Genomic DNA, 56,730 nt, shown 5'->3' with positions numbered 1-56,730 from the left:
GTGGGCGCTGAGCGCTTCTTCCTCTCCACTCACCAGGCGATGCAAGCCCTCGGATCCCAGCAGAGCCTCAGTCAGGTGTCATCTTCCTGATCAGCACAAGGGGGGTTTGTTCAGCGGCATTGCCGGCGGGGTTTTTGCGCAGGGCTTGCTCCACCAGCTCCCGCTCTACGCCGGGGCTGGCTGCCAGGATCTTGACCTGCCCCAGATCGTTGGCATCCACGATGGCCACTTCGTAGCCCGTCTGCCGATGCAGATCCCCCACCAACTTGGCCGGATCCCGCGGCCCCAGCACGATGAACTGGTCATAGGGAGGCAGGGTGCCAGTAACGTCGTCGATGAGATCGGCCTGCTCCCCCGCCAGGGCATAAAAGACCCCCGGGATCCCCAGCAGTTTGGCCAGGGATCCCACCACAAAGGCCGCCAGCACCCGCCAGGCCCCGGAGCAGTCGATCAAAGTCTGCATCCCGTAGCAGCTTGAAAGACTGGTCTTGGAGGGGAAGAAGTAGCACAGGGTGCGGGCCAGCCAGCCGGGCTGCACCTGCAGGGGATGGCGGAAGTTGCCCTGGACAATAGCCACGGCGCTTTCCGAGATGGCCACCATATCGCCGGGCTGGATGTGAGGGCCTACATACCGCCGTAGCACCTCGGCCAAGTCATCGCTGGGGGTCAGCAGATGGGTGGGAACGGCGGCCCAAAGGAGGGATCCCTGCTTCTGCCAGTTCAGCTCCGGCAAGGGCTCCACCTCCTGCAACGGCAGGATGAGATGGCTGGTCTTGAGGGTGCGCCGCTGCCGCCCGTACTGGATGTAGTCCAACTCCAGCCAGGCAGAGCGCAGATCCGCTAGCCCTTTCCCCTTCAGCTCGATCTCGACTTCTAGGCCAGTCTGGCTCTGGGGGGTGAGGATATAAGCCTGCCAGTAGTTGTCTTGGCGGGGGGGAAGATCCGGATGGCGAGAGCGCAGGCGTAGGCGGGTGTCAATGCCTTCTGGGGAGCCAGCGCTGAGCAAATGCAGTCGCGGCTCCACCTGGGCCAAGGTGACTTCCAAAAGGGGGTTGAGGTTGCGAGCCACAAACTCCGCTTGAATGACCCAGTGCTCGGGGGTGTGGCGGCTGATGCGCCAGCCTTGGGGCTCCACCACCAGGTGATCGGCGGGGCGGGTCTTGAGCCAGTAGAGCAAGCTGCCCAAACTCAGCAGCAACCCGGCCACTACCTGAGCCCAGCCCCAGGGATCCCAAAGCCAACGCCAAGCCCCCCATAGGCTGAGTCCTACCCCGGCCAGCACTGTGGCCAACACGCCACGATTCACCATGCTGCTACTTGTTGCCATCGGGATCCCACTCCTCAAAAAAAGACAAGTGCTTAAGCCCTGCTAAAGTCTGCCCCTTTGTCCACCACAACACCCTAGACTACAGGTACGCTCTAGCTCTTCTCCTGAACCCTAGCCATCCTACCGGGAAACCGAAGCAGGCTGCGGCGAGATCTCCACACCAATTTTTAATCTCAAACAGTTAGCTTACAAATAGATTTCATTTCAGGCTTTTCAGAACACTCTGGGAGTTTCCTATGGCGCACAAACAGCAATTCAAAAGCTTTGACGACATGATTCAGGGATCCAAAACCCCCATCCTGGTGGATTTTTACGCCACTTGGTGTGGTCCCTGTCAGGTGATGGCCCAGGTGCTGGAGCAGGTGAAGCCGCAGGTGGGTGACGCCATCTCTTTCGTAAAGATTGACACAGAAAAGTACCCCAATATTGCTGCCCGCTGGGGTATCTACGCCGTGCCAACCCTCATCCTGTTCAAAGATGGGAAGCCGATTGACCGCATTGAGGGGCTGTTGCAGCCGCGGGCCCTGTTGGAGCGGTTGCGGGCGCAGGTCAACCTGCCGGTAGGCTAGGTGGACGTTGCTGGGATGGGGTCTTTTGGTCATCTTCTGGTGGCACAGCGAGCTCTCCAGCAAAACCGTCTTTGAGATGTCCTCGCAGGTGTTTGAGCGCTCTTTGGGATCTCCGCCTCTGGAGGTTCACCTGGCGGGAGAGGTGCCCTATCGCACTGCTTGGGCTTGGCAGCAAGCCAGGGTGGCTCGCCTGATCTGCAATCCGCAGCTGCCAGATGGGCTCCTACTGCTCACCCACCCGCCGGTCTACACCCTGGGGGCAGGGGCGGATCCCAAGTTCCTCAAGAGCTTGGCTGGACAGATAGGATCCCCAGCTGCCCGCCCAGAATTCCTCTCTGGACAAGGGCCAGAAATCCTGCGGGTAGAGCGCGGCGGCGAAGTCACGTACCACGGGCCAGGCCAGTGGGTTGGTTATGCGATCCTCAACCTCAGGCGCCACCGTCTGGATCTCCACTGGTACCTGCGCCAACTGGAGCAGGTGCTTATTGAAACTGTGGCCCACTTTGGCCTGCGGGGGGAGCGGATCCCTGGCCTCACAGGGGTTTGGGTGGAGGGGCGCAAAGTGGCGGCCATCGGCATCAAGGTCTCCCGCTGGGTGACCTACCACGGCTTTGCCCTCAACGTCTGCCCGGATCTAGCTGCCTTTGAGGCCATCGTGCCCTGTGGGATCCCTGATCGCCCGGTGGGATCCCTGGTGCACTTTTGTCCGGAGGTAACGATGGCTGCCGTAGCTCCGGTGCTGGTGGAGTCGTTCTGTCAGGTCTTTGGGCTGCAGGCTCAGGCAGTTTCCCTGGCCGAGTGGTTGGGAGAGCCTCGGCTTTCTGACAAGTTGCTGGGAGAATCAACCGCTCAGACGCCTAAGCGCAAGTGAGGGGAAAGACCAGACAGGTTACCCAACTTCGAGGTGGCCCTAGGTTTAATCCAAGGGCGGCTAATCCACCCCCAACTGGCGCAGCAGTTGCTGCAGGATGGCCTGGTTGGCAAAGTTGCCGCTCTTGGAAAAGAGAGCCAACGCCTGGCGAAAGTCGGCCATCGCCGCTTCTCGATCCCCCAACTGAAGATAGGCCACCCCGCGGCTAAAGTAGGCTTCTGGGATCCCTGCATTCAACTGAATGGCCCGCTCCGCATCGGCCAACGCCTCTTGGGGCTGGCGCAACTGGTTGTAGACGTAGCTGCGGTTCACATAGGCCGGAGCATAGCTGGGATCCAACTGCACCGCCCGATCCAGATCCGACAGGGCAGCCACGGGATCCCCCCGCAGCAACTTGAGGGATCCCTGCCAGTTGAGCTCGGAAGCGGTTTTTGAGCCCGAAGTCTTCTCAGCAGGGGTTGGCAAAGAGACGGCAGGGGCGGCAGCCAAGAATGTTGCTAGAAAACCCATCAGGGCCACTCTTGCCAATTTACGCTTCATGTGCTCTGCACTGCCAACGCGAACGTTGCTCTCTTCGGATCCCGAACTAGTTCAATATAGACCGTCGGCGAGAGGGGCAACCCCCTGCACTTAACTTGCAAGGGGTGCGGGGAGCTACAAGTTCCGCGCTCTGGCGGGAAAGTCAGGGTCGAGATACCGACTCCTCTGCCAAGTCGTTCTGTGACGCGGGGCAGGAATGCCCAATGGCAAGGTTGGGAGGCCCAAGCTCTATTGGCTAGAGTGAGGGCGGGGGGATGTTACAAGGAAAGCTTCTGGAATAGATGAGCCACCGGCAGGGCAAATCCTGGAATAACCTCTTCACCTTCTAGAAGATCAACCGATTTCAGGAGGCGGTCAGGCTCTTGAGAGCTGCGATACACCAGGACGTAGTGCTCGCTGGGGTGAACCAGCCAAACCAGGCGGCTGCCATTTTCAAAGTACTCCACCAGCTTGTCATGAATTTCTTCAACCGTATTGCGGGGGGAAAGCACTTCAACAGCCAGATCTGGAGCGCCTTCCAAAAATCCTGTGGGCAGTTCAGCCATGCCCTGCAAGCGTTCTTTAGCAAAAAAAGAGATGTCAGGGGAGCGCCAATTTCCACTCTTCATCTTAAAAGCAGTGCTGGAATCTAAAACGATCCCCAGCTTGTTGGACAAAACGTAGGGGGTCAAAGCTGCCAATAGGAGGCTGCAGACATAACCATGGAGTGCCCCCGCGCTTCCCATATCAATTGGCTTCCCATCAACAATCTCGTAGCGATGTCCCTCCCTGGACAACGCCATGAATTCTTCGGCTGTCCAAGCTCTTTTTCCCTGAGTTGGCACAGCTCCGACGGTCATCTGCAAACTCCTTGCTGCTCCTTCGACACCGCAAGCCAAGCCCGCAGGGATCCCCCAGCGGCTTTTCCTCGAGGGGGGACGCCAAAGGCTAAAATAGCCTAGCTCATCCTACTGTACCGACGGAAAAGGCACCTTGATCGAGCGCTACACTCTGCCCGAAATGGGCCAGATTTGGTCCACTGCCCACAAGCTCCAGACCTGGCTGCAGGTGGAGCTGGCTGTCTGTGAAGCGCAAGCGGAGCTGGGGCGGATCCCGCAAGAAGCCCTGCAGGAGATCAGAGCCAAAGCCGCCTTTGACCCGGCGCGGGTTTTGGAAATTGAGGCGGAAGTGAAGCACGATGTTATTGCCTTCCTAACCAACCTCAACGAGCACGTGGGCGAGGCAGGGCGCTACATCCACCTGGGCCTGACCAGCTCGGACGTGTTGGATACCGCTCTGGCCGTGCAGCTTGTGGCCTCGGTGGAGATCTTGCAAGCTCGCCTGGCCGACCTCATCGCTGCTATCCGCGACCAAGCTCGGCAGCACCGCTACACCCTCATGATCGGCCGCACCCACGGTGTTCACGCCGAGCCGATTACCTTTGGCTTTAAGCTGGCAGGGTGGCTGGCCGAGTGCCTGCGCCACCAAGAGCGCCTAGCTCGCCTGCGGGAAGTGGTGGCGGTGGGCAAGATCTCTGGCGCCGTGGGCACCTACGCCAACGTGCCTCCCCAGGTGGAGCAGTTGGCCTGCGCTCGCCTGGGCCTGAAGCCCGATACAGCCTCGACACAGGTAATCTCGCGGGATCGCCACGCTGAATACGTGCAAACCTTGGCTCTGATTGGCTCTTCCCTAGAGCGCTTTGCTACTGAAATCCGCCACCTGCAGCGAACAGAGGTACTGGAGGCTGAGGAGTACTTTGCCCCCGGCCAAAAGGGATCCTCTGCTATGCCCCACAAGCGCAACCCCATCAAGGCGGAACAACTGACGGGGCTGGCCCGTCTCCTGCGCGGGTATGCCGTCTCGGCCCTAGAAAACATTCCCCTTTGGCATGAGCGGGACATCTCCCACAGCTCCGTAGAGCGGGTCATCCTGCCGGATGCCTCCATCCTCTGCCACTATCTGTTGGTCAACATGGCGGAGCTGGTGGGCCAGCTGCAGGTTCACGCTCGCAACATGGAGCGCAATCTCAACCTCTACGGCGGCGTCATCTTCAGCCAGCAGGTGCTTCTAGCCTTGGTGGAGAAGGGCCTTAGCCGCGAGGAAGCTTACCGCCTGGTGCAGGAAAATGCTCACCGCGCCTGGAACCAGCCGCAGGGGGACTTTCGCGCCAATCTGCTGGCGGATCCCCGAGTGATGGCCCACCTGAGCGAGGCAGAACTGCAGGACTGCTTTGATCCCCAGCGCCACCTAACCCATTTGGACGAGATCTTTGCCCGCCTGGGCATTTGAGGATCCCCTATGGTTTGGCAGCGGCAGCACGTCTTGGGCTTGGCGGATTTTACTCCCGAAGAATACCAGATGGTTTTGCAGACCAGCGCCAGTTTCCAGGAGGTGTTGACGCGGCGGTTGCCCAAGGTGCCCACCTTGCAGGGGAAGGTGGTGGTGACGCTGTTCTTCGAGCCTTCCACCCGCACCCGTACCAGTTTTGAGCTGGCGGCCAAGCGCCTTTCGGCCGATGTGCTCAACTTTTCCCCAGGCACCTCTTCCTTGAGCAAAGGGGAGACGCTCTTGGATACGGCCCGCACCTTTCTGGCCATGGGATCCGATCTCTTAATCGTTCGCCATGCCCAGGCAGGAGTGCCCCAACAATTAGCTGCCGAGATCGACCGCCGTGGATCCCCTGTGGGCGTTCTCAATGCTGGGGATGGCCTGCACGAACATCCCACCCAAGGTTTGCTGGACTTGTTTACCCTCTGCAGCCATCTGGATCCCCGGCGTCCCCGTCTGGAGTTGCTGCAAGGGATCAAAATTGCCATTGTCGGCGATATTCTCCACTCGCGGGTGGCCCGCTCCGATATCTATGCCTTGGTGGCTGCCGGAGCTGAGGTTCACTTAGCCGGCCCTCCCACCCTGTTGCCCAAGGATTTTGCCCAGTTTGTACCCGGCCATACGCTCCCTGTCCATTGGCAGCTAGAGCCTGCCCTCGAAGGGTCGCGTTTTGTTATCACCCTACGCCTGCAGCAGGAGCGCATGGGCGAGTTCCTTCTCCCCAGCTTGCAGGAGTACCATCACTTCTTCGGCCTCACGCGGCAGCGGCTGCGCCTGTGCCACCCGGATGTCAAGCTTCTGCACCCCGGCCCGGTCAATCGCGGTGTGGAACTCAGCTCCGAGGTGATGGAGGATCCCGGCTTGAACCTGATTGAGCAGCAGGTCACCCACGGCGTGGCGGTGCGCATGGCCCTGCTGTACCTCATGGGGGGCGGGCGGATCCCAGCTTAGAGCCCAGATCTTTCTCTGCTCGGGGAACATGTAGAGCTGCCCCACGTCTAGAAGGTTGGAGTCTATCTTCTAACCAATTCTCTCTGCCAAAAGCCGAAAGAATCTCTGGGCGGGGCTTTTCCCGCCCTGCTGAAATCATGTCCAAGCTTGCCGAGAGGTGAGCAACATCTTTGTCTCAAATTTTACACATCTTGGATCTGGATCGAGTTTTTTTGCAGCCGTCTAAGCTTAGCTCTTATTCAAGTTGTGTCCGTTTGATTGGTTGTCAAATGAGATAGAAGTTCAGCAGTATAAGCCTTTTCGCGGATCCTGGGCTCCAGGATCCTGATTTTGCTGAAATCCAAACTGGCCAAAACCACCAGATGGAAAATCGAGGTTTGGAAACGAGCCAGCACACTCAAAAATATCGATTTTTCTCTTGACTTAACCCAAAGTTAACCTTTAGATATCCCTCCGTTAACTTTGAGGTTATAGGGTTGAAGATGTTGATTTGCCACAGATATTACCTATGCGAACCCTGCTTTCTGCTTTCTCCCTCACCGCTCTAACAGTAGGATTTCTAACAGCGACCTCGGCTCAAGCCCAAACCGTGCAAATCTCCGGGGCGGGCGCGACCTTTGCGGCTCCTTTGCTGCAACGTTGGTTTGACGCCTACAACCGCACCGTAGACCCCACTGTGCAAGTCAGCTATCAGTCTGTCGGTAGTGGTGCTGGCCTAGAGCAGGTGATCAATGGCACTGTGGACTTCGGCGCTTCCGAGGCGCCTTTCTCCGGTGCTCGCCTGGAAAGCTTCCGAGCTAAATACGGCTATGATCCCCTACAGTTGCCTCTGGCGGGAGGGGCCATCGAGTTTGCCTATAACCTGCCCGGCATTGAAGACGGAGAGCTCATCCTGAAGCGGAAAACCTACTGCGGCATCGTGACCGGCGAGATCACTCGCTGGGACGACATTCGCATCAAGGCCGAGAACCCACGTATAGCAAACAAGCTGCCACCCCTGGACATCACCTGGGTACACCGCTCTGATGGTTCTGGGACTACCTTTGTGTTCACCAACCACATCAGAACTGTCTGCCCTAATTGGACAGCCGGTGCTGGTACTTCTGTCGAGTGGCCTGTTGGCATTGGAGCCCAAGGGAATGAGGGCGTAGCCGCCACCATCAAGCAGGAGCCAGGGGCAATTGGCTACGTGAACCAGTCCTATGCCAAGCTGGAAAAGATGACCACTGCTCGCATGGAAAACAAAGCGGGCAACATTGTTGAGTTCTCGACTGAGGCAGCTACCTCGGCGCTGAATGCTCCCATTCCTGATAACTTTGCGCTGTTGGTGCCCGACCCTGAAGGGCCAAATGACTACCCAATCGTGGGCTTGTTCTGGGTGATGCTGTACCGCGAGTATCCCGATCAGCAGAAGCTGACCAAGCTGGTGGAGGCTCTGAAGTGGACCCAGGGGCCAGAGGGTCAAGCCATCACCAAGGAGCTGGACTACATCCCTATGCCTGAGGCGGCTATCCAGCGGATCTTTGCAGAGCTGGATGCCATCACCGTTAACCCCAAGGCGGTGCGATGACTGGGTTGCAGCCTGAACTCCACTAGAGTGGAGCTGGTGGCCGGCTGAGGAGGCAGATGAGGCTTTCTCGGTCGGCTGCTGGGCTTACCTTGCACGGTGGGATTTTTAGGAAAGTTTTGAACCGAAGATGATCATGGGAGAGAGGCTATGACTTCAGCGGCTACGGGTTATGGTTCACCACCAAACCCGGATATCGATGTTGACATTGAGAAAAAGGCGAGCCTGTCTCGGGCTGTTGATGTGGGCTTTGTCCGCCTGACGCTGGCCTTGGCAGGGTTTGCCGGCATTATCCTCATCTGGGTGATTCTTCAAACCACCGAAGCGGCTCTGCCGGCGATTCAGCAGTTTGGCTTGGGCTTCCTGGTTACTGCCCGCTGGAACCCGGTGGAAAACATCTACGGGGTGCTACCACAGATTTATGGCAGTTTGGTGACCTCTCTGGTGGCTTTGATTTTTGCCATCCCTCTGGGCATTGGCACTGCCATCTTCCTGACGGAAGGTTTTGCCCCCAAGTGGGTAACGGAGCCGATTAGCTTTGCCATTGAGCTGATCGTGGCCACTCCCAGTGTGGTGCTGGGGCTGTGGGGGATCTTTGTGCTGATTCCAGCAGTGCGGCCCATCTTTCGAGCCATTAACCAGACGCTGGGTTGGATCCCTTTCTTGGGTGGCCCGGCTCCGCGGGGGCCCAGCTTGTTGATAGTGGCTATGGTGCTGGGGATCATGATCTCTCCCATCATCATCTCCATTACCCGCAGTACCCTTGAATCTCTGCCACGCAGCCTAAAAGAGGGCGCTTTGGCTCTGGGGGCAACCCGCTGGGAGACCCTCTTAACGGTGATGATCCCTGCCGGCCTGTCGGGCATTGTCAGCTCGATCATGCTGGCGCTGGGGCGGGCCCTGGGAGAGACCATGGTAGCGGCCATGCTTTCCGGCAACGCCAACCGCATCAATATCTCCCTAATGCAGCCGGGATCCACCATTACTGGCTTGATTGCCTCTCAGTTTGGCGAGGCAGGACGCTTGCAGGTTTCGGCTCTCATGTATGCCGGCGTGGTGCTGATGGTGCTGACGTTATTGGTCAACATTGTTGCCGAGATCATCATCCGCAAGTTTCAAAACTTGGAGCAGTAACTTGGGAAGCAGAAAGAAGATGAAGGAGCACTGTTATCATGTCCGACTCAGCACAGCTTGCCCCTGAGAAGGTTGACATCGACATTACTCGTGCCGCCATTGCCCCTGTCCGCAATTACACAGGCATTGTCCTAACCCTGCTGAGTGGCCTCTTTGTGGCGGTGATCATAGCTTCCCTATCTTGGGTGCTGTGGGATGTGGGCAAGGAAGGCATCCAGCGGATAAATTGGGATGTCCTCACCCAGACCCGCTACCCTGCCCCTGGCCTGGCGGAAGGGGGCTTTGGTCACGCAATTGTCGGCAATTTAATGGTGCTGGCTACGGGGGCGGCTTTGAGCTTTCCCTTCGGCATCTTGGCGGCAGTGTACTTGTCTGAATTCGGTCGCGGCACCCGCTTGGCTTATCTGGTTAAGTTTTCCTGCAATGTGCTCACGGGGGTACCGGCCATTCTCTGCGGCCTGTTTGCCTATGCTGTGGTGGTGAGGGGATCCGGCTTTTCGGCTTTCTCGGGAGGGGTGGCTTTTGGCGTGCTGATGCTGCCGATTGTCATCCGCTCCACCGAGGAGGCGTTGCTGCTGGTTTCGCCCGACATGCGCTTGGCTTCCCTTGGCCTGGGCTCAAATCGCTTTCAGACCACAATGCGCGTTGTTTTGCCGGCAGCGGCACCGGCCATCGTAACCGGGCTAATCCTGGCTTTGGCCCGAGCGGCAGGCGAGGCTGCACCTCTGCTCTTTACCGCCTTCAACAACAATTTCTGGTCTACTGATCTCTTTGGCCCGGTGGCTACCTTGCCGGTGATGGTCTACTTTTTCTCCATCATTCCCTACAGGGTGCAGCAGGAGCTGGCTTGGGCGGGCGCTTTGGTTTTGTTAGCCATTGTTTTGGCGGCCAGCTTGACCGCTCGCTTTTTGGTGTACAAGACCAGGAAATAGCCTGAGGATTCTCAACAAAGTCTTGAATCGAACTCTTCGTCGAACTCTAGCTCTTTTTGTGAGTGCTGCCATGCAAACTCAATCTCTTAACCAGACCTCTTACGTTTTCAGGACCGAGAACCTGAATGTCTACTATGGCTCCAATCTGGCGGTAAAAAATGTTACTCTGGACATCCCAGCCCGACAGATTACTGCGTTTATCGGCCCTTCCGGCTGTGGCAAAAGCACGATCCTACGTTGCTTCAACCGCACCAACGATTTGATCCCCGGTGCTCGTGTAGAGGGCAAGCTCACCTACCACGGCAAGGATCTCTACGCCAAAGAGGTCGATCCGGTGGCGGTGCGGCGGCGTATCGGCATGGTCTTCCAAAAGCCCAATCCCTTCCCCAAAAGCATTTACGACAACGTGGCCTACGGCCCGCGGGTGCTGGGGATGAAGGTAGACTTGGACGAGGTGGTGGAAACCTCGCTGAAACGGGCTGCCCTCTGGGATGAAGTCAAAGACAAGTTGAAAGAAAATGGTCAGTCGCTGTCGGGAGGGCAGCAGCAGCGCCTGTGTATTGCCCGCGCTCTAGCGGTACAGCCGGATGTGATTTTGATGGATGAGCCCTGTTCGGCGTTGGATCCCATTTCCACCCGCCGCATTGAGGAGCTGATGAAGGAGCTGGAGGAGGAATATACCATCATCATTGTCACCCACAACATGCAGCAGGCCAGCCGCGTCTCGGATATGACGGCTTTCTTCAGCGTGGAGCTGGTGGGATCCAACCGTGTGGGCGAGCTGATTGAATTTGACAGAACTGAAGTCATCTTCAACAGCCCCACCAAGCAAGCCACAAGAGATTATGTGGAGGGCCGCTTCGGCTAATCGACCTGGCCGGACAGGGATCCTTCCCATACTGTTCTCGGCAAACCCTTTTGCAGGCAATTTCTGCCGATGATGGAGTCTGAAGAACCGTTGCACCCAAATACGGATACCTATGATCGTTGCCGCTCCTGACAAGCTGCAGGCTTTGCGTTCTGACTTAGAGGGTATTGAGATCATCACTGATCCGGCTCAGGTGGCCAAGTTGTCGTTGGATTTTTACCACTACAGCCCCGTGCTGAGCCGACAACTGAGCGACAAGCGGGGAGATTTGGTGGTGCGCCCCGCCGATGAGGCCGAGGTGATGCGGGTGGCAGCGGCCTGTGCCAGGCTGCGGATCCCGGTTACGGTGCGCGGTGCCGGTACCGGTAATTACGGCCAATGTATCCCGCTGGCCGGGGGTGTGATCCTGGACATGGGCAAGCTCAACCAGGTGCTTTGGGCAAAGCCGGGCTTGGCGCGGGTGCAGGCGGGGGCCAAGTTGATGGCCATCGACAAACACACCCGGGAGATGGGCTGGGAGATCCGCATGGCTCCTTCCACCTATCGCACGGCCACCATCGGGGGGTTCATTGCCGGCGGCAGCGGCGGCATTGGCTCTGTGACCTACGGCCAACTGCGGGATCGCGGCAACATCTTGGGTTTGCGGGTGGTCACCCTGGAGGAAGAGCCGCGGGTGCTGGAGCTGCGGGGAGACGAGGTGTTCCAAGTGAGCCATGCCTGGGGCCTGAATGGGATCATCACCGAGGTGGAGATTCCGCTGGCGCCTGCTTACCCTTGGGCAGAGCTGGTGGTGGCCTTTCCCCCTGAAGTGGGCTTTATGCCCTGTGCCCATTTTGGCCAGGCCCTGGGCGATGCGGATGGGATCATCAAGAAGATGATCAGCCTGCACGCTTGGCCGATCCCCAGCTACTTTGCACCGCTGCGGGGTCATTTGCCAGAAGGATCCGCTGTGGCCCTGTTGATGGTGGCCGAATGCAGCCTGGAGCCGCTGTTGGAGCTTGTCCGGGAACATGGGGGCCAAGTGGTTTACAACAAAACGGCCCAGGAGGCCAGCAAGGGGATCTCGCTGGGGGAATTTTCTTGGAACCACACCACTTTGCACTGCCGCAGCGTGGATCCCAGCCTGACTTATTTACAATCGGCTTTTCCCGCCGATCGGGAGCTGAAGCTGGTGCAGCACATGTACGAGTATTTTGGCGACGAAGTGCTGATGCACCTGGAGTGGATTCGCATCAACGGGCAAGCTACCCCTGTCGGCCTGCAAATTGTCCGCTTTACCACCGAAGAGCGTCTAAACGAGATCATGCGCTACCACGAAGAGCAGGGAGTATTTATTGCCAACCCCCACACTTTCATCATCGAAGACGGCGGGCGCAAAGTGATGGATCCGCGCCAGATTCGTTTTAAAGAAGAAGTGGATCCCTATGGCCTGCTCAATCCGGGCAAGATGCGCACCTGGCAGGAGCGCGCCTCTGCTTGAGGAATAGCAACAGTAGCACAGCAATTGGCCTTGGTCTATCTGTATTGCCCATGTTTAATCCCTGATGGATTGTCTGGGCAGGACAACACCAGTCCAAAGCTCTACAGTCAGCTAGAAATCGCAGGAGCCCCGCACTGTACCCGTAGGGTCGGTGTCGGGAGGAATGCGCTTTGATGAAGTACAATGAACTTATGAGCCAAGTCCTGACCATATCCTGTAAGCTCAAGGTGTCCCCGTCGCAAGCCGCCAAATTGGACGCGACGATGGATGCCTTTGTACAGGCATTGAACTGGGTCAACCAGAACACGCAGGAGAAGATCGTCAACGCGGTCAAGCTGCAATCCCTTTGCTACTACGAGATTCGAGCCCGGTTTGGCTTGTCCAGTAACTTGGCTCAACAGGTGTGCAGACGGGTAGCGGGTTCCCGCAAAGTGGCTAAGCAGAAAAAGCGTCCCGTCAAGGAGTTTGAGAGCGGCTTTGTTACCTACGACGCCCGTATCTTTTCGTTCCGTCAAAAAGACTGGACGGTGTCGCTCACCACGGTGGAAGGGAGAGAACGCTTTGAACTGGCCATTGGCAACTACCAGCGTGGGATGCTGGCTGGTTCCAACCCCAAATCTGCCACCCTGGTCAAGCGCAAAGATGGCTCCTACTACATCCAGATTTGCGTAGAGAAAAAACCACCCAAGCAACAAGATACCGACAAGGTGATCGGGGTGGACTTTGGAAGGACAGATATTGCCCATACGTCAGACGGGGACAACTGGAATGGACAGCAGTTGAACAGAGTCCGCGACCACTACTCCAAGCTGAGGGCGGCACTCCAACGCAAAGCCAGTAAGGGCACACGCAGTTCGCGGCGCAGATGCCGTCAACTGCTGCAACGGCTGTCTGGCAAGGAAAGACGCTTTCAGTCGCGTCAGCGTTGCGTAGCAAAAACGTGGGTCAATCATCGCATCTCCAAAGCTATTGTCTCCAGGGCAAAAGCTACCAACAGCGCTATCGCTCTGGAAGACCTGACAGGGATCCGGGAAAGAGTCAATCAACAACCCCGCAGCAAAACCGAAAGGCGCAGGGCCAACAGTTGGGCGTTCTACCAGCTACGCCAGTTTCTGGAATACAAGGCGAGAGTTGCAGGGGTTTCTCTGGTTCTTGTGCCGCCTGCCTACACGTTGCAGACCTGTCACCGGTGTTTGCACATCCATCCCGACCCTGCGCAATCCTATCGCAGTGGCAAGTCGTTCAAGTGTGGGCACTGTGGATGGGAAGGAGATGCGGACTTGAATGGTGCAAACGTAATTGCGCTCTTGGGGGCTGCCGTAAACCAGCCTAGAGGTTCGGGCCTGTTTTGTTCTCTGGTAGAGCAGAGCAGGCTCAGGGCTACTGAAAGCCCGCTCCGTACCGCTTAGCGGTCGGAGCCGGGTAGTTTACTACTGTGGGAATGCTGTCCACCGTTAAATGCTTTGTGGTGTGGACTGTCAAACTTCCGGCAGCCAGTCCTCTGCAAGCACCAACTCTGGAGAGTAGGGACAGACATCTGGAAATGTCGAGATTTCTATCCCCGTTTGCCTGGCTGCTTGGCGGCGCGCCCGTTGATAACTCTCTTCAAGTTGCTCTACCAGATAACCTTTTAGGCTAGGGCTATCTTCTATGGCCAATCCGATTTGGGTTCGCGCATCTGTAATGGAATCTAGCCAGCTATCTGAACGGCGCTGAGGTTGATATTGCCACTTGAGTAGATGCAGCAGAAGGCGAGTTAATTGACTGGCAATCCCTCGTCGTTCGCTCTTACCCAAATTCTCAACCTCTTCAATTAAGTGTGTTAGGTCAATTTCATGCCAGCGCCTTTCCCGCAATAGCCGGGTTGTTCGGTCAATCCACAAGTTAAAGTCTGCCGAGTATAGATTGCTCACAGCTTTGTCCTGCTGAAAAATAGGGTCGCGATAATTATGAAATCCAGACTACGTCCTTCTTGAGTTTACTACAATAAAACCTGTAACACCTGAGTTCTCAACCGTCTGGGAGCAGAGTCCTCTGGTGACAAACCTTATCCAGGCAACTCTTTCTATGGTCATTTCGATTTAAAGCAGGACACTGCACCCACACTTAAAGTGCACCGAGCCGGAAGGCTTTTCAAGGACTCCGTCCCGCTGGCGCGATCAGGAGCCCAGGCGTCTTACCCTAAACTGAAGCAACTATATTTGACGAATATTTGACGGAGAGTGGATGGAGAGGGTGTCCCTGTGGAGAAAGGTTCAAACAAACGCTTTAACTGCCATAGTAGTTGATGGCTAAAGCTCCCACCAGAGTAAGCTGAAAGACCAAGATCACGAAGTAGAAAATGGCGCGGGGCTTGAACAGAGTGAGCATCAAGCCTATGGCTTTCAAGTCTACTATCGGCCCAAACACCATAAAAGCCAACAGGGATCCCGGCGTGAAGGTGGCGGCAAAGGAGAGGGCGAAAAAGGCATCCACCGTCGAGCAGATGGAGATGATCCCGGCCAGGGCCATCATGATCAGGATTGAGAGCAATGCATCTTGGCCATAATCCAGCACAAACGAACGCGGGATCACCGTTTGAATCAGGGCCGCCATCGCCGAGCCCAAGATGAGCACGGATCCCAATTCGCGGATCTCCCTGGCCCAGGTCTGCAGCAGGAGAACTCCTTTTTGTCCCCTGGAGGGAGAAGGCGCAGCGGCCAGAGCAGAGCGATACACATCTTCAGCCGTTTGTAAAGTGGCCAGGGATCCGCCAGAGGCCCCTTGAGCAGGGCTCTGGGATCCAATCCAGAAGGTGCCCCCCTGCAACAACGGCGAGCGGGAGATGTTCTTCGGATCAGCTTCTTGGGAGCAATTGCGCTGCAGCTCCCGCCAGACTGACGGCTGCAACAGAGGCTGGAAATCCTTTTGCAGGCTGAAGATCAAGCCGACGACAACCGCAATGCCGAAGGAAAAGAGAACTCGGTAGATCACCAGCTCCGGCATGGAGCGAAAGGCAATCCAAGTGGAAAAGATCACCACTGGGTTAAACACCGGCGCCGCCAACAGAAAGGCCACCGCCACGTGGGGTGGGATCCCTTTGATCACCAGTTGACGGGCCACCGGCAGGTTGCCGCACTCGCACACCGGGAAAAAGAATCCTAAAGCGCCACCGGCCACCGCGCTGCCGATTTTGCCTTTGGGCAGGAAACGGGCCAACTGGGATCCCTCCACAAACACCGCCAGCAGCCCCGACAGAAACACCCCTAGCAGCAGAAATGGCATGGCCTGCACCACAAGGCTCAGAAACAGGGTGAACCCGTCTCGCCAAAGGGGAGAGTCTAAAAGGCTCAACACACCGCCTCACGCACAATTTGGGCCTTACTGAGTTTGGATCTCGGCCCAGCGCCCTGTCAAACGGCTCTCAACCCCGCTCTTCTATAGGGATGTAGCGTTGCTGGCGTTCACCTGTGTACACCTGGGTGGGTCGGAAAAGCCGATTATCGGACAACTGCTCCCGCCAATGGGCCAGCCAACCCGCCGCTCGGGCAATGGCAAACACCGGTGTAAACAAATCTTCTGGGATCCCCAGCTTGGCGTAGACCAACCCTGAGTAGAAGTCCACATTCGGGTAGATCCCCTTCGGCCCTAGCAACTCCTCACACACCCGCTCCACCTCCAGGGCAATGTCGTAGTACTTGTCGTGGCCGTAGCGCTCAAATAGCTCTTCGGCCAGCCGCTGCAGGATAGTGGCCCGCGGATCCTTCACCTTGTAGACTCGGTGCCCCATGCCCATGATGCGCTGTTTTTTGGCCAGTTTCTCCTCGATAAACGAGCGCACATTTTCCACCGAGCCAATTTGCCGCAGCAGCATCATCACCTGTTGGTTGGCACCCCCGTGCAACAGCCCCGAAAGGGTACCCACCGCCGTGGCCAGGCTGCTGTAAGGGTTAGCCAGCGTGGAAGCGCTCACCAGAAGGGCAAACGTAGAGGCATTGACCGTGTGCTCGGCGTGCAGGATCAGGCAGATGTCAAAAATGCGGGCCAACCAGGGATCCGGCTTCTTGCCCGAGAGCATGTATAGGAAATTGGCAGCATGATCCAGGTTGTCGTCCGGGGGAATGGGATCATTGCCCTGTCGCATCTGGTGGAACATGGCCACCATGGTCGGCAGCTTGGAGAGCAAGCGGGTGACGGTGCCGAATACATAGTCGGGATCCATCTCCCGCAGCGGGTAAAACAGCCCCAAGCCCGCCACACAGGTTTGCAGAGCATCCATCGGGTGGCCCGACTCTGGAAACGACTTGATCATGTCGCGGATGCGGTATTTCACCCGTCGATGACTGCGGATTGCCTGATCAAAGTTGTCCAGCTCCGATTGGGTCGGCAGCTTTCCAAAGATCAGCAAGTAGGCTGTCTCCAGAAAGGTACTGTGGGCGGTCAATTCCTCGATGGGGATGCCCCGATATTCCAGGATCCCCGCCTGGCCATCCACAAAACTAATGTTGGAGCGTGTGGCCGGAACGCCTTCCAAGCCTGGTCTGTATTCGCCATCCGCCATGGTCGGATCCTTAGAGCAAGTATTTCCTAGATAATGATGAATCAAGGGTTGCCAAAGGTGCCTGGAACCCAACCCCTTGTTCCTCTTGGGCAGCACTGACCCCGCTTTGCCCCATTGACATGCTCCCTGCTCTAGAGGGCGAGGATTCCAGTTACTGGTTCCGTGACAGCACTTACCGTAAAGGACTCCGTCTCGCTTTCGCAAGAAGGTTTCCCCTCTACGACAGCGGCGCTTGTCTCCCCAGTGGTTTTCTTTTTCAAGGCGGCTTCCCCCTGCCCTAGGGTGTTGTTGCAGACAACAAAAAACTATTACAAAACTATTTATTTATTATTTGTTTGGGTTTGACCCAGTCGTTAAACCGTTGGGCTTCTGCAGCGGTTGACTACCCTGCCGCTGCCGGCAGCATAGCACAAAGCCGCTCCCTACTGCTCCGCAAGCTGTCGCGACTGCGTCAGCGAGCCGTGAGCCTTGAGGGCCCAGTTTTTGGGTAAAGCAAAGTTTGGATCCCTGCAGCCAAGTGCCGCCCTTGCCATCCTTTACAGAGAGCTGGGCTGGGATCTGCCTTCTATCTTGCAACAGCTCCCGCTGCCCGACGCAAAAATTGTTGCTATGGTGAGAACTGCGCCCGGCTTGAGGGATCTTGGCGCCTGCCGGAGCCGTGAAAGTTCGCTCCCCCGCTTGGAGATCGGCATCGATGTCCGATACTGCTCAAACTCACCTTGGCTCCAGCCCAGTGCAAGGACCGGAGTACGTGGTGCTGGGAGTGGCCACTTGCTTCCAGCAGGATCAGGAAGGTCGCCTGGTAGAGGTTTTGGTGGCCGAGCCGGTGCCTGCTGCCGATTTGGACTGCCTGGCCCAAGAACGCCGCAGCACTTCCTATGTTCTCCTCTACGCCACAACCTACGCCGAGATCGTGAACAACGGGATCCCAACTTTGCCTGCCGAGGTTTTCCCGCCAGGGGTGTTGTTGGGAGAAGACTTCGTGGAACGGGTGCAGGCAGCGGCCCGCACCTATCGCAGCAAGCCCCAGTTTCGCCATATCCCCCTGCACCAAACCTGCACTCCAGAGCGGGGGGTGTTTAAGCTCAATCACAGCGTTGATCCCCGACGGATCCTCAACGCGGTTGTGGAGGTGAAGGATGCCGACAACATCAAACAGCACCCCCACACCCATCAACGGCTCTGACTCACTGGGTTGTACGGGTCAGACGTGCCCTGGAAAGCAGGTTGAACCGCCACTCTGGGCTAGGCTTCGGGATCCCTCTACCCTTCTGGAGCAGGTACGCAGCGGTCAGGTTTGGCTGGTTAAGGGAATGGGATCCCATGGGCTGTTGCTGGAGAAAGCTCATAATTGAGACGGGGGGAGCCCAAGAGAGAAACTCGAGCGCTTGTTTCACCAAAAGACAAGCTGCTGCCGCCTCAACCCCAGCAAAAGGACGGCAAAACACTTGGTCAAAGGAATTGGTGGCTTTCCGGCTGCAACACTATCTCGCTCGGTACAGCACCAGCGGGCGCTGTAAGGGCAAAGCAGATGGCTTCCGCAGCCGTGGCAGGGCTGAGCATCTTGTCTCGTTGCACCTTCAGGCTGATGGGATCCCAGAAGGGTGAGTCGATGCCCCCGAAGTAAAACAGCGTAAATCTGACCCCAAAGCGCTTCAGCTCATCGGCCATGCACTTGCTAAACCCGACCACCCCAAACTTGGCCGCACAGTAAGCAGAGGCCATCGCCATGGGATAACGTCCAAGGACGCCGGGAAAATTGAGGATGTGGCCGGATTTTTGCTCCCGCATGGGGTTGGCAGCCAGTTGGCTGGTGTAGAAGCTGCCCTTCAGGTTGACCGCCAGCATTCGCTCCAGGTCTGCGGGGGTTAGCTGGGGAGCAGGCTTCAGGATCCCGGCCCCGGCCAGGTTAATCAGCACGTCAATGCGCCCATGCTTTTGCACCGTTTGGTTGACCAGTGCCTCTACCTGGGCATAGTCCGTCACATCAGTGGGGATCCCCAATCCAGAGGCAGCCCCCAAAGAGGCTGATTTCTCCACCAGAGCTCGCAGGGGCTCTTCTCGCCGAGCGGCCAACACCAGATGGGATCCGGCCTGAGCCAGCATGGGCACCAGGACGCTGCCGATACCACCTGTTGCCCCTGTGATCAAAATAACTGCCTGCGATAGCGGAGAAGACACGTTACGTTTCTTAAACTCTTTTTCCCATCATACACAGGGATCCCGACAAGCCAGTCACAGCCCCACTGGATCCCTCGACAGAGGTCATCTGAGCGATGGGGAAGACAGAAAGGGCTGGCACAGCCACAACCCACTGAACCCCAAAGTCAGCAGAGTGAGGGGCAGGCCAAAGCGCAGATGTTCCCCAAACGAGAGCACGTAGCCTTTTTTGGCCGCTGCCTCAACCGTGATCAGATTGGCCACCGCCCCAAATAGAGTCAAATTGCCCGCCAAAGTGGAGCCGGCAGCCAGCAACAGCCAAGCAGTGGTCTCCTGCCGAGGCAGGAACGATTGCAGCAACAGCACCGCCGGCACATTGGAGATGATGTTGGACAAAACGGCCACACTACTCAGCAGGGCAAGAGGGGATCCCGCCAGACTCTCTGCCAAGGATCCCAAGCTCATCCCCCAAGCAGTTACCAGCTCTCCCGTTGCCCGCGTCAGGATAAATAGCCCGGAAAACATCACCAGCAGATTCCAGTCCACCTGCCCCAAAAATCGCTCTGGCTTCAGCCTACGGGTAATCAACAACAGGGCCGCCGCCACCAAAGCCGATTCTGCCAAGGGAAGTCCGGCTACAAAGGCCACAAACAGCCCCCCCGTAATCACCACGCTCTTGCGCAACAGGGGCGGGTAGAGCCGCAGCGGCAGCCAAGGCACCCGAGCAAAGGGTTTCAACGAGCGCACCTCAGGGTAGTACAGCCACAGCAACCCCACTTCCAGCAGCAGCCCCACCACGGCAATGGGGGTCATCTGGGCAGCAAACTCCAGATAGCCGATCCCAGAGAAGGAGCCGATCAGGATATTCTGCGGGTTGCCGCTCAGGGTGGCGACGGATCCCAGGTTGGTGGCTGCCGCCAAGCCCAGCAGATAGGGAATCGGGTTTAACCCCAGCACCGTTGTGACCTGCAAAGTCAGGGGAGTAAACACCAGCGCCAGCGTGTCGTTGAGCAGGAAAGCCGAGAGCAGCCCGCTGCCGAACACCAGCATGATCAACAGACCAAAGGGGCTGCGGCTCACCCGAATCAAGCCCAGCAAAGCCAACTGAAAAGCCCCCCCATAGGACAAGCTGGCATTTACCACCATCATGCTCAGGAGAAACACAATCGTGGTCGGGTCAATGGCTTCCCAAGCCTGCCGTAGCGACAAGGTCCCCAAGCCAATCAACAGGGCGGATCCCACCAGGGCGATGGTGGCCCGGTTCATACGCAACCTAGGCAGGGATCCCAGTCCCAACCCGACATAGCTCAAACCCAACACCAACCAAGACAGCCCCTGCACCCCCCGATCCCTCCCGCACTTCTTTCAGGATCCCTGATGGGTTCAGCCAATGGCAAAGGCTGGAGTTGAAACAGGCCCAACATTCCCGATACTCAATAAGTCACAAATTAAGTCACAAGAACCAATCATGGTCAGAAACCTTTCGGGATAGTCCAAAAGCTCCGCTGGATCAGCGCGTTTGCCTCGGCGAGCTGCAGACCGAGCAGAGGTGGCGAGAATATCCAAGGTCTGGCCATCGTTCGTAGGATAATGGGAGCCCGCAGACATTGAGTTACCCACCGTTCACTGAGGAGTTGTCCCCTTGGTCAAAGAACGCGTAGAGGTCATCGTCCCGGCCACCACCGCCAACTTGGGGCCAGGGTTCGACTGCATCGGTGCAGCCCTAGAGCTCTACAATCACTTCCATTTTCGCGAGATCCCTTCCGGCCTCAGCATCCACTACCGCGGCAGCGACCACATCAGCCAAAGCAAGGACAACCTGGTGTACCGGGCTTTTTGCCGCGCCTTTGAGTTGCTGAGTAAGCCTGTGCCGGGGGTAGAAATCGAAATTACCCTCAACGTGCCCCTGGCGCGGGGGTTGGGCAGTTCTGCCACCGCCATTGTCGGCGGCTTACTGGGGGCCAATGCCATTGGAGCACTCAACTTAGCTCCCGAAACCCTTCTACAACTGGCTATTGCCTTGGAGGGCCACCCAGACAATGTGGTGCCCGCCCTGCAGGGCAGTTGTCAGCTTTGTGTGCAGGGACAGCAGGGGCAATGGGTGTTTTGTCCCGTGGAGTGGCATGAGAGCATTGGCATCCTGGCCGTAGTGCCCAACTTTAAGCTTTCCACCCAAGCGGCCCGCGAGATCCTGCCCAAATCCGTCAGCTTGGCGGATGCGGTTTTTTCCAGCAGCCATCTGGGCCTGCTCATTCGCAGCTTGCAGTCGGGGCGGGTGGACTGGCTGAAGGTGGCCCTGCAGGATCGGCTGCACCAGCCGGCGCGTATGGAGCTGATCACCGGGTTCAAAACGGTTCAAGCTGCAGCCATGGCTGCCGGAGCCTATGGGGTGGTGATCAGCGGAGCCGGCCCCACTCTTCTGGCCCTCTGTGCTCCCGAGAATCGGGAACGGGTGGGATCCGCGATGGTCAGCGCTTGGGCGCAGTTGGATATTGAAGCGGAGGCCAAACTGCTCAACCTGGACCGGCAGGGAGGACGGGTGGTGATCCACTCCCAGCCGTCTGGATAGGAAACTCCCTCTCCAGTCGGGGAGCTACCCTGCTGCCGGGAAGCCATCTTGCAGCAGCAACACCAAGGGCGGAAGAAATAGCCAAGCCGCCACCATCAAGGACGCCACTGCCGCCATCAACACCGCTGCCGCCGCGCAATCTTTGGCGATCTCGGCCAGGAGATGGTACTTGCTGCCCAGGGTGAGATCCACCACTGCTTCCAGAGCGGTATTCACCAGCTCCAGCGCCATCACCAAACCGCTGGTTAGGCTAATCACGGCCATTTCCAGGGCGCTCAGCTGCAGGCCCAGCCCAAGGCCAAAGGCCATCACCGCCATCACCATGTGAATGCGCAAGTTGCGCTGGGTGCGGATGGCATAGACCAAGCCCTTGCCCGCGTAGTAGAAACTTTTGCCCAAGTTGTCGGCCACTTGCCAAGAGGGGGGGCGTCGCCAGGGATCCCTTCCCAAAGGCTCGGCACTGGCTGCCCGATCCGCCTCAGATGGCTGCGCTGGGTCTCTGGAATGGACGCGCCGCCGGAACACCGCCAGGCGAGAACGCTCCGGCAACCGACTAGGGCTGTTGGCCATGGGCCACCTCCCCATCCAGTTGGATGGCTGCGAGCAACTGTCGCTGTTGCTGCAACATGCGCTGTAGGGACAGTTCATCCGGGTGATCCCACCCCAGCAGATGGAGCAACCCGTGGCTGGCCAACCAGGCCAACTCTTGCGAAAGACGATGCCCCTGCGCTTTGGCCTGTGCGCGGGCGGTGGGCACCGAAATCACAATATCCCCCAGCAGGCGTACCCCCGTTACGTCTTGGATCTCAAAGGGGGCAAACATCTCCTGCGCGGCAAAGGCCAACACATCGGTGGGCTCGTCGAGATGGCGAAACTCGCGGTTGAGCTGGCGGATGTGTTCATCGGAAGTGAGGCAAAGGCTGAGCTCGCATGGCTCCTGGACTCCCAGCTCTTTCAGCCAGATCTCGAACCAATGACGCCAAGTGGCTTCTTCAATCGGGCTTGGGATGTTGAATTGCAGATAGAGATCTAAAAATCCATCCATGCGGGCCTCACTCACACCACGCCCCTTATTCTACTGGTTTGCCCAGATTGGGCCAGGTTTTGCTTCTTTGCTCTGCCAGCTGTTTCAGCGCCTGTCGTAGTCGATTCTCCAGCTCATGGCAGCCCGAATGCAAATCCTCTGGCGGGAACAGATCTCCGGCAACGCCGACCGCCCAGGCCCCTGCTTGCAGGTATTCCGCTGCCCCGGCCAAGGTGACTCCCCCTGTGGGGATCAACGGCAGGGATCCCAGCACCGATTGTAGATGGCGCAGGTAGCGGGATCCCCCCATGCTCTCCACCGGAAACACCTTCACTGCCGTTGCCCCCGCCTGCCACGCCCTCCAGATCTCGCTGGGGGTGAGGGCACCGGGCACGATGGGCAGCCCTACTTCCCGACCCCAACGGATGACTTGCTCATCGGTGAAGGGGCAAACGCAAAACTGGGCTCCTGCCTGCCAAGCCTGCTCCGCCACCTGCCGATCGAGAACAGTGCCCACCCCTATCCAACACTGCGGGTGGTCTTGCCGCAGTTGGGCAATCAGCTCCAGGTATTGGGGAACTTGCGTGGTGATTTCAATGTGGCGGATCCCGGCCCGGATGGCCAGCATGGATCCCTCTAGGGCCTGGGCTGGGCTGGCACAGGGGCGGATCACCGCGATCAGCGGCTGCTGCCACAGATGGAGTAACCAGGGGTGCTGTGACCCTTTTCTGAAACTGCACTCAGCATCCTCGAATGCCATTTGTAGGAAAATACCCGCTCAGTGTTTTGCAGTTGCTTGGGTTTAGCTTAAGTTTAATTGCAATCCAAAAACGAAAAAGTCAGCCTGCCAATGAAATAATGACAAATCATAAAGCCTAAACGTCTTTTCTTTCAAGGGAAAGCCTAGCAGATGACTCAGGAACAAGCAAAGCCGGTGTTTTATAGGGGCAACTGTTTGCGCGTTCGTGGCCTTTGCCGGAGTGTTTGCTTTTCCCAGCTTTTCACGGCGTTGCTGGTTCCTGCTCTGGCCTTGTTGTCTCCCTAACCGGTGCTGAACTCAGCAGAGAAGAGGAGGAAGATTCCTCAAACCAAAGGTGCCGCAAGGTATCCCGTCTGTGTGAGGCAACTTTTTGGTTGGCCTTCTAAGCGTGAGGTTTGCCAGCAGGTGAGCGGCCAGTTTATCGTCATTTCCTAGTTTTTCTAGTCCGTTGAGGTTGCTGCCGCTTGAGTTGCATGCCGTCAGGCCTGTGGGATCCGGAGGTGGAGTCGCTACTGTCTGGCTCTTCTGTTGCTGTTCGGAGTAGCCCTAAATAGCCAGCTCAGGCCCGATTCAGATCCGTGGGGATCTTTGTATCCTTAGGGTCGATGGGTCAGTCGCAGAGGGTGTGAGGAGTGACGAGTCTGAGTCGTGGGGCACGCAGACTGAAAGTGTGGGTGATGCTTGGATTGCTCACCCTCTTGCTGTTGGGGGGACTGGGGGGGGTTGCCCCGTCTCAGGCGCAGAATGTCAACCAATTGCAACAGCGGCAGCAGCAGATCCAGCAACAAATCCAGAGCACTCAGCGCCGCTTGGGAGAACTGCGCCAAGCAGAAGAAGAAGCCCGCCGCCGCATGGGATCCCTGCAGCAAAACATTCGACAGACCGAATCCAGCCTTCGCGACAATCAGTATCGTCTGGAACAAGCCCAGAAAGCCCTGGAGCAAGCTCAAAAGGAGCTGCAGGAGCTGGAAGACCGCCTGAGACGGCAGCAACAGGGCACGGCTGCCCGTTTGCGCTACATGCAGCGACAGGGGGCCGAACATTGGTGGGCTTTGCTGCTCACCAGCCGTGACTTGAACGAGTTTTTTGACCGCCGCCACCAACTGCAACTGTTGATCGAGGCGGATCGGCAGTTGATCCAAGAGCTGCAAGCAATGGCCAAGGAGGTGGATCAACAGCGCATTGCTCTGGAGATGCAGCGCAACGAGATTTCCTTGATTTTGCAGGAGCTGGCCGCCCAGAAGAATCAACTGCAGCAGCAGGCTGCCGCCCAAGAGCAACTGGTGGGCCGCTTGGCCAACGAACGCGCGGCCTATGAAGCAGCCCAACGGCGGCTGGAAGCCGATTCCCAACAGTTGACTCTCCTCATCCAGCAACTGATCGCCCAGCAGGCCCAACAGCAAGGGGGCAGGGATCCCGTTCAAGGGACGGGCCGATTCATCGCTCCGGTGCGCGGGCCGATCACCAGTGGCTTTGGCTGGCGGGTTCACCCCATCTACCGCAGTCGCCGCTTTCATGCGGGGATCGATTTTGGTGTGCCCACCGGCACTGCGGTGAGAGCCTCCGACCGGGGCACCGTCATCTACGCCGGCTGGTACGGCGGCTATGGCTACACGGTGATTGTGAATCACGGGGGCGGCATCACCACCCTGTACGCCCACAACAGCCGCGTTGCCGTTGGGGTAGGCCAGCAGGTACAGCGGGGGCAAGCAATTGCTGCTTCCGGCTCCACCGGCCTCTCCACCGGGCCCCATGTTCACTTTGAAGTGCGCGTCAATGGCCAACCGGTGGATCCCCGCCGCTACCTGTGAAGCAAAGCCTCCGTCGGCAACAGCTTCAGGGATCCCGCCTGCAATGTCCACCGCACATCGGCAATGGAGGACAGCTCCTCCGGGTCGTGGGAAACCACCAACACCGTCCAGGTGGACTTTAGCCGAGCCAACAGCTCGATCAACTGCCGTCGCACCGACCAATCCAATCCTGCCGTCGGCTCATCCAGCAACAGCAAAAACGGGCCACGGATCAACTGGACGGCCAGGGCCAAGCGCCGCTGTTGCCCGCCGCTGAGGCGGTTTGGGGAGGTATGTAGAGGGATCCCTTCCAATCCCACCTGTCTGAGGGCGTTTTCGATCTCTTTTCTCTGTAGCTCTGGATAACCAAAGCGCATTTCCTCCAGCACCGTCAAGCCGCAAAAGTGGCGCTCTGGAAACTGAAACACCAACCCCGCCATGCTGCGCAAGCGGTTGGGGGAAAGTTCTGCCCCTCCCCAGGTAATCCGTCCTTGGGTGGGCCGCGCCAAGCCAGCCAAAATCTCCAGCAGGGTGCTCTTGCCCGCCCCACTTTTGCCCACGATCAGCCCCAACTGGTTCAGGCCCAACTCAAAGGAAAGATCGTTGAGAATGGGCTGGGAAACGCCTGCCGGATGGTAGGAAAGATGCTGAACTTGCAACATGGGGGGCAAAAGAGGGGGATGCTGTCGTTATTTTGGCACCGGAAGATCCCCGCGCGACAGCTATGGCCCTTCTTCAGCGGGAAGGTCGAAGCTTGGGAAACACCTCTATCCGGAGGAGCAGATTAAGCTAGCCTGAAGGTAGGGTAAATTATCGCTCTGGTTATCCTGATGGCGCAGCCTTCTTCTGCAGATTCTCCTTCGGTTGGGGCGGGATCCCCCCCCCAGCTGAGTTACACCCGCCTGGCCATGCGCAACATGGTGCGCAAAGGCAAGACTTCCCTGCTTCACTTCACCCTGACAGCGGTGGGGTTGGTGGCCCTGCTGGTGGGGCTGGCCTACCTGTTTCACTAAGTTTTCACTGAGTTCCGCGAGAGTGTCCTGGCTATACCCTCTTGCAGTTGTTCCTAGGGCGGGAAAGCCACACCCTGAAAGGTCTTTCTTGTTACACTCCATGTCGCTTCTTAAGCTTTTCCCAAGATTAGGTGTTAGGAAGGAACAAGCAGCAATGGCTCCTACGGTTGGACCTACGGTCCGCTTCCGCGAACGAGCGCACGGCAATCCCGGCTGCTGAAACGCCAACCTTTGGCTTTAATGCTACGCAATGTGCTCCGCACCACTAACGTGAACGCTAACGCGACTGGACTTTGGCCTATGCAGACTTCGCCAGACCTCACCTCCGCTCGTTCTGTCATTCGCCTGCTGTTGTTTGCCAAGAGTCGAGCTGTCGTTGCCGAACTTGAGGAACATCTGCGCCAGCACATCCAGGGGTTGCCCGGCCAATACCCTGCCCAACTGGAAGTGGTGCCGCTGGAGGAGCACCCCTACCTGGCGGAGCATTACAAGCTGGTGGTGACCCCGGCTCTGGTCAAGGCTGAACCCTTGCCTGCTCAGGTTTTGGCAGGCGAAGACTTGGCGACGCAGTTGGAAGTGTGGTGGCCCCGTTGGCAAGGCCAGGCGGCTTTGGCCTCCGGCCGAGTAACGCGAATGGCTTCCCATGGACCTACGGTCCGCTTCCGCGAACAAGAGGGGGCAGGACGGCATCCCACCTCCCCTCCAACCACTGAGGCACTGTTGCAAATGTCGGAAGAGGTGTTTTTGCTGCGGCAGGAGCGGGCCCAATTGCGGGAGCAGTTGGACTTCAAAGATCGCGTTCTGGCCATGCTGGTGCATGATTTGCGCAGTCCCCTGACGGCCACGGCTCTGGCGGTCGAAACCCTGCAGCAGGGGCGCGAGGGATCCCTGGACAAAGCGCTGGAACGGCAGTTGTTCGACCACGCGCGCCAGCAACTGCGCAAGATGGACAGCATGATCACCGATATCCTGGAGTCGGCCCGTGGCGCTGCCTCGGAGCTGAGAATTCGAGCCGTAGAAACCCAGTTGCCCGGCTTGTGTCAGGCGGTGATCGAGGAGCTATGGCCGCGCATTCAAGGCAAGCGGCTGCAGTTTCAAGCGGATATTCCCGTGGATCTGCCCTCTGTTCACGTGGATCCCGACAAGATCCGCCAAGTTCTGTTCAACCTGCTGGACAACGCCATCAAGTACACCCCCGCTGGGGGATCCATCCGCCTCGATGTCCTCCATCGCACCAGCCAAAAGGTGCAGGTGACCGTCAGCGATACCGGCCCTGGGATCCCGGAAGCCGACCAAGAGAGCATCTTCTCCGATTCTGTCCGTCTGTCTCGGGATCAACAGCAGGAGGGCTATGGCATCGGCCTTTCCCTCTGCCGACGGATCGTGCGCGCTCACTACGGCCAGATTTGGGTGGAGTCTTCCTTGGGCAAAGGCAGCAGCTTTCATTTCACTTTGCCCGTGTATCGGCTCTGCAAGGGCTAGCCGGGAGCTGGCTCCCCATGGGTGTGAGCCCCCTCAGAGAGAACAGATCTGACGGTTTTCCTGGACTTGGCAAAAGCGCTCCGCGCCGCTTCCGCGACTATTCCCAGCCCTTCTTCCAGAGGGAAAGGGGGGTCACGGATCAACCTAAGTTTTTAAAACGACTCCGAGTGGATGCTCTGGCAACAGGGACTCATCCTGCCTTTGGCGGGGTTGTTGCTAGGCTTCGTGTCGCGAGGACGGTTTGATGGGCGTTTTGCAATCTAGGTCAGGGCAGGTTGGCCAATTTGTGGGTTTAATGTGGGTTTAATTAAGCCAAGCTCACCGGAGTGGAGTCGGTGAAACTGCCAGCAGTGTCTGTCAGAAGTATGGTGTTAAGGCAATCGTTCTTATGACCAGAGCAAGGGAGAGGAAAGGCACCGATCCATCCGCGCTAGCGGGCCGTAGGCCTTTGCCAGAGAAGTCGCGGGATCCCCGCCGCCCCTCACAACCTGCCAAGGATACCGTCCCACCTCCGGCGGAGTCAAAGCTGCGAACAGGTTCTGGTCGCCTGCTTCCTGCCCCTAGGGGATCCCTATTGGTTTCCCGTCCTCAACCGCTGCGTCTTGCCCGCCAGAAAGCCATTGCTCGTCTGCGCCAACGGGCTGCCCGGCCTCGCCGCTTGAGACGTTCTCCCTCTCTTGGCCAAGTATTGCTCAGGGGACTGAGCTTAAGTCTCATCCTGGGCCTGACGATGGCGGGCCTCTCGCAACTGCTGCAATCGACCACCGCTGGCCGGATAGAACAGGCCACGACGCAGCTTGGGGATCCTCCCCCGCCGGCATTGCCAAGTGACATTCTGCCGGGAGAAGCGATCCCGGCTTTGCAGGAGCGCTTGGCCGCTTTGGCCGACCAACCGGGTTTGACGGCAGGAGCCCTGTTTTGGGAGGTGGAAACCGGCGCCTTTGCCGGGGTTAGGCCGGATCAGGCTTTTCCTGCCGCCAGTGTGATTAAGATCCCCATTCTCTTGGCTTTTTTCCAGGCTGTGGAAACCGGGCAGGTGCGGCTGGATGAGAGGCTCACCCTGCGGGAAGATCTCAAGGGAGGGGGGGCAGGCGTGCTGCAAACCCGACCCCTCGGATCCCAGGTTTCTGCTTTGGAAGCGGCCACTCTGATGAGCACCCTCAGCGACAACTTCGCCACCAATCTGATCATCGATCGCCTGGGTGGGCAGGAGGCTCTCAACCAAAAATTTCGCCAGTGGGGGCTACAACACACGCAAATTTCATGGTGGCTACCGGATCTGGAAGGCACCAACACCAGCAGCCCGCGCGACATGGTTTGGCTGCTCAGCCAGGTGGAACAGGGGCGCATGCTCAGCCGCCGCAGCCGCGACCGTTTTCTGGACATTCTCTGGCGCACCCAACGGCCCTCCTATTTCCGGCCCAACTTGGGTCAAGAGGTGCGCATTGCCCACAAAACGGGAACCTTGAGCTCCGTGGTGGGGGATGCCGGGATCCTGGATTTACCCAACGGGCGGCGCTATGTGGCGGCGGTGTGGGTGAAGCGAGAAACCCCCAACGACCCCAGAGCCGAAGGGCTGATCGCCAGCCTGTCGCAAGCAGCCTACGAGTTCTGGTCTGCTCCCGAGGATCCAACGGCCAAGGACTCCATGGGCAGCCTGGAACGCTAAGTCTTCCACTCCACAAATCTTTCCATATTGCTACGCAACGCTTACGCGAACGCAGTAGCAGTGCGGAGCACTATTCCAGGCAGAGCGCAAATGCCAGAGTGGAGAAACAGGCGTTGAGGGAAAAAGATGGGGCACCTGGTCAGCATCAACCCCGCCACCGGAGAGGAATTGGCTCGCTACCCCGTTTTCGACGCTGAGCAGATCCAGAGCTGTATCGCCCAAGCCCACGAGCGGTTTCAGAGCTATCGTCGGATCCCGTTTGCTCAACGATCCGCCTGGCTGAAGCGGGTGGCAGGGATCCTGGAGGAGCGCAAAGCGGAGTTTGGCCGCCTAATCAGCCTGGAGATGGGCAAAACCTTGGCCTCTGCCGTTGCGGAAGTGGAAAAATCCGCTTGGGTTTGTCGCTACTATGCCGAGGAGGCAGAGGGATTCTTGGCCGAGCGCTCCATATTGCTACGCAACGCTTACGCGAACGCCAGCGATGCCAGCCGCAGCGGGATCCGCTACCAGCCGCTGGGGGTGATTTTGGCGGTGATGCCCTGGAACTTTCCCTTTTGGCAGGTGTTTCGCTGTGCAGCCCCGGCCCTGATGGCGGGCAATACCCTCTTGCTGAAACATGCTTCCAACGTGCCCCAATCGGCTTTGACCCTAGAGCAGATCTTTCGGGAGGGGGGATTTCCGCCAGGGGTCTTTCAAACCCTGCTGATCACAGCAGCCCAGGTGGCAGAGGTGGTGGCGGATGAACGGGTGCGGGGGGCCGCCCTCACCGGCAGCGAAGCCGCCGGCTCCAGCCTGGCCCGTTTGGCCGGTCAATATCTGAAAAAAACGGTGTTGGAACTGGGAGGGAGCGATCCCTTCATCGTGCTGCCCAGCGCCGATCTGGAGGCAGCAGTCGCCACAGCGGTCACGGCCCGTCTGATCAACAACGGCCAATCCTGCATTGCCGCCAAACGATTTATCCTACACAGGGCTATCGCCGAACCTTTCACGGCTGCCATGACGGAGCGATTTCGCCAGCTCAAGGTGGGGGATCCCTTGGATCCGCAAACGGACGTGGGGCCTCTGGCTACCCCCAGCATCCTGCAAGAGGTGGACGGACAGGTGCAGGCTTTGGTGCAAGCAGGAGCCAAAGTCCATATCGGCGGATCCCCCTTGGGAGGAAATTTTTACCCGCCCACGATCCTGAGCGACATCCCCCCGGATCATCCGGTGGCCCACCAGGAGGTGTTCGGGCCGGTGGCGCTGCTGTTCACCGTCCCGGATGTGTCGGCAGCCATTGAGCTGGCCAACAACACGCCCTTTGGCCTGGGCGCCAGCGCCTGGACAACCGATCCAGAGGAACAAGAGCGCCTGCTGGAGGAGCTGGAGGCGGGATCCGTATTCATCAATGGTCTGGTCAAGTCCGACCCGCGCCTTCCCTTCGGTGGCATCAAACGCTCAGGATATGGACGGGAACTGAGCCGGGAAGGGATCCTGGAATTTGTAAATGTCAAAACCATTTGGGTGAAGTGATGGCGGAGACTCCTCAAAGGGATCCCCAGCCGGCGACGGATCCTGTAATCAAGCTGGATCAATTCCTCAAGCTGGCGGGGGTTGTTCCCACCGGCGGGCAGGCCAAGCAGCTCATCCAAGCGGGGCAAGTGCGGGTGAATGGTGAGGTGGAAACCCGGCGGGGACGCAAGCTGCGCCCTGGGGATGAGGTGGCCGTGGGAGGTGGAGTTTGGCGAGTGCGCCTGGATAAGACCCCAAAGTCAGACCAGTGAACGGGTCAGTGCAACCGGATCAAAAGAAGCATGGCCAAGGCCCCGATTCCCCCTGCCACCGCAAACTGCCACTCCAGCCCCCACAGCAGGCAGGCAACTCCGGCCAGGATCTGGATCCCACCGGTGATCCAGTAGGGGAGACGCGGCGGATCCACCAAGCCGTTGAGCCAGTGGCCCAGCCCCATTTGCCACAGCCAAAACACCCCCAGGTATGGGCTCAAAGCTGCCAAAGGGGTACGCCCGACAAAGGGCAGCACCGAGAGGATCATGCCCTGGGCGATCACCAACGTCCACACCAAACCCACAAAGTAGAGGTGGGCCAGTCCGGCTGTTCGAAACTCCGGCAAGCTAGTCTGCCGCACCATGTAGCCCAAGCCAACCAGGGAAATCACCAGCCACAGCCAGTTGATGTTGGCCTCTTGGTGAAACTGGGTGGCAGCAAACCCAATCCCCAAAAGGACGGCCCAAACCAGGTACACCCGCCGACAAATGTTCCAGAAGGGAAGAGGGGATCCCAGGGGTTCCATTTGCATGGCCTTCACCTAATCGACGACGACAATGCGGCCCACCATGCTGGGGTGGATATCGCAGAAATATTCCTGGATCCCAGCTACTTCGAACACCACCGCTTTGCTCTCGTTGCGACTTAGCCGTCCCGTCCCTTGAAACTGCGCTCCCTCCACAGGAGTAGCCGTGTGGGGGGTGGAATCCAGGTTGGTGAAGGTCACCTTGCCCCCCCGCTTGAGGGTAACCTCCGAGGGCAGGTATTGAAACCCGCGAATGATCACCTCTGCTGCCGCCGTTGCCTCGACAGGATCTCGCCCCGCAACAGAGCTGGCTTGTCGCCACCGATCCACAGCCAAGATAGCCCCCACATTGAGCAGGGATCCCAGTCCACTGAGCAACAGCAACCGCCGCGTCATTGGCATAGGGCTTTCTCCACACAGGTTTAGGAAGAGAGCAAAGGCTGAGGCGCTCAGAAGAAGGCGATTGCGACAGCAGTGCAGAGCACTTGGATCTCCAAGCCCCAAGTCCTACAGAGGACGTTGGAAGGCTTTGCAGATCATCGCCTCATCGCCGGCAGGGGTTACCAACAGCTCTACACCTTCAGGATCCAGCGCTCCCGAGTCTCGGCGCTGACAAAGGGGGCAGGCACCACCAGAATGCTGGGATCAAGGCTGTGGAACACGGCCCGGATTGCAGTGGCATGGGCAACTTCGTTGGGGCCAATGGTGCTGGCGGCAGCCACCAGGTCTTTGTTGGAAAGCTGGGTAAAGGCATCGTTGTAGGCTAGGGCCGCATCAAACTCCAGAGCTAGGGCCAGCTTGGCAATGTTGGCATCGGAGTCGAGATTGCCTTCTTTGTTGTCGATGTAGGTGGAAAGGTCGTAGCTATCCCGGGCCCGAGAGGGGATCCCCCCCAGTTGCCGCACGGCACCCGCCAGCAGATCCCGATGCTGCTCGTGATCCTTCAGGTTCTTGGTGGCCACTTCCAACACGATCTTGCCCACCTCGGTGTTGCTCAACTTGCCGGCAGCGGTTTTGTAGGCCCAGATTGCCTGCTGTTCCAAGTCAATGGCCGCGTTGAGAATGGCAATATCAGCAGTGTTGGACTGAGCGGCACCGGGCAGGCTGCGCAACCCAATTGCTCCACCCACTCCCGCCAGCAAACCAGCCAACAACAAGCTGCGGCGGGAAGTTGCAGGGCTGGGATCCCATTCGGCGGCCAAGTGAGGCAGAGCGAAGGGAGTCTTCGAAGTTTTCATCTCAAGTCTCCTGTCTCGAAAGATGGCAACCAACCTTCAGGGGCTTGCTCTGGGTCGGGCAATTCCCTCTGGCCTGGTCTGATGGAGATACGCCGTGGATGCCGCCGCGGATGCCTGAGGGAAGAGATTTTCGTGGTCAAATAGCCATGAAATGCCTCCTCGAACTCCCCTCTCCCTCTGGGAGAAGGTCCGGGCTATCTTAAAAGCGTGTCCAACGGCTCCAGTGGGGGCCAGCATTCGGTCGGTAGTGTCGTTATCCATCCATGCGATTCTGGGCGTGAACTTACACATTGCTCTGCCGGAGGCCAGCCTACAGAGCTACGCCACCTGGATTGAGGCGCGTATTCGGGAGGGTCAGGGCGCTCAAGTGGTCACCTGCAACCCGGAAATGATCATGCAGGCGCAGCGGGATCCCGCCTTTGCCCAGGTGCTGCAGGCAGCAGAGCTGGTGATCCCCGATGGCATTGGGGTGGTGTGGGCCCTGCGGCGGCAGGGGATCCGCGTCCAGCGGGTGCCGGGGATCGAGCTGGCAGAAACCCTGATCCCGTTGGCGGCAGAACGGGGGTGGCGCTTGGCCCTGGTGGGGGGAAGGCCGGAAGTCAACCGGGCAGCAATTCGATATTGGCAAGCCCAGTGTCCTGCTTTGGCCCTCTGGGGCTACCACGGCTACTTCTCTAGCGAGGAAGAAAAAGAGCTTCTGCAAGCTCTCCAGGAATTTCGACCGCAACTGGTGTGGGTGGGGCTGGGATCCCCGCGGCAGGAGCTGTGGATCCAAAAGTGGCGTCCCCTCTTGCCCCAAGCCATCTGGATGGGGGTGGGGGGCAGCTTGGACATTTGGGCCGGCCAAAAACGGCGAGCGCCCCGTTGGTGGCGTGACCATCACCTGGAATGGTTGTATCGTCTCTATCAGGAACCCTGGCGCTGGCGACGCATGTTAGCTCTGCCCAGCTTTGTCTGGCGAGTGCTGTGGGATCCCTCTTCTCGTTTGCGCCCCTAGTCTGCCGGCGCTCCCTCGTTCTTCTCTCTGTAGGCGCTTGCCATGATGATCGGTCAGCACATCGGCTATCCTCCTCGCTTACACCGTTGGGCGGGTACGGCTCCGACCCCTCATCCCCCTGCCCCAGCCCATCCAGAGGCCACCCTGGGCTTTTACGGCAGCACCCAATCCGGATCCCTGCAAGCCCCGGCCAGCATGGTGTCCTTGCGGGGCGTGAGCAAGGTCTTTCCCAACGGCAACTTAATTTTTCAGGATGTGAACTTGGAGGTGCGCCGCGGCGAGTTTGTGTTCGTAACTGGGGTCTCCGGGGCGGGCAAGTCCACCCTGCTGCGGCTACTCTACGGGGCGGAACAGGCCACCGAGGGCACGGTCATCGTCGATCAAGTCTGTCTCTTTTCTTCTGAAGGGCGGCGGCGACCCTACCGCATCCCACCGCGTCCGCTGGCCATGTTGCGGCGGCGCTTGGGGGTGGTTTTCCAAGATTATCGCCTTCTGGCCAACCGCACCCTGGCAGAAAATGTGGCCTTCGTGCTGCGCGCCCAAGGGCTGTCCCCCGCAGAAATCCGCCGTCGCATCGGGCCGACCCTAAAGATGGTGGGGCTGACCGAAAAGCGAGATCACTTTCCCCATGAGCTTTCGGGGGGGGAACAGCAGCGCCTTAGCCTGGCCCGGGCCATTGTCAACATGCCGGTGCTGCTGCTGGCGGACGAGCCAACAGGAAACCTAGATCCGGAAAACTCCCTCTTGGTTCTCCAGATTTTGGAGCGGCTCAATTCCTTTGGGGTGACCGTCATCATGACCAGCCATGACCCCTATCTGGTGGAGCGGGCCGGCCACCGGGTGGTGCGCATGGAGGGAGGGCGCCTGTATGATCTGCGCTGAGGGCTGCCGGGATCCCTACTTTGCTCTTCACAAGCTTTTTGAGATCCCGGAGAGCAGCTTTGCCGGTTGCATCAGCAGACCGTAGGCCCTAAGCCAGCCGCATCAGCACAACAGCGGCACCGCCCGCGGCGACTTGTCAAGCCAGCCCGACCAGTTACATCAGCGGGTCGTGGGCCTTACTCGCGCAGACCCTCAGGTTGGGTTTCCAGAAGCTCCTCCCCTAGCTGATGAGCGGCAGCCACCATATTTTTCAGTGCGGGGATCACCTCCTCCCAGCGGCGGGTCTTGAGGCCACAATCGGGATTAACCCAAGTTTGCTCCACAGGCAAGTGGGCCAGTCCTGTGCGCAGCTGCTGCAGGATTTGCTCAACGCTCGGCACCGCAGGGCTGTGGACATCGTAAACGCCGTTGCCCACCTGGTGACGATACCCAGCCTGGGCAATTTGCAGCAGGGTTTTGTTGTTGCTGCGGCTGTTTTCAATGGAAAGCACGTCGGCATCCAGCCGCTCAATGTGCTCGATGATGTCCCCAAACTCTGAGTAGCACATGTGGGTGTGAATCTGGGTTTCCGGCTTGGCCCCGCCGGTAGCTAGGCGAAAGGCATCCACTGCCCAGCTGAGGTATTCTGGCCAGCGTTCTTTTTTCAGAGGTAGCCCCTCCCGCAGTGCCGGCTCATCCACTTGCACCATCACCGCTCCAGCCGCTTCCAGATCTGCCACTTCGGCTCTCAAGGCCAGGGCAATCTGCAAAGCCTGCTCCCGCCGGGGAATATCAACACGGGGAAAGGACCAGTTGAGCATAGTCACTGGCCCCGTGAGCATGCCTTTCACCGGCTTTTGGGTGTGGGACTGGGCTACTTGGAATTCCCGCACTGTCATGGGTTGGGGGCGAACCACGTCGCCGTAGAGAATGGGAGGGCGCACGCAGCGGCTGCCGTAACTCTGCACCCAGCCGTGTTCAGTGAAGGCAAAGCCTTCCAGCTTCTGGGCAAAGTACTCCACCATGTCGGTGCGCTCAAATTCCCCATGCACCAACACATCCAGGCCAATCTCTTCTTGAATGCGGATGCACTTGGCAATCTCAGCGTCAATGGCTGCTTCGTACTCCGCCTGCGAAACCTCCCCTCTTTTGTACTTAGCTCGCCACTGCCGCACCTCTGGAGTTTGGGGGAAGGAGCCAATGGTGGTGGTGGGCAAAGGTGGTAGCTGAACCTGCCGACTTAGGCGCTGCTCGTAGGGCAGGAATCGCTCGAAGTCCTGGAGCTTGAGGTTGGCCAAAGCCTGGCGCACTTGGGGGTTGGGGGGGCTAAACTGCGCAAAGCTCTGCCATTGCTGCTGGATTTCCGCCTGCTGGGCAGCAGTGTCTTCGCCGTTGAGGGCTCGCGCCAGGAGAGCTACTTCGGCCAGCTTCTGTTCGGCAAAGCTGAGGATATTTCTGAGGGGTTCCGGCAACTGGGCTTCCAGAGCAGCGTCGTGGGGCACAAATTGCAACGAAGCGGAAGGCTGCACCCGTAGGTTGGGAGCTACCCCCTGCAGCTCCCGCAGGCTGGCCAAGACGGTCTCAGGCTGAACCTTCCAGACATTCCGAGCGTCCACTACGCCAGCACCTAGGATCTGGTCAGCCGGAAAGCCATAGGTTCTTACCAGATCCAGGGTGTGGCCACGGGTAAAGTCAAGGCTAATGCCGGCCACCGGCAGTTGCACCACCCAGGGGTAAGTCTCCCCCAGGTCATCGAAGTAGGTGACCAAGTGGACAGGGATCCCGGCGGTTGCCAACTGGCGGTAGCTCATTTCCACAGCTTCCCGCAGGCCACTTCCCTGGCTGGTAACCAAAATGGGATCGTGAATCTGGACTTCTGGGATCCCCAGCTGTTTTAACTCCTGGAGGAGATCCCGGTACAGAGGAAGGAGCTTTTCCAAGTCCGCCCGCAGATCCCCAGATCGCTGGCTAAGGCAGAGCAAAGTCACTGGACTGAGGACAACGGGGCTGGTGCGCTCCCCTAGGATCCCTTGGGCCCGCCGAACTCTTTCCAAAAAATCCCCAAAGTTAGGACTGGGATCGGCTTCCGGCTCAATTTCGGGTACCAAGTAGTGGTAGTTGGTGTCAAACCACTTGGTCATTTCCAAAGCCGGCAGGCCCTCCCGCCCCCGCGCCATGGCAAAGTAGCGGTCTAAACCCGACAGACCTCGGAACCGAGAGGGGATCAGCCCCAGCCAGGTGGCCCAGTCCAGTACATGGTCGTAGAGAGTCTGATCCCCTACCGCAATGTGATCAATCCCAGCTTGTAGCTGAGTCTGCCAGGCTTGAGTCTCCAAATCCCAAAAGGTAGCCAGCAGAGCCTCTGACCCTAGGGCACCACTCCAAAAGCCTTCCAAAGCTTTTTTGAGCTCGCGGCGCTTGCCCATGCGGGCATACCCCAATGTCATGGTTTGTGCAGTCATGTTGTGTGCCATCCCAAATACTGAGTTTTCTAATTTTCCTGCGTTCAATTCGCCCTCAACTGGGATCCCGCCCGCCAAGGAAGAAACCGGCTGTTCCTCTCTTGCCTCTGGAACCCCAACAAAACACTGCCTTTTGCGCAAAAAAGATACTCAACGCAGCCAGCGATCGCAGTGGCTACTTGCCAGCCTACCAATTGAAGTCAGGAAGCCTGACATCTCACTCTTTCCTTCGCGTAGGCGGGCTGTAGATCTTGATAGATCTTGGTGCAACAGCACCCAAAATTTACTCTCTCCCGGCCAACTGGCTCAGAGTCTTGCTTGGGTTCTTGGACTTATTTCTACTGCTGAGGAGTACCGAAAGCTTGTGGGAGCAACGCCGGGAAAATGCTCAGGATAACGAAAGCAGAAACGAGCTAAAGCCAAGACAGTTACCATCTGTACCTCGCAGATGTTGTGAAGTTTAGAAAAACCATCGGCGGGCATTCTGACTGACACGGTTTTGGGGGACAAGATCTGGATCGGCAGCGAATGACTCTAGAGATTTGCTGCAGAACTTCTCCTAAACCGGATCACAGCTGCGGGACAGCGGCAGATTCTCACTGCTCTTTCCCCGTTTCCTCTGGCGGCTGATCCCCGTCAGAACCGATAGCTGAGCTACATCGTATCACGGAGTTCAGAGACGGGAGTAGAGTGCTTCAATCATCACCAAGCCAGCAGCCTTTGGAGCTACCAGACCTCACCTTTCACCCAGCGGTCTTGCAGGAAGTCATCGGAATCCTCTAAGCATCCTCCCCCCCTGCATTGCTCTCAAGTAGAACTTGGGGAAGTCGTAGGGCTGATGGCTCCCTCTGGTTTTGGCAAAACTACTCTGGCCAAGTTGCTGGCGGGCTACCTTACCCCCAGCCAAGGTCGGGTGAGTGTGACAGGGCAGCCTTTGCCTCGGCGAGGGTACTGTCCAGTGCAGCTTGTCTTTCAACATCCAGAGCAGGCCGTTAACCCCCACTGGCGCATAGCTCAGGTCTTGCGGGAAGGGCCTCCTCCCCAGCCAGAGGTTCTCCACACCTTAGGCATTTCCCCCAGTTGGCTCAACCGCTATCGCCATGAGCTAAGCGGGGGAGAATTGCAGCGGGTTGTCATCGCCCGGGTTCTCAACCCACAAACTCGCTATTTGAACTCGCTATTTGATTGCAGATGAGATGACAGCCATGCTCGACGCCAATACCCAAGCCCTGATCTGGCAAGCTGTCTTGGCCTATGGGCGGGCACATCAGATGGGGCTTTTGGTCATCAGTCATGATCGCTTTCTCCTGGAACGGCTCTGCAGCCGCTACGTCATCATGACCAGCCACGACCCTTACCTGGTGAAGCGGGCCGGCCACCGGGTGGTGCGCATGGAGGGAGGGCGCCTGTATGATCTGCGCTGAGGGCTGCCGGGATCCCTATTTTGCTCTCCACAGGCTCTGTTGAGCTCCAGGGGGCAAGGGTCTGAGCCCATTGATTGTTGGATGGAGAACAGCATGCAATCTCTCTCCCGATTTCTCAATAAAATCCGCTATCTCCTACAGGAGACTTTTTTGGGGTTGCGGCGGGGGGGCTGGCTGAACTGGGCCGCTGTGAGCACCCTGCTGGTGTTGCTGTTCTTGGTGGGGATCGGCGTTGAGCTGTCCTGGGGCGTGGATGCCACGGTGCAGTCGCTGGGAGGACAACTGGAGATCTCCGTCTACCTGGAGCCGGAACGGCAGGGGGTGGAGCTGCAACCTCAGGTCGCCCAACTGCCTCATGTGGCCGAGGTGAAGGTCATCACCAAAGACCAGGCTTGGCGCAACCTTTTGCTGGAAATGGGGATCCAAGACGAGGCGGCCATGGAAACCCAGTTGGGGGAGAACCCCTTGGTGGATGCTCTGCGGGTTAAGGCGGATTCCACCGAAGCCTTGGGGGAAGTGGCGGAGCAGATTCGCCAACTGGAAGGGGTGGATGAGGTCTACTACGGCGACCGCATTGTGGAGCAACTGGCCCAGCTCCAGGACATGCTACGGCTGGGATCCCTGACCATTACCGGCGTGTTGGCCCTGACAGCGGTGGCGGTCATCACCACCACCATTCGCCTCATCGTCATGGCGCGGCGGCGGGAGATCGAGGTGATGCAATTGGTGGGGGCGACGGCAGCCTGGATTTACTTGCCCTTTATTTTGCAAGGGTGCCTGTTTGGGGTGATCAGCGCAGTGGGAGCTTGGGGATTGATCTTGGGATCCCAGCAGTTGCTGCAGGAGCTGCTGGAGCAGTTGATTGCCTTGCCCTTCCTCAAGGTGATGCAGGCAGATCGCAGCCAACTGGAGTTTTGGCTCTTGCCGTCGATGTTGTTGGGGATGGGGGTTTTTCTGGGCACCACCAGCAGCTTGATCGCGGTGCGCAAGTCGGCAGGGCGATGAGCTGGAGGCGATGCTGAGGAAAGCCCTGGATATTCCAATCTGAGGATCGCCATAGGATAAGATGATGGACTCTACTTCCCTGGCTTTCCAAGATCTGGCCGCCATGAACCCATTGCCTCCTCCCGCCCACCCTTACCAATTCCGCGCTTTGGGCCTAGTTAAGGGATCCCTGAGATCGATCCCCAAGACTTATGCGCAGGCAACCTTGGTTGCCTCTGACGGAGCAGAATATCCGGCTACCCCCGGACGCGCCGAGCTTCTCGGCCCCTTCGAGCACTGCATCAAGAGCGGCCATACCTACTGGTACTACGTGCAGCCGCAGCCGCGTTCAGGGGGGGCTTTGGGCTTGAGCATCATCCGCATCCTGGCCCTGCCGGAAGAGGAGCAAGACCCAGAGTGGGAAGAAGAACCGTTTTTGCCTGCCCCTGAGGACACAGAGGAAGGCTTTAACATCCGCGGCATTGTCGAGCCCCACGATGGCTTTGTTGAGGTGACTGTGCGGCGCAAGCCCCAGGGAACCAAGCAATTTGCTCCTCTGCAATTGCGCTTGGAAGGGTTCTTGCCCGGAGCTGTGGCGGGCGAGTTTTGGGATCTGTTGGCAGAGCGAGAGGGCAACAAACTGCTGTTGGTGGATGGTACCCGCCTGTTGACCGCAGTAGCCTAGCTATCTGGATTGGCCCTGCTTGAGAACCTTAAAATAAACCAAAGAGCTTCCCAACCGATGGTGTCTGCTGCCGGCTTGTCCCAACGGGTCGCCCATCTATCCCCTTCCCCCACGCTATCCATTTCGGCTCTGGCTAAAGCCATGCAGGCAGAGGGGCTGGATGTGTGTAGCTTGAGCGCAGGCGAGCCGGATTTCGATACACCTGACCACATTCGGGCCGCGGCCATCCGTGCTCTGGAAGATGGCAAAACCCGCTACGGCCCCACCGCTGGGATCCCCGCCCTTCGCCAAGCAGTGGCCGATAAGCTGCGGCAGGAAAACGGCCTGGAGTTCAGCCACGACCAAATCCTGATCAGCAACGGCGGCAAGCAAACCCTGTTTAACCTGGCCATGGTGCTGCTGGATCCCGGCGATGAAGTGATCCTGCCTGTTCCCTACTGGGTCAGCTACCCCGAAATTGCCATTTTGGCAGGGGCAAAGGTTGTGCAGGTGCAGACGGAAGAGGCCCAGGGGTTCAAGCTCACCGCCGCCCAACTGCGCCAGGCCCTCACCCCCCGCAGCAAGCTGCTGATTCTCAACTCGCCGGCCAACCCCACCGGAGCCGTTTACCACCAGCACGAGCTGGCAGCTCTGGCAGAGGTGATCCTCTCCGCCCCCCATCTGTACGTGATCTGCGACGAGATCTACGAAAAGCTGGTTTATGGACAAGCCCGCCACATCAGCCTGGGATCCCTTTGCCCTGACTTGATGCCGCGCCTGATTCTCAGCAGTGGCTTTGCCAAAGCCTACGCCATGACCGGCTGGCGGGTGGGCTACTTGGCCGGGCCCAAGCCCATCATTGAGGCGGCCATCAACCTGCAAAGCCACAGCACCTCCAATGTCTGCACCTTCGCCCAGTACGGTGCTCTGGAAGCCCTGACCAGCCCCCTATCGGCAGCAGCTGTGGAAAAAATGCGCCAAGAATTCTGGCAGCGGCGAGATCTGATGCTGGACGGGATCCGCACCTTGCCGGGGGTGACTTGCCCGGAGCCAGAAGGTGCATTTTATGTGTTTGTCAACATCGGCCAAACCGGGTTAAGTTCGGTGGAGTTTTGCCGGCAGCTGCTCAAGGAACACCACGTGGCTGCTGTGCCGGGGGTAGCCTTTGGGGCAGATTCCTACATTCGCCTTTCCTATGCTGCCGATCGCACCACCCTCGAAAAAGGGCTGCAGCGGCTGCACCGGTTTGTGTCTTCCCTCTGAGAATTCAATCCGAGGATCGAAAAGAACTGAGGAAGCTCAGCTCCCAGCGGCTGGATCCCTGTAGGCCATTCCCAGCGGCGGGATCCCTATCTGAAGTGTGAACACCATTGCTTAACCCTAGCTATAGTGTTAGGGGATGGGCTACGAGGGGATAACTCATGTCTGGCAGAACGGCGCTTGTCATCACCGTTGCCTGTTTGAGTGGGGGATCCGGAAAGACCACAGCCGCCCTCAACTTGGCCATCATGCTGGCCGAGCATGGCAAGACGCTGGCTGTTGACTTTGACCCACAGGGCAACCTGAGCCAGTGGATGGGCTGGACGGATCTGTCGGAGTCGGCCACCATTGCCGAGACGATTCTGCCGGGGGCGGATCGGGTTCACATTCGGGAGATTATCCGTCCGCCGTTGAATGAGGATCGCCAGGAGCGGCTGTGGTTGGCCCCCAGCGATTACAGTCTCTCGCGGGCTATGGATGCGATCGTGATGGAGCCGGGGCGGGAGCTGTTTTTGAAGCGGGCTTTGCGACCGATTTTGCCGGAGTATGACTTTTTGGTCATCGACAGCCCCCCCTCGAAAGGGTTGCTCACCTACAACAGCATTCTCAGCGCCGATCTGCTGGTGGTGCCGACGGAATGTACCCAAAAGGGGGTGATGGGGGCCCTAAGTACCCTGGTGCTGTTGAAAGAATTGGAAGAGCTGGATTTTCATGTGCCCAAGTTTTTGGGGGTGCTCCCCACACGGGAACAGTGGGTGGGCAACAACCGCACCAAAATGTCGCGGGCCGCGGTGGAAGCCTTGGCGGAAATGATGCAAGGGATCCCCATTTTTACGCCGGTGCGGCAAAGTACAGTGGTGCAGCAAACCAACAGCATGGGCTGGTCCTTGGCGGAGGCGGGGGAAGATCTCCTGGCCCAACCTTATCGTGAGGTCCTCAAGGCTGTGTTGGAGGCCCGCTAACATGGCTACCGCCAAGAAGCCTCCCAAAAAAAAATTGCCCACCGGCCCCACCAAGGCAGACTTGCTCTCGCGCATGGGGGTGAATAAGCAGCCAGAGCCGATGGAACCTGCACCTACGGCTGCCGACTGCGTTGATGCTCCGCTCCGTCCAAAAGACGACAGGGGAACGGATTCCCTGGATCTGTCTCACCCTGCGGCATTGGATATTGAGCCCGATCCATCTCTCGCGGCCTCGTCCCGTCTGTGCCAGGTTGCCACAACCCCACCAGAGGCAGGACGGATGCCTCTCCTGGCCAGTGTGCTCTCCACACCTGAAGCTCCTTCTCGGGATGCGGATCCCTTGTCCAACTTGTCGCCCGCTCCGGTCGAGGTGGAAAGGGTTGTCTCCCCACCCCAGGTCAGTCTGGCCAAATGGGCCAATACTTCGCTGCCAACTGAAAAGCCAGCCGAGCTTTTGCCCCCTGCTACTGCTTGCACCGACAATGGGGTTCGCCGCAATGGCACCCCCAATGGGCAGGGTGCCCAGTCGGATCCCCGCGAGGCTCTGGATGCACAACTGGGCCTGCAAAAGCTTACCCTCAAATGGTCTGCCGAGAGGGTAGAAAAGCTGGGATCCCTGGAAAGCGCCACCGGGCTACCGGGCGAGATTTTGCTGGAAGTCCTGCTGGATCATTGGGAACAATTGCCCAAGCCCTTGCAGCAAGATTGCCTCCTGCAAGCCCACCGCATTCGCGTCGAGCGGCTGGTGATCAGCCAAAACTTCACCATTGCCACGATTGAGCAACTGCTCTTCACGTCAGCGTTGCGCAACAACAACGAGCAGCATCTGCTTTGAGTTCTGGCCGGTTGGCCTGGGAAATTCCCCCTCAAGATCTCCGCCAGTATGCCAGACAACGGGGATCCCTGTTCCTGTGCTAGGGTCAAAATGGTTCTGTTGGCTTTTCGCGCTTTTCGGCCTGTGCTCTCTCCCCCTCGCTACCTGGCGGCAACCCAACCTCATTATTCTCAAGCGTATTTCCCACTGATTTTCTATTTTTTCCTTCTCCGTATTTCTCCCATCCTTTAGGGGACAACATCGCGGCGGAATCTTCTTTAAGGCGACCAGGTTGTAGTGGAGCGGCAACAGTTGATGAAAGAACTTGATTTGGCCAAAGCTGTAGAGCAACGGCGCACCTTTGCCATTATTTCCCATCCCGATGCGGGGAAGACCACCCTCACCGAAAAGCTGCTGTTGTACGGGGGGGCCATTCAAGAAGCGGGAGCTGTGAAGGCCCGTCGGGCGCAAAAGCGGGCCACTTCCGACTGGATGGAACTGGAAAAGCAGCGGGGTATTTCCATCACCTCTACCGTCCTGCAATTTGATTACCGCAACATTCGTCTCAATCTGCTGGATACTCCCGGCCACCAGGACTTCAGCGAAGACACCTATCGCACCCTGGCAGCGGCTGACAATGCCGTGATGCTGGAAGATGCCGGCAAAGGGTTGGAAACCCAGACCCGCAAGCTGTTTGAAGTGTGTCAGATGCGGGGGCTGCCGATTTTTACCTTTATCAACAAGATGGATCGCCCAAGTCGGGATCCCTTGGAGCTGATGGATGAAATTGAGACGGAACTGGGCCTCAAGCCCTATCCTGTCAACTGGCCAATTGGCTCAGGCGAGCGGTTTACTGCCCTATTTGACCGTCGGACTCAGGAGTTTCATTTCTTTGAGCGGGTATCTGGGGGACGGCTAAAAGTTCAAGATACCGTCATTAAACTTGGGGATCCGCAAATTGAGGAGTTGATCGACAAGGACTTGTATTACCAATTCAAGGAAGAGCTGGAACTGCTGGATGGTCTCATGCCCACCTTGGATCTAAAACAGGTGCATTCTGGCAAACAAACCCCGGTCTTTTTCGGCAGTGCCATGACCAATTTTGGGGTGGAGCTTTTCCTCAATGCATTTTTGGAGTATTCCTTACCGCCAATGCCTCACGAGAGCACTGCCGGACTGATCCCGCCCGAACATCCTGAGTTTACGGGCTTCGTCTTTAAACTGCAGGCCAACATGGATCCCCGCCATCGGGATCGCGTCGCTTTTGTGCGCATCTGTTCCGGCAAGTTTGAGAAGGATATGGTGGTCAACCATGCCCGCCTCAATCGTCCCATTCGCCTATCTTATCCCCAGAAGTTGTTTGCTCAAGAGCGCATCTCCATCGATGAAGCTTACCCTGGGGATGTGATCGGCCTGAATAATCCCGGCATCTTCACCATTGGGGATACTATCTACACCGGCCCGAAATTGCGCTACGCCGGGATCCCTAGCTTTTCTCCTGAGCTGTTTGCCTACCTGAAGAATCCCAATCCTTCCAAGTTTAAGCAGTTCCAGAAAGGGGTAGCGGAACTGCGGGAAGAAGGGGCTGTACAAATCATGTACTCTATCGACGATTCCAAACGGGATCCGATTGTGGCAGCGGTGGGCCAGTTGCAGTTTGAGGTTTTGCAGTACCGCCTTGAAAGTGAATACAACGTCGAAACCCGACTGGAGATGTTGCCCTACACCCTGGCCCGCTGGGTCGAGAATGGCTGGAAGGCGCTGGAGAATATTCCCAGCTTGTTTAACACCCTAGTTGTTAAAGACATTCAAGACAGGCCCGTTCTTCTGTTTAAGAACGAGTGGACTTTACAGCAATTTGCTGCCAGCAACCCTAAAATCAAGCTCAGCAAAATTGCCCCTATCTCGGATCTCGGCCCAGAATTGGGTGACGGCCAATAGATCAACCTAAGAGAATCTTTCTCCGGGGGGCCTCAGGTTTCGATATTCAACTGAGATGCCATCGGTCTCCACAGTAGCTGTGTTGACATTCTTGGATTTCTGAGCAAACCCTTCATGCAGATCGCAGGAATTCTCACATCTTTTTCGTGCATCTTCTAGGGCTTGAGTGAGTGAACCATGCCTTCTTTCCCCAATATGGGATCCACTTCTCCTCGCTTTAGCTCTGCCCTCAGCGCCGATGCACCGCTTTGCGAACGCTCGTTGTGGGAACTGGATCCGCAGGTCGTTTTTTTGAATCACGGCTCCTATGGCGCGACCCCGAAAAAGGTGTTGCAGGCCCAGAGTGCATGGCGGGAACGCCTGGAGGCTCAGCCGGTGCAGTTTATGGGAGAGGAACTTCCCCGAGCTTTACGGGCGGCAGCAGCAGAACTGGCCCATTTTGTCGGGGCCGAACCCGAAAATTTGGTGTTTGTGGAAAATGCCACCAGCGGGGTCAATGCCGTTTTGCGCTCGCTGCGGTTCCGGCCAGGGGATCAGATCGCCTGCACCAACCACGGCTACGGGGCTGTTCGTCAGGCGCTACAGTATGTCTATGCCCAGTGGGGAGCCATCCCGGTTGAGGCGCAGATCCCTTTTCCCATTGCAGGGCCGGAGCAGGTTATCGCCGCCTTCGAGACTATCCTCACCCCCCAAACCCGTTTGGCGGTCTTGGATCACCTCACCTCGCCTACGGCTCTGATCTACCCCCTGCCTGAGCTGATCGGCCTCTGTCGGGAGCGCGGGATCCCAGTTTTGGTGGATGGCGCCCATGCCCCTGGGGTTCTCCTCTTGGAGTTGGAAAGGCTGGGGGCCGATTGGTACACCGGCAATGCCCACAAGTGGCTGTTTGCCCCGAAAGGCTGTGCTTTTTTGTGGGTGGCCCCCCACCGACAGGCCCAAACCCATCCTACGGTGATCTCCCACGGCTTTGGGCAAGGGTTCACAGCCGAGTTCGACTGGGTGGGCACACGGGATCCCAGCGCTTGGTTGGCCGTTTCAGCAGCCCTGGCGTTTATCCAGGAGGTGGGGCTAGACAATATCCGTCAGCACAACCACACTCTGCTGCTGCAGGCGCGGCAGTTGCTTTTGGAGACTCTTGAAGGGATCCCGCCCGCCCCTGAAGAAATGTTGGGCTTTATGGCCACCCTACCCTTGCCGCCCTTCTGGCAACAGGGGATCCCTGAGCTTCCTCTTGAGGAGCGCGCCCGTCGGCTTCACGATTACCTCTGGTACAAGTACCGCATTGAGGTTCCGATCATCCCCTTCGCCGGGCAGCTTTGGGTACGCATCTCGGCCCAGGTCTACAACCGTTTGGCAGAGTACGAACAGTTGGCGCTGGCCTTGCAGCATCTGCCCTGAGGTTTTGTCGGTTGAGCCGCTTTCACGACATTGCAAGTATAGTTGCTTCGCACACCAGTAAAACGATTCCAGATCTATGGTCAATTCAGTTGAGGATGAGATGACGTTACAGGTAGGATGGCATGCCAGTAGACCTCAGAAAGAAGCCTTGACCTGAGAGAGAGTCGTAGGGCATGTCCAGGAAGGGAGCAGACCCACAGACGTACAAAGCCGGTCATACAGCGGAAGGGAAGGGTATGGGAGTCGGTAAAAGCAGCGCGGAACGCTTGGGGAGCGTCTCAATCTAGTTTGAAGCGACCGCAGTGCTTTCAAGAGGGCAAGGATGCATGCAGATGGAGGAACTTCTGTTGATGAAGTGACAAGGTCTGCTTTTGCGAGTCGGACTATTCTACTGGCCAGTGTCTCATTGCTATTTGAATTGACTATCTGAAAAAGTCAGAAAACGTATCCCGCAGATCCGAAAGCCGATCGTTGAAGCAGGTAAGCCGATCCCCTACAGAGTTCACCAGCGTCAGATCTGCCCGACCGGTTGTCCCTTCAAATCCCAGTAGAGGAACGCTCATGCGGCTGGGATCCGTGGGATTCTGGGAAACGCGGATGACGGCTCGACCGCGGTTAAATTGATAAGCCTCGGCCACATAGCGGATGGGCTCGCTCAAGGTGGGATCCACCGGCAGCCCTGGAGCCGGCAGGAGATCCACCAGCTCGGTGAACGTGCCACTCCGCAGGCCCACCACGGCAGCAGCTCCCAACTGGTTACAAATGGCAATGAGAACCGGCTCTTGGGCAGTGGCGGTGAGGTTGGCCAAGGTAACCGTGACCGTGGCGCGGCTGGCTGCCGGCGGGTAGGTGACCTCAAAGGTGCGGGCAAAGGCATTGCCCAGCTCGTCGCGGGCGCGAAAGCGAAGCTGCCCGGTGTAGGGCAGGATGGAAGAAAAGTAGATGCCAAAGCGGTCGCTGGGACTCCGTCCGGGGATATTGGCCTGTCCGGGGACATAGGCAAGGGCAGCCCGGCTTTGCCACTGATTGGGCGGGGTGTAGGGCAGCAGCGGGCCACTGGTGAAGTTGGGGGGTTCTTTGGGGGGCAGATCCGGCTGGCCATCTCTGTTCAGATCCAGCCCATTGCCCAAGAAGGCCACCGAGCGCTGTAAGAGAATAGGACGGTTTTGGTTATCCAAAAGGGGATTCCGCCTTTCTGCCAGCCCGGCATTGTCCACATAGACATTAAGGGGGCGATTTAGGATTTGGTTATCCCGCTGCCGCCGCATGTTGAACTGTAGGTAGGGCCCCACTGCGCCCGCTGCCGGGGATCCTCCTGTGATTTCAAAATCATCCGCCCGCAGGAAGACATTTTCCAGGGGGCCCAGAGGAGTTGTTCCCTCGCCGCAACCGACCAAGCCAAGCGCTAAAATGGCCAAGGCTGTATAAGCTACAACAGAGCATCCTTTTTCGATAGGGGAATCCGAGCTCCCACAAGTCGGCAGCAGGGGCCGGCAGGCATGCTTTGGCTTCAGCATTCATCTCCTCTCCACAACAGACACCTTGGCGAGGGTTAAACCCAACCGGAGTAAACTACCCGGCCCTGACTGCTTCGCAGTACAGGGCGGGCTTAAGGCCTCCGGCCCGCTGGCGCGAACGGTAGCCCTGCAGTTGGCAAGCCAACCACGGGCCTCTAGGCTGGTTTACGACAGCCCCAAGCTTGGCAATCATGTTGGCCCCATTCCAGTCCGCATCCCCTTCCCATCCACAGTGCCCACACTTGAACTGCTTCCCACTGCGATAGGATTGCGTAGGATCGGGATGGACGTGCAAACACCGGTGGCAGGTCTGCGACGTGTAGGCAGGCGGCACCAGAATCAAGGTAACCCCTGCACGCAGAGCCTTGTATTCCAGAAACTGCCTCAGCTGGTAGAACGCCCAACTGTTGGCCCTGCGTCGCTCGGCTTTGCTGCGGGGTTGTTGGTTGATACGCTCCCGTATCCCTGTCAAGTCTTCCAGAGCAATAGCGCTGTTTGTGACCTTTGCCCTAGAGACAATAGCTTTGGAGATGCGATGATTGACCCACGCTTGAAAGCGTCTCTCCTTGCCAGACAGCCGTTGCAGCAGTTCTCTGCATCTGCGCCGCGAACTGCGTGTGCCCTTACTGGCTTTGCGTTGGAGTACCGCCCTCAACCGGGAGTAGTGGTCTCGGACTCTGTTCAACTGCTGTCCATTCCAGTTCTTCCCCTCTGAGGTATGAGCGATATCTATCCTTCCCAAATCCACCCCGATCACCTTGTCGGTATCTTGTTGCTTGGGTGGCTTTTTCTCTACGCAAATCTGGATGTAGTAGGAGCCGTCTCTGCGCTTGACCAGAGTGGCCGATTTGGGATTGGAGCCCGCCAACTGTTCTCTCTGGTAACGGCCAATCGCCAGCTCAAAGCGCTCTCGACCCTCCACCGTGGTCAGCGACACCGTCCAGTCTTTCTCGCGGAACGAAAAGATACGAGCGTCGTAGGTAACAAAGCCGCTCTTAAACTCCTTGACGGGACGCTTTTTCTGCTTAGCCACTTTGCGGGAACCCGCTACCCGTCTGCACACCTGTTGAGCCAAGTTACTGGACAAGCCGAACCGGGCACGGATTTCGCGGTAGCACAGAGATTGAAGTTTAACGGCGTTGGTGACTTTCTCGGGCGTGTTTTGGTTGACCCAGTTCAACGCCTGCACAAAGGCATCCAAGGTCGCGTCCAACTTTGCGGCCTGCGACTGGGACACCTTGAGCTTACAGGAGACGGTCAGGACTTGGGTCATGGTTCTATCGTAACTTCCGCATTCCTCCCGACACTGACCCTACGGGTACAGTGCGGGGCTCCTGCGATTTCTAGCTGAGTTGAGGATGGGCGGGGATCCCTCTGCACTCATCGGATTCGCCTGAACCACTATACCGTGAGCCTCGGTTCAGCTCCCACCATCCCTAGGGGGCTGGCGGCAACGAGCAAGAAATGGTGGCGATCCCTGGCCTCATCTCCCGAACAGGCTTGATAGCCTAGAGGGAGCGAGATGTGGATACCCATGTCAGATACTCCTGCGGTCTTGGTAGAGCAACTTCAAAAGCGCTACGGATCCACAGTGGCCGTGGCGGACGTCTCGTTTCAGGTGGAACCCGGCCAGATCTACGGCATTCTCGGCCCCAATGGGGCCGGCAAGACCACCACTTTGCATTGCCTTTGCACCTTGCTTCGTCCCGATGCGGGCCGGATAGAGGTGTACGGGATCCCAGCCAGCGAAAACCCCAAAGCGGTACGAGAAAAACTGGGGTTTGTTGCCCAAGAGGTGGCTTTGGATAAGGTGCTGACCGGGCGAGAATTGTTGCAGTTGCAGGCCGATCTCCACCACCTGCCTCGCCCCTTGGCTCAAGAGCGAATCGCTGCCGTCCTGGAGCTGCTGGGGCTGACCGACCGTGCCGACCAACTCATCGGTACCTACTCCGGCGGGCTGCGCAAACGCTTGGATCTGGCGGCAGGACTGCTCCATCAACCCCAGGTGCTGGTCTTGGACGAGCCCACGGTGGGCCTGGACATTCCCAGTCGGTTGGCCATCTGGGATTTTCTGCGCCAACTCAAGAACACAGGGATCACGGTGGTGCTCAGCAGCCATTACCTGGAGGAGATCGACCTGCTGGCGGATCGGGTAGCCATCATCGACCGGGGCAAGGTGATCGCCGAGGGAACCCCCGAGGAGCTGAAAACCCGCGTCGGCGGCGAGCGCATCACCGTCAAGCTGCAGGAATTTGCCCCGGCAGAACTGGCCCAGCGGGGTGCCCAACTGCTGGGATCCCTGCCCTTTGTCCAGAAGGTGGTGATCAACAGCGCCCAGGGCAACGCCCTGAACCTGGTGGTGCAGCGGAATGGAGAGGATCCCCTCAGCCAGATCCGCGCTCACTTGCAAGCTCATGGGCTGGAGGTGTTCAGCAGCACCCAATCTCGTCCCAGCTTGGATGATGTGTATTTGGCGGCAACCGGCCAAACCCTGATGGACGCGGAGCTGGCCGCTGCCGAGGCCAATCTGGGCAAAAAGAAAAAGTAACTTCATCCCCTCATGATCGAGCCCCATTGATCCCTGTACAAAGGCATATCGAGATATTTATTGGTTGTATTGGTTGATGGATTAGATACTGCATTCATTCATCACACATTCATTGATCACAACTCTACAGGAGCTTTGGTATGAACTCTGCCTCTTCCTCGGTTCAACCCAACCCGATCCCCCTTTTGACGGCTGATTTTTGGCAGGAGACCTTTGCCCTCACCCGCCGCTTGTTTATCCAACTGCAGCGTCGCCCCACAACCTTGCTGGTTGGCATTATCCAGCCGTTGCTCTGGCTAATTTTGTTTGGGGCTTTGTTTCAGAATGCTCCTGCCGGCATTTTCGGGGCCGGACAAAACTACACCCAGTTTTTGGGGGCGGGAGTCATTGTGTTTACGGCTTTTGGTGGAGCCTTGAATGCTGGGGTGCCGGTGATTTTCGACCGAGAATTTGGCTTTTTGAACCGGCTGTTGGTGGCTCCCCTCACCTCTCGTTTTTCCATTGTTCTTGCTTCTAGCCTGTTTATCGTCAGCTTGGCGTTGCTGCAGACGGCAGTCATTGTGGGGGCAGACTACGCCCTTGGGGCCGGGATCCCCGACGGGCCAGGCTTGGCGGTGGTGGCCTTGATCGTGGGCCTGTTGGTCTTGGGCTTCACGGCCCTGAGCTTGGGCTTGGCCTTTGCCATGCCGGGGCACCAGCAATTGCTGGCTTTCATCTTTTTGGTCAACTTGCCCCTGATCTTTTCCAGCACGGCCTTGGCTCCCCTGAGCTTTATGCCCACCTGGCTGCGTTGGGTGGCCAGCCTCAACCCCCTCACCTTTGCCATCGAGCCCATCCGCCATGTTTACCGCAGCAGCCATTGGAGCTGGGCCGATGTGGTGCTGCAGGCTCCCTGGGGCGATCTCACCCTGGCGGGATCCCTGGGCCTTTTGACGGGGTTTGTCGTAGTGTCGGTTCTGCTGGTGCAGGGGGTGTTGCGCAAAAGCTTGGCCTGAGCATCTCTGCCCAGGCTGTGCCGCTCAAAGCCACTGGCGGGAAACGGACTTCTCCATAGCTGCCTGTGCCCGCTGCACCAGAGCCAGGGGGCTGTCCTGGGCTGGGGAAACGCTGAGAGAAGGAGTAAGGCTGCGAGCCTGCAGAGCCATGTGGAGCTGCAGTTCGGTTACGTACTCCCGCAGGCCAAAGTTAGACCCAGAAGAAGAAGGAGCCGCTGAAGAGGGGTGAGACACAGACATCACGGCAAAGAGTCCTTCGCGAAATGGCCACTGTTGCTCTGCTAAGGTATCACGCCCACCCCTTTTCCGAAGCTTCCAAAATGTTAGCTTTGATTAAGATTTGCAACCGTTTGGCCATGGTGGTGCTCAAGGATTGGCAGCGCTCCAAGTTGGATCCCAGCGACGATGCCCTCTTTTACAGCTATCCTCGCTTCGTGACTCATGTGGATTCTGGCTTCATCGGCCAGCTCACCGATCTATACCGCGAGCATTTGCGGCCCCAGACTCGCATTCTCGATCTGATGAGCAGTTGGGTCTCCCATTTGCCACCTGAGATGGAGTTTGCCCATGTGGAGGGGCATGGGATGAACCCCGAGGAACTGGCGGCCAACCCCCGGCTGGATCACTTCTTCATCCAAAACTTGAACCAAAACCCAGTTCTGCCCTTCCCCGATCACTCCTTCGACGCGGTGCTAAACACGGTCTCGGTGCAATATCTGCAGCAGCCAGAGCAGGTGTTTGCCGAGGTGTATCGCATCCTAAAGCCCCAGGGCCTCTTCATCGTCAGCTTCTCCAATCGCATGTTTTTCCAGAAGGCGATCCAGGCTTGGCGGGACAACTCTGAGGCGGGGCGAGTGGAGTTGGTCAGGCGCTATTTTGAGTCGGTGCCAGGGTTTGCGGTGGTGAAGGTGATCCAGCGGCCTGCCCCTATGGGTTGGCTGGGCTTTTGGGCAGGCGGAGGCGGGGATCCCTTCTATGCCCTGATTGGACAGCGGGCGGCAGGATAGGGCTTGCCTGTGGGATCCTTGGAAATATCCAACAAGACTCCAGCATCCACCAGATCTTGCAGCTGTGTTATCCTCGCTACCCTCAGAGGTCTGTCTTGTTCTCCGGTCTTTCTGACAGTTCTTCCCCACAAAACGGCAATCCTTCCCCCCTACCCATCTCGGCAATTGGGGAGGCAGGGCTGCTGCAGATCGTGCAGCGCTACTGTCCGGCCCAGGTGGTGGGAGACGATGCGGCGGTGTTAGCTGCTCCGGAGGGGCAGTTGGTGGTGACAACCGATGTGTTGGTGGAGGGAGTTCACTTCAGCGATCTGACGACCCCGGCCCATGCGGTGGGCTGGCGCGCGGTGGCCGCCAATCTATCGGATCTGGCCGCGATGGGATCCCGTCCGCAGGCGTTGGTGGTGGGTTTGGGCTTGCCGGGCTCCACACCGGTTGCTTGGGTGGAGGAGCTTTATCAAGGGATGCGGGACTGTTGCGCCCGCTGGGAATGCCAACTGGTGGGAGGGGATCTGTGTCGGTCGCCGCATCGGTTCGTGGCGATCACGGCTTTGGGAAGGGTGCAGCCGGGGCGGGCTATTCAGCGCAGACGGGCTCAACCCGGCGATTGGCTGGTGGTGACAGGGCCGCACGGAGATGCGCGGGCAGGCTTGGAACTGCTTCTCCATCCTGAACAGGGATCCTCAGCTACGGCGGCCGAGCGCGAGCAGTTGATCAGGGCTCACCAATACCCACGCCCGCGCCTGGATCTGGTGCCCCTCTTGGAAGGGATCCCGGATCCCTTGCGCATTGCCGGCATGGATACCAGCGACGGTTTGGCAGATGCCCTGGTGCAGGTGTGTCAGGCCAGCGGGGTGGAGGCAAGGATTGCCGTGGAGCGGATCCCGATTTCAAAAGCTTTGCGGCAGGCTTTTCCGGCCCAAGCCTGGGAGTGGGCGCTCTATGGAGGCGAAGATTTTGAGCTGCTCCTCAGTGCCGAGGTGTCGGTGGCCAAGCATCTGTTGGAAAGATTGCCGGGGGCCGTTTGGATTGGAGAAGTGACAGGCTGGGATCCGCAGGGAACCGTCTGGCTGAAGGACGGGCGGGCCCTCAGCCGTCAACAAGCCTTCCAGCATTTCTGAGAGAAGTTGTGCTGCAGGATGGCCACCCAAACTGCCAACAGTTGAAAACAAATCGACTTGTGGGAGAAAACAAGCCCTAGGAAGGATTCGATAACCTAGAAGTGGAGAGAAGCTGAGACAAGGAAGCAAATTGACTTGGAATAGCTTCAGGCAACTGCTCAGAACTCGGCAGAACTTGGAGAAGCATTGGAGACTCTACTCATGAAAGCTATCTTAACAGCAGCCATTCTTGGCCTGGCCGGGATCCCTGCGTTGGCCCCCTTGCCCAGTTCGGCTCAGCCGCTTTTTGAATTGGGTGCCTACCGCCTTGAGCAGGGGACGATTATCCCGGTCGGCAGCCTGAGTAGCGAAGGGCCGCAATACTTTTATCCCGACACCGTCTATCCCCTGGAAGTAGCCGTTACTCAGAACATTTTTGACAGCCAGGGGCGCTTGGTGATCCCGGCGGGTAGCCGCGTTTTTGGACAGATGGAACCTGCACCGGGCGGATCCCGCTTTGTCGGCACTTCCATTGTTCTCGGCGGTCGTACCTACAGCCTGCGGGCTTCCTCCAACATCCTCCACGACGAAAAGGATCCCCGTCAGTATTCGGCTGAGGCCATTGCTCAAGATGCAGCCATTGGGGCAGCCGCAGGGGCCATTTTGGGGGCGATCACGGGCGGAGTCTCGGTGGGCAATGTCTTAGGAGGCGCCGCGACCGGAGTGGTGGTGGGCAATGTTACCGCTCCGCAGGTGGTGGTGCTGCGCCCCGGCCAATCTTTCAATCTAACTTTGGAAGCTCCGCTGACTTTGTGAGGTGCCGTTTGGAGATTCCTCTGGGAGTGTTGAGGGTCGGCAACTTGTGATTCACTGGGGATCAGACTGCGGATCCCTGTTTTCATGGCTACTGAATCTAAGCCCACTTCCCCCCTCTCCTCCACCGAGCACAGGTTTACGGCTGGAGAGGAGAGCTTTACCTACAGAGCGCTGGCCGGTTGGCAGACCCTTTTCCAGCGGGAAAAGCCGGTGGCCGAGATCTTTCACGTCGCCTATCTAAAGCAAGACTCCGCCTCTCAGCACCGCCCTCTCACTTTTGTGTTCAACGGTGGGCCTGGGGCAGCTTCTGCCTACCTGCACATGGGAGCGCTGGGGCCCAAACGGATTTGCTTCGGGCCCAACGGCAGTTTGCCCCCCTCCCCGGTGCGGCTGGTGGACAATGCCGAAAGTTGGTTGCCCTTTTCCGACCTGGTCTTTGTCGATCCGGTGGGGACGGGGTTCAGCCGCGCCCTGCCCAAGGATTCTCAAGACCCCAAAGATTCCCGGGAGAAATCCGATCCGGCATCCAAGCCCCCTCAGCCGGATGCTAAGGCGGAGGAGCCTCCTAAGGAATCGCCCTTCTGGGATGTGGAGCGGGATTTGCAATCCTTGGGAGAATTCATTCAGGGCTTTCTTTCCCGATACAAACGCTGGCTCTCCCCCATTTTCATTGCCGGCGAGAGTTACGGTGGGTTTCGGGTGGCGCGGCTGGCCAAGGAGCTGCAATCCAAGTTTGGCGTGGGCCTGTCGGGGGCCATTCTCATCTCGCCTGCGATTGAGTTTGGGTTGCTGGAGACCAACGATTACAACCTCAGCACCTGGGCAGCCCTTTTCCCTTCCTATGTGGCCACAGCAGCCCATCATGGACGGTGTGGCTGGGGGGAGGATTTGCAGATCCTGCTGCCCAAAGCAGAACACTTTGCCCGGCAACGTCTGCTGCCCCTCTTGGCTATGGGAGAGGCGATGCCAGAGGCAGAACGGCAAGCGGTGTATCAGGAGATGGCGGCAGGGATCGGCCTATCTCCAGAATATGTAGCCCACAAAGGCGGGCGGATCGATATCGCCAGTTTTGCCCGCGAGCTGTTGCGGTCGCAGCGACTGGTGCTGGGGCTTTACGATGCTTCTGTAACCACGGTGGATCCCTTTCCGGATCGGCCTACCTTCGAGGGATCCGATCCCACCTTGGATGGGATCGATCGCCTGTTCACGGCAGCCATCAACAGCCACTTGCGAGAGACCTTGCAAGTAGAAACGGAGTTGACCTATCACCTACTGAACCTGGAGGTGTTCAAGTCCTGGCGGTTCACCCCAAAAGGAGAGTTTAAGCAAGGATTCATCGGGGCAATGGACGAGCTGCGCAGCAGCATGGCCCTCAACCCCCACATGCGGGTGAGCATTCATCATGGCTTTTACGACCTGGTCACGCCCTACTTTGCCTCGAATCACCTGGTGGATTTGATGAAGTTGGATCCGCGGTTGAAGGCCAACCTCACCCTACGTCATTATCGCGGCGGACACATGTTCTACACCTGGGATCCCTCGCGATTGGAGTGGTTTACAGAAATGCGTGAGTTTTACTCGAAAACAGCTTCCAGCTCAGAGTCATAACATACTCGCCGGGCGAGGATTCTGGTTCCTGGTTTTGCAGCAGCACTTATAGTCAATTCAAATGGCAATGAGACACTAGCCGGTGCAATAGCTCCGCTAGAAAGTTCCTCTATAGCGTGCATTCTTGCCCTCTTGAAATTTAGGCCAGGACAGTGGCCCACACCCAAAACGTTGCATGCACAGGGCCATAGGGCTTTTCTCAGCTAGAAATCGCAGGAGCCCCGCACTGTACCCGTAGGGTCAGTGTCGGGAGGAATGCGGAAGTTATGATAGAACCATGACCCAAGTCCTGAC

At 58.1% G+C, this 56,730-nt stretch carries 53 protein-coding genes, 1 pseudogene and 1 riboswitch (1 of these 55 only partly in view); of the genes and pseudogenes, 35 read left to right on the top strand and 19 right to left on the bottom strand.

Annotated features, from left to right (window positions below):
- Positions 1-90 carry the 3' end of a SulP family inorganic anion transporter gene (locus ACVWZG_RS09210; RefSeq protein WP_457406491.1) on the top strand. 1,725 nt of this gene lie to the left of the window's left edge, so the window shows 90 of its 1,815 coding nt (coding positions 1,726-1,815); the start codon falls outside the window, past its left edge; its stop codon occupies positions 88-90.
- On the opposite strand, the gene ACVWZG_RS09205 is transcribed toward ACVWZG_RS09210, so the two are convergent.
- Complete coding sequence (locus ACVWZG_RS09205) at positions 68-1,327, bottom strand: hypothetical protein (RefSeq protein ID WP_457406494.1); 1,260 nt, start codon at positions 1,325-1,327, stop codon at positions 68-70. The two genes, ACVWZG_RS09210 and ACVWZG_RS09205, sit on opposite strands and share 23 nt — an antisense overlap.
- A gap of 236 nt (positions 1,328-1,563) precedes the next feature.
- On the opposite strand from ACVWZG_RS09205, the gene trxA reads away from it, so the two are divergent.
- Both trxA and lipB read left to right on the top strand, forming a co-directional pair.
- Positions 1,564-1,896 carry a thioredoxin gene (trxA, locus tag ACVWZG_RS09200; protein ID WP_457393881.1) on the top strand — a complete coding sequence of 111 codons (333 nt, stop codon included), beginning with the start codon at positions 1,564-1,566 and terminating at the stop codon, positions 1,894-1,896.
- A gap of 76 nt (positions 1,897-1,972) precedes the next feature.
- Positions 1,973-2,767: a lipoyl(octanoyl) transferase LipB gene (lipB, locus tag ACVWZG_RS09195; protein ID WP_457394081.1), complete on the top strand. Its 795-nt coding sequence runs from the start codon at positions 1,973-1,975 to the stop codon at positions 2,765-2,767.
- A gap of 60 nt (positions 2,768-2,827) precedes the next feature.
- On the opposite strand, the gene ACVWZG_RS09190 is transcribed toward lipB, so the two are convergent.
- Positions 2,828-3,307, bottom strand: coding sequence for a tetratricopeptide repeat protein (locus ACVWZG_RS09190; protein WP_457406497.1), 480 nt, complete (start codon positions 3,305-3,307; stop codon positions 2,828-2,830).
- Positions 3,308-3,564: 257 nt separating this feature from the next.
- The gene (locus tag ACVWZG_RS09185; protein WP_011430559.1) at positions 3,565-4,146 is read right to left on the bottom strand and encodes a Uma2 family endonuclease; all 582 of its coding nucleotides are present in this window, start codon (positions 4,144-4,146) and stop codon (positions 3,565-3,567) included.
- A 133-nt stretch (positions 4,147-4,279) separates the two neighbouring features.
- On the opposite strand from ACVWZG_RS09185, the gene purB reads away from it, so the two are divergent.
- The 8 genes from purB to ACVWZG_RS09145 all read left to right on the top strand — a co-directional run bounded on the left by purB (position 4,280) and on the right by ACVWZG_RS09145 (position 13,955).
- Positions 4,280-5,575 carry an adenylosuccinate lyase gene (gene purB / locus ACVWZG_RS09180; protein WP_457406500.1) on the top strand — a complete coding sequence of 432 codons (1,296 nt, stop codon included), beginning with the start codon at positions 4,280-4,282 and terminating at the stop codon, positions 5,573-5,575.
- 9 nt (positions 5,576-5,584) lie between these two features.
- Positions 5,585-6,565 carry an aspartate carbamoyltransferase catalytic subunit gene (locus ACVWZG_RS09175; protein WP_457406502.1) on the top strand — a complete coding sequence of 327 codons (981 nt, stop codon included), beginning with the start codon at positions 5,585-5,587 and terminating at the stop codon, positions 6,563-6,565.
- 508 nt (positions 6,566-7,073) lie between these two features.
- Positions 7,074-8,135, top strand: a complete 1,062-nt coding sequence (pstS, locus tag ACVWZG_RS09170; protein WP_457393895.1) for a phosphate ABC transporter substrate-binding protein PstS — start codon at positions 7,074-7,076, stop codon at positions 8,133-8,135.
- Positions 8,136-8,282: 147 nt separating this feature from the next.
- The gene (pstC, locus tag ACVWZG_RS09165; RefSeq protein ID WP_457393898.1) at positions 8,283-9,266 is read left to right on the top strand and encodes a phosphate ABC transporter permease subunit PstC; all 984 of its coding nucleotides are present in this window, start codon (positions 8,283-8,285) and stop codon (positions 9,264-9,266) included.
- 38 nt (positions 9,267-9,304) lie between these two features.
- Positions 9,305-10,198 carry a phosphate ABC transporter permease PstA gene (gene pstA / locus ACVWZG_RS09160; protein ID WP_414399765.1) on the top strand — a complete coding sequence of 298 codons (894 nt, stop codon included), beginning with the start codon at positions 9,305-9,307 and terminating at the stop codon, positions 10,196-10,198.
- A 70-nt stretch (positions 10,199-10,268) separates the two neighbouring features.
- Entirely contained in the window at positions 10,269-11,066 is a 798-nt protein-coding gene (pstB, locus tag ACVWZG_RS09155; RefSeq protein ID WP_099883872.1) for a phosphate ABC transporter ATP-binding protein PstB, read from the top strand.
- A 112-nt stretch (positions 11,067-11,178) separates the two neighbouring features.
- Positions 11,179-12,546: an FAD-binding oxidoreductase gene (locus tag ACVWZG_RS09150; RefSeq protein WP_457406505.1), complete on the top strand. Its 1,368-nt coding sequence runs from the start codon at positions 11,179-11,181 to the stop codon at positions 12,544-12,546.
- 191 nt (positions 12,547-12,737) lie between these two features.
- Positions 12,738-13,955, top strand: a complete 1,218-nt coding sequence (locus ACVWZG_RS09145) for an RNA-guided endonuclease InsQ/TnpB family protein (protein WP_457415344.1) — start codon at positions 12,738-12,740, stop codon at positions 13,953-13,955.
- 69 nt (positions 13,956-14,024) lie between these two features.
- Here ACVWZG_RS09145 and ACVWZG_RS09140 read toward each other — a convergent pair whose 3' ends face one another.
- The 3 genes from ACVWZG_RS09140 to ACVWZG_RS09130 all read right to left on the bottom strand — a co-directional run bounded on the left by ACVWZG_RS09140 (position 14,025) and on the right by ACVWZG_RS09130 (position 17,086).
- On the bottom strand, positions 14,025-14,459 hold the full coding sequence (locus tag ACVWZG_RS09140) for a DUF29 domain-containing protein (protein ID WP_457406511.1): 435 nt from the start codon (positions 14,457-14,459) through the stop codon (positions 14,025-14,027).
- Between the two features lie 355 nt (positions 14,460-14,814).
- Entirely contained in the window at positions 14,815-15,882 is a 1,068-nt protein-coding gene (locus ACVWZG_RS09135; protein ID WP_414341727.1) for a permease, read from the bottom strand.
- Between the two features lie 67 nt (positions 15,883-15,949).
- Positions 15,950-17,086, bottom strand: a complete 1,137-nt coding sequence (locus ACVWZG_RS09130; protein WP_011433503.1) for a citrate synthase — start codon at positions 17,084-17,086, stop codon at positions 15,950-15,952.
- 694 nt (positions 17,087-17,780) lie between these two features.
- Here ACVWZG_RS09130 and ACVWZG_RS09125 point away from each other — a divergent pair.
- Positions 17,781-18,272, top strand: coding sequence for a hypothetical protein (locus ACVWZG_RS09125; protein WP_457393907.1), 492 nt, complete (start codon positions 17,781-17,783; stop codon positions 18,270-18,272).
- Between the two features lie 266 nt (positions 18,273-18,538).
- Here ACVWZG_RS09125 and ACVWZG_RS09120 read toward each other — a convergent pair whose 3' ends face one another.
- Both ACVWZG_RS09120 and ACVWZG_RS09115 read right to left on the bottom strand, forming a co-directional pair.
- Entirely contained in the window at positions 18,539-19,267 is a 729-nt protein-coding gene (locus tag ACVWZG_RS09120) for an SDR family oxidoreductase (protein WP_011433499.1), read from the bottom strand.
- A gap of 84 nt (positions 19,268-19,351) precedes the next feature.
- On the bottom strand, positions 19,352-20,587 hold the full coding sequence (locus tag ACVWZG_RS09115; protein WP_457393910.1) for an anion transporter: 1,236 nt from the start codon (positions 20,585-20,587) through the stop codon (positions 19,352-19,354).
- Between the two features lie 301 nt (positions 20,588-20,888).
- Between ACVWZG_RS09115 and thrB the strand changes: the two genes are divergently transcribed.
- Entirely contained in the window at positions 20,889-21,815 is a 927-nt protein-coding gene (thrB, locus tag ACVWZG_RS09110; protein ID WP_414329601.1) for a homoserine kinase, read from the top strand.
- Between the two features lie 24 nt (positions 21,816-21,839).
- Here the strand turns inward: thrB and ACVWZG_RS09105 are convergent, their stop codons facing one another.
- From ACVWZG_RS09105 to eda, 3 genes are read right to left on the bottom strand one after another with little or no spacing between them, the layout of a single operon-like run.
- Positions 21,840-22,385 carry a diacylglycerol kinase family protein gene (locus ACVWZG_RS09105; protein WP_414329599.1) on the bottom strand — a complete coding sequence of 182 codons (546 nt, stop codon included), beginning with the start codon at positions 22,383-22,385 and terminating at the stop codon, positions 21,840-21,842.
- Positions 22,369-22,860, bottom strand: a complete 492-nt coding sequence (ybeY, locus tag ACVWZG_RS09100; protein WP_414343558.1) for an rRNA maturation RNase YbeY — start codon at positions 22,858-22,860, stop codon at positions 22,369-22,371. The genes ACVWZG_RS09105 and ybeY overlap by 17 nt, the downstream gene beginning before the upstream one ends.
- A 25-nt stretch (positions 22,861-22,885) precedes the next feature.
- A complete protein-coding gene (eda, locus tag ACVWZG_RS09095) occupies positions 22,886-23,599 on the bottom strand; it encodes a bifunctional 4-hydroxy-2-oxoglutarate aldolase/2-dehydro-3-deoxy-phosphogluconate aldolase (RefSeq protein ID WP_457406514.1) in 714 nt (237 codons plus the stop codon).
- A 677-nt stretch (positions 23,600-24,276) separates the two neighbouring features.
- Between eda and ACVWZG_RS09090 the strand changes: the two genes are divergently transcribed.
- The gene (locus ACVWZG_RS09090; RefSeq protein WP_457406516.1) at positions 24,277-25,410 is read left to right on the top strand and encodes a murein hydrolase activator EnvC family protein; all 1,134 of its coding nucleotides are present in this window, start codon (positions 24,277-24,279) and stop codon (positions 25,408-25,410) included.
- Here the strand turns inward: ACVWZG_RS09090 and ACVWZG_RS09085 are convergent.
- A complete protein-coding gene (locus ACVWZG_RS09085) occupies positions 25,401-26,051 on the bottom strand; it encodes an ABC transporter ATP-binding protein (RefSeq protein WP_011433492.1) in 651 nt (216 codons plus the stop codon). The genes ACVWZG_RS09090 and ACVWZG_RS09085 overlap by 10 nt on opposite strands.
- Before the next feature lie 168 nt (positions 26,052-26,219).
- Between ACVWZG_RS09085 and ACVWZG_RS09080 the strand changes: the two genes are divergently transcribed.
- From ACVWZG_RS09080 to ACVWZG_RS09060, 5 genes are all read left to right on the top strand, one after another.
- A complete protein-coding gene (locus tag ACVWZG_RS09080; protein ID WP_414352125.1) occupies positions 26,220-26,402 on the top strand; it encodes a DUF3285 domain-containing protein in 183 nt (60 codons plus the stop codon).
- Positions 26,403-26,702: 300 nt separating this feature from the next.
- Positions 26,703-27,884, top strand: a complete 1,182-nt coding sequence (locus ACVWZG_RS09075) for a histidine kinase (protein WP_457406518.1) — start codon at positions 26,703-26,705, stop codon at positions 27,882-27,884.
- A gap of 574 nt (positions 27,885-28,458) precedes the next feature.
- Positions 28,459-29,553 (top strand): serine hydrolase, encoded by a 1,095-nt coding sequence (locus ACVWZG_RS09070; protein WP_457406520.1) that lies wholly within the window; start codon positions 28,459-28,461, stop codon positions 29,551-29,553.
- A gap of 126 nt (positions 29,554-29,679) precedes the next feature.
- Positions 29,680-31,065 (top strand): NAD-dependent succinate-semialdehyde dehydrogenase, encoded by a 1,386-nt coding sequence (locus ACVWZG_RS09065; RefSeq protein ID WP_457406522.1) that lies wholly within the window; start codon positions 29,680-29,682, stop codon positions 31,063-31,065.
- Positions 31,065-31,316 carry an RNA-binding S4 domain-containing protein gene (locus tag ACVWZG_RS09060; RefSeq protein ID WP_414347935.1) on the top strand — a complete coding sequence of 84 codons (252 nt, stop codon included), beginning with the start codon at positions 31,065-31,067 and terminating at the stop codon, positions 31,314-31,316. Before ACVWZG_RS09065 ends, ACVWZG_RS09060 begins: the two co-directional genes overlap by 1 nt.
- 5 nt (positions 31,317-31,321) lie before the next feature.
- Here the strand turns inward: ACVWZG_RS09060 and ACVWZG_RS09055 are convergent, their stop codons facing one another.
- The 3 genes from ACVWZG_RS09055 to ACVWZG_RS09045 form a co-directional block, all read right to left on the bottom strand.
- Complete coding sequence (locus tag ACVWZG_RS09055; RefSeq protein WP_457406524.1) at positions 31,322-31,849, bottom strand: hypothetical protein; 528 nt, start codon at positions 31,847-31,849, stop codon at positions 31,322-31,324.
- A 9-nt stretch (positions 31,850-31,858) separates the two neighbouring features.
- Complete coding sequence (locus ACVWZG_RS09050; RefSeq protein WP_414356122.1) at positions 31,859-32,245, bottom strand: plastocyanin/azurin family copper-binding protein; 387 nt, start codon at positions 32,243-32,245, stop codon at positions 31,859-31,861.
- A 170-nt stretch (positions 32,246-32,415) separates the two neighbouring features.
- Positions 32,416-33,081 (bottom strand): DUF4439 domain-containing protein, encoded by a 666-nt coding sequence (locus tag ACVWZG_RS09045; RefSeq protein ID WP_457406526.1) that lies wholly within the window; start codon positions 33,079-33,081, stop codon positions 32,416-32,418.
- Between the two features lie 247 nt (positions 33,082-33,328).
- On the opposite strand from ACVWZG_RS09045, the gene ACVWZG_RS09040 reads away from it, so the two are divergent.
- The gene (locus ACVWZG_RS09040) at positions 33,329-34,078 is read left to right on the top strand and encodes a WecB/TagA/CpsF family glycosyltransferase (protein ID WP_414402186.1); all 750 of its coding nucleotides are present in this window, start codon (positions 33,329-33,331) and stop codon (positions 34,076-34,078) included.
- A gap of 195 nt (positions 34,079-34,273) precedes the next feature.
- A complete protein-coding gene (locus tag ACVWZG_RS09035) occupies positions 34,274-34,960 on the top strand; it encodes a cell division ATP-binding protein FtsE (RefSeq protein ID WP_011433482.1) in 687 nt (228 codons plus the stop codon).
- 176 nt (positions 34,961-35,136) lie between these two features.
- Here the strand turns inward: ACVWZG_RS09035 and metE are convergent, their stop codons facing one another.
- Positions 35,137-37,401 (bottom strand): 5-methyltetrahydropteroyltriglutamate--homocysteine S-methyltransferase, encoded by a 2,265-nt coding sequence (gene metE, locus ACVWZG_RS09030; RefSeq protein ID WP_457406528.1) that lies wholly within the window; start codon positions 37,399-37,401, stop codon positions 35,137-35,139.
- A 457-nt stretch (positions 37,402-37,858) separates the two neighbouring features.
- Positions 37,859-38,063, bottom strand: a riboswitch (cobalamin riboswitch).
- 146 nt (positions 38,064-38,209) lie between these two features.
- Between metE and ACVWZG_RS09025 the strand changes: the two are divergent.
- From ACVWZG_RS09025 to ACVWZG_RS08990, 8 genes and pseudogenes are all read left to right on the top strand, one after another.
- Positions 38,210-38,825 (top strand): annotated as a pseudogene (locus ACVWZG_RS09025) (ABC transporter ATP-binding protein); the annotation flags it as partial.
- A gap of 93 nt (positions 38,826-38,918) precedes the next feature.
- Positions 38,919-39,830 (top strand): cell division protein FtsX, encoded by a 912-nt coding sequence (locus tag ACVWZG_RS09020; protein WP_414356127.1) that lies wholly within the window; start codon positions 38,919-38,921, stop codon positions 39,828-39,830.
- A gap of 61 nt (positions 39,831-39,891) precedes the next feature.
- Complete coding sequence (locus ACVWZG_RS09015; RefSeq protein ID WP_457406530.1) at positions 39,892-40,494, top strand: hypothetical protein; 603 nt, start codon at positions 39,892-39,894, stop codon at positions 40,492-40,494.
- 57 nt (positions 40,495-40,551) lie between these two features.
- Positions 40,552-41,736, top strand: a complete 1,185-nt coding sequence (locus ACVWZG_RS09010; protein ID WP_457406533.1) for a pyridoxal phosphate-dependent aminotransferase — start codon at positions 40,552-40,554, stop codon at positions 41,734-41,736.
- A 158-nt stretch (positions 41,737-41,894) separates the two neighbouring features.
- Positions 41,895-42,695, top strand: coding sequence for a ParA family protein (locus ACVWZG_RS09005; RefSeq protein WP_011433472.1), 801 nt, complete (start codon positions 41,895-41,897; stop codon positions 42,693-42,695).
- Between the two features lies 1 nt (position 42,696).
- On the top strand, positions 42,697-43,530 hold the full coding sequence (locus ACVWZG_RS09000) for a hypothetical protein (protein ID WP_457406536.1): 834 nt from the start codon (positions 42,697-42,699) through the stop codon (positions 43,528-43,530).
- A gap of 294 nt (positions 43,531-43,824) precedes the next feature.
- A complete protein-coding gene (locus ACVWZG_RS08995; protein ID WP_457406537.1) occupies positions 43,825-45,450 on the top strand; it encodes a peptide chain release factor 3 in 1,626 nt (541 codons plus the stop codon).
- 261 nt (positions 45,451-45,711) lie between these two features.
- On the top strand, positions 45,712-46,848 hold the full coding sequence (locus ACVWZG_RS08990; RefSeq protein ID WP_457406552.1) for an aminotransferase class V-fold PLP-dependent enzyme: 1,137 nt from the start codon (positions 45,712-45,714) through the stop codon (positions 46,846-46,848).
- 422 nt (positions 46,849-47,270) lie between these two features.
- On the opposite strand, the gene ACVWZG_RS08985 is transcribed toward ACVWZG_RS08990, so the two are convergent.
- Positions 47,271-48,266 carry a hypothetical protein gene (locus ACVWZG_RS08985; protein WP_457406538.1) on the bottom strand — a complete coding sequence of 332 codons (996 nt, stop codon included), beginning with the start codon at positions 48,264-48,266 and terminating at the stop codon, positions 47,271-47,273.
- A gap of 154 nt (positions 48,267-48,420) precedes the next feature.
- Positions 48,421-49,638: an RNA-guided endonuclease InsQ/TnpB family protein gene (locus ACVWZG_RS08980; protein ID WP_457406540.1), complete on the bottom strand. Its 1,218-nt coding sequence runs from the start codon at positions 49,636-49,638 to the stop codon at positions 48,421-48,423.
- Positions 49,639-49,899: 261 nt separating this feature from the next.
- Between ACVWZG_RS08980 and ACVWZG_RS08975 the strand changes: the two genes are divergently transcribed.
- Together ACVWZG_RS08975 and ACVWZG_RS08970 are read left to right on the top strand one after the other, a co-directional pair.
- Complete coding sequence (locus tag ACVWZG_RS08975; protein ID WP_457406542.1) at positions 49,900-50,913, top strand: ATP-binding cassette domain-containing protein; 1,014 nt, start codon at positions 49,900-49,902, stop codon at positions 50,911-50,913.
- A gap of 140 nt (positions 50,914-51,053) precedes the next feature.
- The gene (locus ACVWZG_RS08970) at positions 51,054-51,908 is read left to right on the top strand and encodes an ABC transporter permease (RefSeq protein WP_414412516.1); all 855 of its coding nucleotides are present in this window, start codon (positions 51,054-51,056) and stop codon (positions 51,906-51,908) included.
- A gap of 24 nt (positions 51,909-51,932) precedes the next feature.
- Here ACVWZG_RS08970 and ACVWZG_RS08965 read toward each other — a convergent pair whose 3' ends face one another.
- Positions 51,933-52,148, bottom strand: coding sequence for a hypothetical protein (locus tag ACVWZG_RS08965; protein WP_011433464.1), 216 nt, complete (start codon positions 52,146-52,148; stop codon positions 51,933-51,935).
- A gap of 119 nt (positions 52,149-52,267) precedes the next feature.
- Between ACVWZG_RS08965 and ACVWZG_RS08960 the strand changes: the two genes are divergently transcribed.
- From ACVWZG_RS08960 to ACVWZG_RS08945, 4 genes are all read left to right on the top strand, one after another.
- The gene (locus ACVWZG_RS08960) at positions 52,268-52,915 is read left to right on the top strand and encodes a class I SAM-dependent methyltransferase (RefSeq protein ID WP_457406554.1); all 648 of its coding nucleotides are present in this window, start codon (positions 52,268-52,270) and stop codon (positions 52,913-52,915) included.
- Between the two features lie 95 nt (positions 52,916-53,010).
- A complete protein-coding gene (thiL, locus tag ACVWZG_RS08955) occupies positions 53,011-54,033 on the top strand; it encodes a thiamine-phosphate kinase (RefSeq protein WP_457406545.1) in 1,023 nt (340 codons plus the stop codon).
- A 201-nt stretch (positions 54,034-54,234) separates the two neighbouring features.
- Positions 54,235-54,828, top strand: a complete 594-nt coding sequence (locus tag ACVWZG_RS08950; RefSeq protein WP_457406547.1) for a hypothetical protein — start codon at positions 54,235-54,237, stop codon at positions 54,826-54,828.
- Positions 54,829-54,912: 84 nt separating this feature from the next.
- Positions 54,913-56,436, top strand: coding sequence for a S10 family peptidase (locus ACVWZG_RS08945; RefSeq protein WP_414343926.1), 1,524 nt, complete (start codon positions 54,913-54,915; stop codon positions 56,434-56,436).
- The last annotated feature ends 294 nt before the right edge of the window (positions 56,437-56,730 follow it).

The sequence above is a fragment of the Thermostichus sp. OS-CIW-33 genome, assembly GCF_054059615.1.
The sequence above is the reverse complement of the archived record's forward strand: the minus strand, read 5'-3'. Positions and strand labels throughout refer to the sequence as shown.

Bases quoted from the DNA above. Each gene is read 5' to 3' on its own strand.
- ACVWZG_RS09020 (WP_414356127.1), top strand. From the start codon at position 38,919: ATGCAATCTCTCTCCCGATTTCTCAATAAAATCCGCTATCTCCTACAG.
- ACVWZG_RS08970 (WP_414412516.1), top strand. From the start codon at position 51,054: ATGAACTCTGCCTCTTCCTCGGTTCAACCCAACCCGATCCCCCTTTTG.
- pstC (WP_457393898.1), top strand. From the start codon at position 8,283: ATGACTTCAGCGGCTACGGGTTATGGTTCACCACCAAACCCGGATATC.
- ACVWZG_RS09015 (WP_457406530.1), top strand. From the start codon at position 39,892: ATGATGGACTCTACTTCCCTGGCTTTCCAAGATCTGGCCGCCATGAAC.
- eda (WP_457406514.1), bottom strand. From the start codon at position 23,599: ATGGCATTCGAGGATGCTGAGTGCAGTTTCAGAAAAGGGTCACAGCAC.
- ACVWZG_RS09035 (WP_011433482.1), top strand. From the start codon at position 34,274: ATGGTGTCCTTGCGGGGCGTGAGCAAGGTCTTTCCCAACGGCAACTTA.
- ACVWZG_RS09060 (WP_414347935.1), top strand. From the start codon at position 31,065: ATGGCGGAGACTCCTCAAAGGGATCCCCAGCCGGCGACGGATCCTGTA.
- ACVWZG_RS09080 (WP_414352125.1), top strand. From the start codon at position 26,220: ATGGCGCAGCCTTCTTCTGCAGATTCTCCTTCGGTTGGGGCGGGATCC.
- ACVWZG_RS09090 (WP_457406516.1), top strand. From the start codon at position 24,277: ATGCTTGGATTGCTCACCCTCTTGCTGTTGGGGGGACTGGGGGGGGTT.
- ACVWZG_RS09000 (WP_457406536.1), top strand. From the start codon at position 42,697: ATGGCTACCGCCAAGAAGCCTCCCAAAAAAAAATTGCCCACCGGCCCC.
- ACVWZG_RS08975 (WP_457406542.1), top strand. From the start codon at position 49,900: ATGTCAGATACTCCTGCGGTCTTGGTAGAGCAACTTCAAAAGCGCTAC.
- ACVWZG_RS09075 (WP_457406518.1), top strand. From the start codon at position 26,703: ATGCAGACTTCGCCAGACCTCACCTCCGCTCGTTCTGTCATTCGCCTG.
- ACVWZG_RS08945 (WP_414343926.1), top strand. From the start codon at position 54,913: ATGGCTACTGAATCTAAGCCCACTTCCCCCCTCTCCTCCACCGAGCAC.
- ACVWZG_RS09085 (WP_011433492.1), bottom strand. From the start codon at position 26,051: ATGTTGCAAGTTCAGCATCTTTCCTACCATCCGGCAGGCGTTTCCCAG.
- ACVWZG_RS09175 (WP_457406502.1), top strand. From the start codon at position 5,585: ATGGTTTGGCAGCGGCAGCACGTCTTGGGCTTGGCGGATTTTACTCCC.
- ACVWZG_RS09145 (WP_457415344.1), top strand. From the start codon at position 12,738: ATGAGCCAAGTCCTGACCATATCCTGTAAGCTCAAGGTGTCCCCGTCG.
- ACVWZG_RS09055 (WP_457406524.1), bottom strand. From the start codon at position 31,849: ATGCAAATGGAACCCCTGGGATCCCCTCTTCCCTTCTGGAACATTTGT.
- ACVWZG_RS09045 (WP_457406526.1), bottom strand. From the start codon at position 33,081: ATGAAAACTTCGAAGACTCCCTTCGCTCTGCCTCACTTGGCCGCCGAA.
- ACVWZG_RS09130 (WP_011433503.1), bottom strand. From the start codon at position 17,086: ATGGCGGATGGCGAATACAGACCAGGCTTGGAAGGCGTTCCGGCCACA.
- ACVWZG_RS08995 (WP_457406537.1), top strand. From the start codon at position 43,825: ATGAAAGAACTTGATTTGGCCAAAGCTGTAGAGCAACGGCGCACCTTT.
- metE (WP_457406528.1), bottom strand. From the start codon at position 37,401: ATGACTGCACAAACCATGACATTGGGGTATGCCCGCATGGGCAAGCGC.
- ACVWZG_RS09005 (WP_011433472.1), top strand. From the start codon at position 41,895: ATGTCTGGCAGAACGGCGCTTGTCATCACCGTTGCCTGTTTGAGTGGG.
- ybeY (WP_414343558.1), bottom strand. From the start codon at position 22,860: ATGGATGGATTTTTAGATCTCTATCTGCAATTCAACATCCCAAGCCCG.
- pstA (WP_414399765.1), top strand. From the start codon at position 9,305: ATGTCCGACTCAGCACAGCTTGCCCCTGAGAAGGTTGACATCGACATT.
- ACVWZG_RS09185 (WP_011430559.1), bottom strand. From the start codon at position 4,146: ATGACCGTCGGAGCTGTGCCAACTCAGGGAAAAAGAGCTTGGACAGCC.
- ACVWZG_RS08965 (WP_011433464.1), bottom strand. From the start codon at position 52,148: ATGTCTGTGTCTCACCCCTCTTCAGCGGCTCCTTCTTCTTCTGGGTCT.
- lipB (WP_457394081.1), top strand. From the start codon at position 1,973: ATGTCCTCGCAGGTGTTTGAGCGCTCTTTGGGATCTCCGCCTCTGGAG.
- pstB (WP_099883872.1), top strand. From the start codon at position 10,269: ATGCAAACTCAATCTCTTAACCAGACCTCTTACGTTTTCAGGACCGAG.
- ACVWZG_RS08950 (WP_457406547.1), top strand. From the start codon at position 54,235: ATGAAAGCTATCTTAACAGCAGCCATTCTTGGCCTGGCCGGGATCCCT.
- trxA (WP_457393881.1), top strand. From the start codon at position 1,564: ATGGCGCACAAACAGCAATTCAAAAGCTTTGACGACATGATTCAGGGA.
- ACVWZG_RS09125 (WP_457393907.1), top strand. From the start codon at position 17,781: ATGTCCGATACTGCTCAAACTCACCTTGGCTCCAGCCCAGTGCAAGGA.
- ACVWZG_RS08980 (WP_457406540.1), bottom strand. From the start codon at position 49,638: ATGACCCAAGTCCTGACCGTCTCCTGTAAGCTCAAGGTGTCCCAGTCG.
- ACVWZG_RS09010 (WP_457406533.1), top strand. From the start codon at position 40,552: ATGGTGTCTGCTGCCGGCTTGTCCCAACGGGTCGCCCATCTATCCCCT.
- ACVWZG_RS09105 (WP_414329599.1), bottom strand. From the start codon at position 22,385: ATGGCCAACAGCCCTAGTCGGTTGCCGGAGCGTTCTCGCCTGGCGGTG.
- ACVWZG_RS09150 (WP_457406505.1), top strand. From the start codon at position 11,179: ATGATCGTTGCCGCTCCTGACAAGCTGCAGGCTTTGCGTTCTGACTTA.
- ACVWZG_RS09050 (WP_414356122.1), bottom strand. From the start codon at position 32,245: ATGCCAATGACGCGGCGGTTGCTGTTGCTCAGTGGACTGGGATCCCTG.
- ACVWZG_RS09065 (WP_457406522.1), top strand. From the start codon at position 29,680: ATGGGGCACCTGGTCAGCATCAACCCCGCCACCGGAGAGGAATTGGCT.
- pstS (WP_457393895.1), top strand. From the start codon at position 7,074: ATGCGAACCCTGCTTTCTGCTTTCTCCCTCACCGCTCTAACAGTAGGA.
- ACVWZG_RS09205 (WP_457406494.1), bottom strand. From the start codon at position 1,327: ATGGCAACAAGTAGCAGCATGGTGAATCGTGGCGTGTTGGCCACAGTG.
- ACVWZG_RS09190 (WP_457406497.1), bottom strand. From the start codon at position 3,307: ATGAAGCGTAAATTGGCAAGAGTGGCCCTGATGGGTTTTCTAGCAACA.